Genomic DNA, 57,671 nt, shown 5'->3' with positions numbered 1-57,671 from the left:
ACGATCTGCAAAGATATTTTTATAATGAAATTACCTTGCAGACCAGCGATTTCAAGATTTCAGCCGAGTACAAGGAGTTCCTGACCGAATGTATCCGCATTGTTGAAAACCACATTACCGATCCCGGTTTTAATGTAAAAGTGCTGGCGGCCGAGATCGGAATGAGCCATTCTACACTCTACAACCGCATTAAATCTATTTCGGGGCAGTCGGCGACCAGTTTTGTGCGGTTCATCCGCCTGCGCAAGGCGGCGCAGCTGCTCATTACCACCGATATTACAATCAGCGAAACGGCGTTCAGCGTCGGCATCAACGACATCCGGTATTTCCGCGAGCATTTCCAGAAACTGTTTGGGATGAAGCCTTCCGATTATGTGAAAAAATTCAGAAAGCCCTTCCACGAGCAGCGCACGATCGATAAGGATCTTTTCCGTAAAAGGTCCGTGTAAGTCGCCGGTTTATTGGAGTATCCCCAGCTTTTCATGCCTGATTCTAACAGAATCGGGCATTTTTTGTGAATTCACCCCCTCTTTAATGCGAAAATGTCCCCCTATGGCCGGGTTGAAATAGTCCTACTTTTGATTGATCAATTTATAAAAGCGGCAAGCGGTTTTTCCAGTTTATGACTAAATCAAGATTGCCCGCCTGCCGTCGCTGTGAACTGATCGGCATCCAATTATTCAACTTTTACAGCTGTATGAAAAAAACTTTTTACAGAGGTGATGGGCCAGCGTTTCGAATGGCCCCACGTGTAGACATCCGCGCCGCCTTTCAGGTGACGTGTTTTTTGCTGCTCTTCGCCTTAACCTCCCTTTCAGCGTTTGCGCAGAACACTTTTAACGTGAAAGGTACGGTCACTTCCGAAACAGGTGAAGGCCTGCCAGGCGCGAGCGTAATCCTGAAAGGCACTTCTACTGGTACTACCACCGACGTGGATGGCAAGTATTCGCTCAATCTGCCGGATGGCAGCGGCACGCTCGTGTTTACTTACATCGGTTATGTGAACCAGGAAATCGTGGTGGGTAACCGTTCCCAGCTGGACGTGAAACTTGCTCCCAACGACAAAATTTTGGACGAAATCGTAGTCGTAGGTTATGGTACGCAGAAAAAAGCCACATTGACGGGCTCGGTTTCGGAAGTGAAAGGAGCGGACATCGTGAAGAGCCCGCAGCCTAACCTTTCGAACTCCCTCGCAGGCCGCTTTTCCGGATTTGTGGCCAACAATCGCGGCGGTGAGCCGGGGTATGATGGTTCGAGCTACACCGTGCGCGGTTTCGCGACGACGGGTAATAACGATGTACTCATTGTCGTGGACGGGATCCCCGGCCAGGTAGGTGGGCTCGATCGCCTCGATCCGAACGATATCGAGAGCATTTCGATCCTGAAAGACGCTTCGGCGGCTGTTTACGGAAGCCGCGCGGCCAACGGGGTGATCCTCGTAACCACCAAACGTGGTACCACGGGCAAGCCGGTCATTTCTTACAGCTTCAACCAGGGCTTTTCGTCGGCTACACGCCTGCCCAAACTCGCTAATGCGCCTACGTATGCGACGATCATGAACGAGATCGATTACTATAACAACCCATCGGGCGGGATGAACCAGCATTATTCGGCAGAGGAAATCGAGAAGTTCCGCAATGGTTCCGACCCGTTGAACTACCCGAATACCGACTGGCAGAAGGAAGCGCTCAAAAATGTTGCATTGCAGAACCAGCATAACCTGGCGATCAACGGTGGTACGGATAACGTGAAATATTACGTGTCGCTGGGTACGATTTACCAGGATGGTTTGTACAGAAACGGAGCGACAAAATACAAACAGTACAATTTCCGTTCGAACATCGACGCCAATGTGACCAAGGATTTCAAGGTAAGTCTGGGGCTGTCGGGCCGGCAGGAGAACCGTGCTTTCCCGATTTCGTCGGCAGGAAATACATTCCGTTCGATTTACCGGGCTTATCCGACGGTGATCGCACAATATCCCAACGGCCATTACTCCACCGGCGTCGAAAACCAGAACCCGGTGGTGTTGGGAACCGATATGGGCGGTACCGTGCGCAACCCAACTTCGATTTTCAATGGTATCCTGCGCGCGAGCTACAACCTGCCGTTTGTCGACGGTCTTTCCGTGGATGGGTTTTATTCGGTGGATAAATCGTTTGATTTTTCAAAATCGTTTAGCATTCCCTACACGCTTTACAACTACGACAAGAACTCAGGTGCTTACACGGGCGTCGTTACAGGCGGTTCGGCGGGGGCGGCTTCTTTGAGCCAGTCACAGAAGAACATTACCAATATCACGCAAAACCTTCGTTTGAACTACCTCAAAACATTTGGCAAGCACAATATCAATGCATTTGTCGCATATGAGCAGAACAAGCGAAGCGAAGCTACTTTCGGCGCATCGCGGATTAACTTTCCGACATCTTCGACACCGGAGCTTTCGCAAGGTGGCGCGGCTGCAACCGACAAGAACAACTCGGGTAGCAGCTATAACTTTACCCGCCGGAGCTACATCGGCCGTTTGGCATACAACTTCAATGAGAAATACCTGGCCGAGGTGCAGGCGCGTGTAGATGGTTCGTCGGTTTTCCCGAAAGGCAAACAATACGGTTTCTTCCCCTCTGTTTCGGCAGGTTACCGCATTTCGGAAGAAGATTGGTTCAAAAACAGCGTCAATTTCATCGACGATCTGAAATTCCGTGCTTCCTACGGAACGTTGGGTAATGATAATGTGGGCCAGTTCCAGTTCTACAACAACTATTCGTTTGTGAACCAGTACGTGCTGGGCAGCAATGTGATCGCTTCCGGTATCGACCTTACCAAGCTGGCCAACCCGAATATCACCTGGGAGACTTCCAAAAAACTGGATATTGGTTTGAATGCGGTGTTCCTGAAAAACTTCAATATCGAGGTGATCTATTTCAATCAGAAAAGATCGGATATCCTTGCCGCGAGAAATGCTTCTATTCCCAATACTTCGGGAATCGTAAACCCTTACAAAACCAACGACAATACCCCGCTGGTGCCGGACGAGAACCTTGGAAAGGTGAACAACACCGGGGTGGAAGCGACTTTGGGCTACAACCATTCGGGCAAGTTCCGCTACAACATTTCCGGAAATGTTACTTATGCCAAAAGCAAGGTGATTTTCATCGACGAAGCGCCTGGCGCCCTCGACTACCAACGTCAGACGGGTGGCCCGCTTTATACCAACCTCCTGTACAATACCCTCGGTATTTTCCGTTCGCAGGCCGACCTGGATGCCTATCCGCACGTGAAAGGCGCGCAGCCGGGTGACCTCATCCTCGAAGATTACAACAAGGACGGCAAAATCACGGCCGACGACCAGGTACGCAGCAAATATGGAAACGTGCCTTTGCTGACCTACGGTTTGACCTTCAATGCAGGTTACGATGCATTTGATGTGGCTGTGGTGTTTGCCGGCCAGGGCATGGTGAGCCAATACGTATTGCCTGAATCGGGCCAGGTAGGTAACTTTTACAGCAGCTGGGCCGACAATCGTTGGAGCCCGAGCAATCCTGATGGATCATACCCTCGCGTGGACACCCGCGCTTCTTCGTCGATCAACGGTGGTTTGTATGCTAATAATTTCTGGTTGAACAACGCGTCGTTCGTTCGCTTGAAAAACGTGGAGCTGGGCTATACGCTGCCTAAGGAGGCATTGACGAGGCTGAAAATTTCGTCGCTGCGTGTCTATGCGAGCGCATTCAACCTGTTTACGATCACCGGCGTGAAGGACTACGATCCGGAAGGTAACAACCCCAGCGGCCAGTTCTACCCGCAGCAGCGCATCCTGAACCTGGGCCTCAATATCAAATTTTAATGGAAATCATGATTAACATGAAAATAAAGAGCTTCACATTACCAGCCCTGGCCGCGGCAATGATGCTTTCGCTGTCTGCTTGCGACCAGAACTTCCTGGATGTCGTACCCACCGACCGTGTGTCCGATGCCTCCATTCTCTCCGATTCCGTACTTTTTGAAGCATACGTTACCAACCGCTACATGGGCGTTCGCCTGACCGACAAGGAAGCGGAAGGAACATTGCCGGGCTTTGGCCGCGGTTTCGAATATGCGATGTGGTCGTCGGTTACCGATGAATCTATTTACAACAACGACGACAACACCTGGCTGATCCAGCGGGGGCAAATTGCACCGGAGAATACCGGTATTGCCGGTACTTTCTGGGGCCGCAGCTACCGCAGCATCCGGGAGATCAACTATGCCCTGGCGAATATCGACGCCGTGCCGATGAGCGCCGGTCGCCGCAGCCGCTTGAAAGGCGAATTGCAGTTCATCCGCGCATTCCGCTACCACGATTTGCTGCGTAACTACGGTAAAGTCGTGCTTTTGGGTGATAAAGTTTATGAAGTAAGCGACGATCTCACAAGCCCCGAGCTTTTCCAGCGGGCGGAGATCAAGGCTGGTCTCGACTACGCGATCGCACAGCTTGATGAAGCGGCTGCATTGCTGCCGGCGTCGAACAACAATAGTACCTGGAAACTGGGCCGCGCTACCAAAGGTGCCGCATTGGCATTGAAGGCCCGTCTGGCACTCTATGCCGCCAGCCCGCTTTACAATGCCGGTACCTGGCAACAGGCAGCCGCAGCAGCAAAAGCGGTGATGGATTTGAATAAATACAGCCTCTACACCGGCGGTTACGGCCATCTTTTCACGACTGCCGACAACCAGGAGATCATCTTCGGCCGACTGTATGCGGTAGGCGCCCGCCACGTGTGTCTTGAAATCTCGAATGGCCCGAACGGCTACAATGCATGGGGCGGTAACGTGCCGACGCAAAACCTGGTGGACGACTATGAAATGATGGACGGTACGCGCATTAACGACGCCAATACCAGCTACGACGCGAAAAATCCATATAAAAACCGCGACCCGCGTTTTTATGCCACTATTCTGTACAATGGAGCTCCTTATCGCGGCAGCACCGTGGAAACATTCACGCCGGGCGGAAAGGATAGCAAAGACGGCCCTTCCAACTGGAATACTTCGAAGACCGGTTATTACCTGAAGAAATTCATGAATGATAACCTGCCTATCGATAACCCCTGGGATGTGGCAGGTACACAAACCTGGATTTACTTCCGTTATGCGGAGATATTGCTGAACTACGCAGAGGCGCAAAACGAAGCTTCCGGCCCGGATGCGAGCGTGTACGCGGCTGTGAACGCGATTCGCCAGCGCACGGGCGTAGGGATGCCCGCATTGCCTGCGGGCCTCACGCAGGCACAGATGCGCGAGCGCATCCGCAACGAGCGTCGCATTGAGCTGGCGTTCGAAGAACATCGCTTCTATGATGTACGCCGCTGGAAAATTGCCAGCACGACCGAAAATGCCCCGGCTTACGGCGTGGAAGTAGGCAAGAGCGGGAGCACGTTTACCTACACCCGGAAGGAAGCGCTTACCGGCCGGAGTTTTGCCGACAAGCAATACTGGCTGCCGATCCCGCGCGCCGAGATCCAGGCTTCCAACAACCAGCTCGAACAAAATCCGGGCTATTAATGCCCATCTTCACTCCCGGTGCCTCAGTCGCCGGGAGTTCTTTTTCTATCCATTCCCTGACAGACCATTTCATGCAAAATTCTCAACACCTGGGAACACTGTTCCTTGGGCTTCTTATGGCTACGTCCGTGAGCTGCAAGGGCAGCGAGCCTGTTTCCGAAACTGTGGTACCGGCGACGGACGCGACGGTGACAATCCGCGTCGATCCTTCGAAAACGTATCAGACCATCCGCCATTTCGGAGGCTCCGATGCCTGGGCCTGCCAGTTTGCAGGCAACTGGCCGACGGCCAAGAAAAACGGCATTGCCGACCTGCTTTTCAGCACCGATACCCTGGCCGATGGCCATTTGAAGGGCATCGGACTGTCGCTGTGGCGGTTCAATGCGGGGGGAGGTACTGCCGAGCAGGGCGAAGCGAGCGGTATCCGCGACGAATGGCGGCGTGCCGAATCCTTTTTCGCCGGCGACGGTGGTTACGACTGGAACAAGCAGGCCGGACAAATGTGGTTTCTGAATGCCGCAAAGGAGCGGGGTGTCAACGAGTTCCTGCTCTTTCCGAACACGCCGCCCGTGCAATTCACAACCAACGGGAAAAGTTATGCGACCAACGGACAGCCGAACCTGGCCTCGCAGCAGTTTGATAAATTTGCGGGGTACCTGGCCGACGTGATTGAGGGCGTGCGCAAAAAGACCGGCATTACTTTTCAATACATTAGCCCGGTAAACGAGCCCCAGTGGGACTGGAGTGACGGAGGGCAGGAGGGAACGCCCTATTTCAACAACCAGGTAGCCGCTATTACCCGCTCGTTGAGCGCGGCACTTTTGAAGAAAAACCTCTCTACCCAAATCAATATCGCCGAAGCCGGGCAGATCGAGTACCTGTACTCGGAGCATAACCGCCCCGGCCGGGCGAGCCAGATCAATGCTTTTTTTGATAAAAACAGCAGCGACTACATCGGTAACCTGCCGAACGTGGTTCCCGCGATTTCGGGACATAGCTATTTCACCACTTCGCCTTACAAAACGGCAGTGGAGAAGCGCAAACAGCTCTCAAACGCGCTGGCGGCAGTGCCGGGGCTTGAATTCTGGCAGTCGGAATATTGCATATTGGGCGATAATGAGGGTGAAATAAAGGGAGAAGGCCGCGATTTGGGCATTACTTCCGGGCTATACGTTGCCCGAGTGATCCACAACGATCTGGTGAACGCGAACGCAACGGCCTGGCATTGGTGGCTCTCCGTTTCGCCGTATGATTACAAGGATGGTTTGGTTTACATTGATAAAAACAAAACCGACGGTCAGTACCAATCTTCCAAAATGCTTTGGGCGCTCGGTAATTTCAGCCGGTTCGTACGCCCGGGCGCGCGGCGTGTGGAGGCATCCAGTAGCCTTGGTACGGATGGGTTGCTGGTTTCTTCCTATTTGAATACGAACAATGAGTTGGTAACTGTCATTGTAAACAGCGATAATCAGGAGAGGGAGGTTCAACTGGCTCTCGGATCGGGGCAGCAAACGCGCTTGTTAAAAGCCTATGAAACCTCTGCCCAAAGCGATCTGGCTCCTGTGAAGGTAAGCGGTTCAAACGGGAAGTTTTTGGTAAGAGGGCGGAGTATTGTTACTGTTGTCAATAAAATGTAGCACAGCAGCATTATTTGGCATAGTTTTGGGCGGGCTGGTTCTTTGGGGGCGGCCCGCTTTTTCGGTGCCACAACCAAATCCCTGAGACACTTATGCACACAAAAAACATCCTTGCATTGCTTGCAACGCTGCTGCTGATCGTGGCAGCCCGTTTATATTTTGTGGAAACCTTCGCCATTCCGCTACCGTACTGGGACCAGTGGGACGCCGAGGGCGATTTCCTCCTCAGGCCATGGATCGAAGGGCGGTTGCAACTCCGCGAGCTCTGGCAGCCGCATAATGAACACCGTATTTTCCCCACGCGTCTGCTGTCGCTACTCATTTTCAATATCACCGGGGTGTGGAATAACCTCATCGAAGCGCGGGTGAATATCCTCGTTGCAGCTTGCATTCCACTCATAATCCTGCTGTTTTTAATACGGCAAAAGGCATTGAGCGGCCCTCGCTGGCTGATTCTGATTGCAATTGTTGCCCAGTTTTCGCTTCCTTTTGCCTATGAAAATTTGCTGGTCGGTTTCCAAAGCCAGTTCTATTTCCTGATCATTTTCATGCTTTTCGCGATCATGCTGGCTATACTGTATCCCGACCGTGTGCCGGCGATGGCCGGAGTGGCGGTACTGTCATGGCTAAGCGTGCTCACGATGGCCTCCGGCATCCTCACGCCGCTTGCAGTGGCCGGTGTATATGCGCTACAATGCATTCAAAAACGCGAAATCAACTGGAAGCAAGCAGGTTTGGCAATCGTCCTTGTGGGTTTTTCGGCAGCTGGGTATGCCATTATGCCGCAGATCGAAGCCAACCAGATTTATCGGGCACGTAGCGTTTCGGAGATTTTCGAGGCGCTGCGATTTATTCTGGCCTGGCCGGGGCGGGAAAATTGGCTGACCGCGCTGGTTTTGTGGTCACCGGCTTTGGGGATGGTGCCGTGGCTCCTGCGTAAGCGTGCGCTCACCCGCGCTGACCTGCTCATGGCCGGGTGCGTAATGTGGTCGCTCGCGCAGGCGCTCGCGATCGCATATGGGCGCGGGCAGTCGATGGGGAGCGTGTCGTCGCGCTACACCGAGCTGTTCACTCCCGGACTGATCGGCAATGCCTGGTTTGCGGCGCGCTTTATGGATATTACAATTAAAAACTGGCGGATTACCTGGCTGGGCGCAGTCTTTTTTGTGGTATTCGTAATAGGGCACGTCACCCGCCTCGACCACGACATGAAAAATGTATACGAATCGTACAACAACTCCCTGAAACAGGAATCGAATGTACGTAAATACCTGGAAACCGGTGATCCATCGGTGCTCGTCCAGCCACAATTCGAAATCCCGTATCCCGATTCGATCCGTTTGCGGAGCCTGCTCGACAACCCGACGCTGCGGAACATCCTTCCGCCGGCGGACCATGGACGATAGACCGTCGGCCGTCAAAACTTCCCCCTTTCCGACAAAATAAAAATTGTTTAATTATATAAAAACCCGTAGGATTGCACTCCGGATACAACTGACGTACCTCTCCTGAATGCAATCCCATCCCGAAAACAATGCTGATGACGCCGACTTGTGGAAGTCGTTTCGCGCCGGGGACGATGAGGCATTCGGGCGGATCGCGCGGCATTACTACAAAAGCCTTTTCAGCTACGGATCGAAATTTTCGCGTGACCGCGAGTTTGTCAAAGACTGTATCCAGGACCTTTTCATGGAACTCTGGGCCAAGCGGGAGACGATCGGGGACACGGCGTTTGTCAAATTTTACCTGCTCAAATCGCTTCGCCGGAAAATTTACCGGGAAAGCCAGCGCCAGCAATGGATCAGTGAAGGCGAAGAGCTCGATTTTTCCGCCGAGGCCAGCGGCGACGCGTCCATCGAAGAGCATATCATCGAAATCGAAACCAGCGAGGCGATGCTTAAAACGCTTAATCAGCAGATAAATCTTCTGACCCGCCGCCAGCAGGAGGTAATCTATCTCCGTTTCTTCGAAAGTATGGATAATGAGGCCATTGCACAGGTAATGGGGATTTCCCGGCCGGCCGTTGCCAATCTGCTTTATCGTACGATCCAGGAGCTCAAAGATCGGCTGTAAGCGCTGGCACGCTCGTGCAAAGCTCCCGCTTTGCACACACCATTCGCAGGCCTCCGGCCGGTCGATAGAGCAAAAGGCGACATTGCAGCATCGACCGGCCGGAGGCCTGCGAATAGCAAGTCACGAAGGTTCACCTTCGCGCCATTTCGCGATGTTAGGCCTGGCGTTGTTTTCTACAAACAGGTTGCCCTCCGGGGCGGTATATGTCGGTTGCCTTAACCTGATCTCACATGTTTCCTCCTTTCCTCCATCCTCCCTTTCCTCCATTCTAGAAAAATTTTTGAAATTTTTTGATTATTCCAATGCGTATCGTGCCTATGTATGATTAGAAAACAATTATAACATGGATCAGTACCAGGAATACACGCTTGAAGATTTCGTCCTCGACGCCCGCTTTCAGGGCTGGGTGCGGAATCGCGAAGCTACGGATGCGGTGTTCTGGCAGCAATATATCGACGCAAATCCCGCGCAGGCGGTCGACATCCAGAGCGCACGCAAGCTGCTCGACAGCGTTTACCGGCATTACCGCACCGATATCGACGAGGCGGAGATCGATCTCGAAATTCAGGGCCTGCTGGAACGTGTCAGGGCGGAGAAGCGGCAGGTTTTGAGGGGAGGAATTGAGGAAGGGGAATTGTTGACTGTCAGTGGGTCAGGTGTTGTTGGGGAGTCGGGGCGTGTGGTTACGCTTGCGAGGCCGTGGTATGCGGGTGTTTGGGTGAAGGTGGCGGCTTGCGCGGTGCTGGCGATCGGTTTGGGATGGGTAGCATGGCAATATTATTGCTTCAATTGCGGATATAACGGACTTGTTTCGGGCAAGGAGCTGGTTGAACGGGTGAACACCTCGGAGAAACAGCAGGTGATCCGGCTCATGGACGGGACGCAGGTGGTGCTGTACCCACAATCCAGACTGAGTTTCGCTGAAACATTTCCGGCAGACCAGCGTACTGTGTACCTGTCGGGCGATGCGTATTTCCAGGTGGCCAAGGACCCGAAACGGCCATTCCTGGTGCATACGACGGACCTGGTGACCAAAGTGCTCGGTACCAGCTTCTTTGTACGGGCCAGGGATGCTTCGGATAAGACATTGGTAGAGGTACGGGAAGGAAAGGTTTCAGTTTTTAAACAAAAAGAATTCGCGGTGCGCAAGAATGTGCAGTCCAAAATGCCGAACGGCATGGTGCTGACGCCCAACCAGAAGCTGATCTTCGAACATGCCAGCAGCGAAATGCGCAGGACGCTGAGCGACAACCCGGAAATCGTGCCTTCCGACAATCCGAAAACATTTGAATTTGTAAATACACCCGCTTCGTCGGTACTGAGCGACATCGAAGAGGCTTACCAGATCGACATCATTTTCGACCGCGATGTCATGAAGGGATGTCCCGTGACGGCGTCGCTGGGCGGGCAGCCGATGTTCAGCAAGCTGAGCATTCTCTGCGAGGTGATCGAGGCGCGGTATGAAGTGCTCGACGGCAAGATCGTCATTTATAGTAAAGGCTGTAAAAGCTAGAAAACCCTTTTTTGCCCATTAAAACCCCGGATGCCGATGCGTATATAGAAGAAAGTAACCACAAAAAAAGAGTCGGACAATGCTACCAACATGCCCGACCCTCATGAATCCCCATATTTGTTTTCGACCGCAAATACTATCCATCCAAAGAAGGATAACGGGGATTGTTTTATCAAAATCTAACCTCAATAAAACAGTCAAATGTATGAAAGAAGCTTTTAAGTTTCAATTTATTTTCAGAGTCATGCGGATATCGCTGTGCCAGTTTTTACTTGTGGGATTGTGGGCGCTTGGTACAGCCAGGGCGACCGATGGCCAGGCGCAGGCGCTTTTGTCCAAAAAAGTGACCGTGGATATCCAGGAGCAGGGGATCGAGCATGTGCTGGGGAATCTGGAAAAACAGGTGAACGGAAAGTTTGTGTACAGCGCCAAAATGATCGGCAGCGATCGGAAGGTAAGCGTGAAGGCGGCTCAGAAGCCACTCTATAAAGTTTTGGATGAAACATTGAAACCGCTCGGGCTGCATTACCGGGTGACGGACAACCTGATCATTATCAGCCGGTCGGATAAATCGGCGGGCGGTCCTGCGACAGGTATCCGGAGCCGGGCGGCGGGGTACACCGTGTCGGGGAAGATCACCGACGTCTCGGGCGAGACGCTCAGCGGCGTAACGGTCATACTCAGTTACAATAACCTGGGTGTGGTGACGGACATTAACGGGACTTACAGTTTCACCGACATTCCCGATGGTACTTATACGTTGAACGTCACCAGCATCGGCTTCACGGCTATTAAAAAGGAAATACAGGTAGCGGGCCAGGACGTGCAGCTGAATATCGAAATGAAGGACGACATTCTGCAATTGCAGGAAATCGTCGTGACGGGCGGTAACCCGAAGAAAAAGATCGAAAGTAGCGTGGCGATCACGACTATTAACAATAAAGACATTCAAACCCGCGCGCCGTTGAACAGTACCGACCTCCTGAAAGCGATCCCAGGCCTGACAGTGGAAAGTACTGGAGGCGACGGGCCAGGTAATGTGTGGGTGCGCGGTTTCCCGCAGCAGGGCGGTTATATTTTCCTCGGGATCATGGAAGATGGTCTGCCGGTATTGCCTACCGGTTTTAACTCGATACCTTCTGTGGATCAGTATTATAAAACCGATTTGACCATTAAAAACATTGAAGCCGTTCGCGGTGGTAATGCGTCGATCGTGATGGCCAATACGCCCGGCGCGGTGATCAATAACCTCAGCTACACCGGCGCGGATAAAACTTATGGCAAGTTCAAAGCTACCACCGGCCTTTCGCAAGGCCTCTACCGCCTCGATGGCAATGTCGGCGGCAAGGTAAGCGATCAGATCCGCTACAACATCGGCGGCTTCTTCCGGACCGATAAAGGCATTGTCCCGCCGGGCTACACAGCCAACCAGGGCGGCCAGTTGAAAGGTAATATGACTTTCAATTTCAAAAACCAGAAAGGCTTCGTACGAGTCTACGGAAAGTACCTGAATGATAAGGTACAATGGATGCTGACGAGCTTTTATCCCTATGACGGAACCGGCAAACCTACCAAAACAGACAATTTCGACATGGTAACCCAGTCGCTGGCAACGGTAGATACTAAATTCAGCTATACCGATGCCAATGGCGTGACGCGTAACTATGATTTCGCCGACGGTATTCACACCAAGCAAGGCTCGGGCGGTTTCCAGTTCAACTACCTGCTCGATAACGGCTGGGAAGTGAACAACAATTTCCGTTACCAGCACACCAACCGCACCGTGACGGCGGGTATTCCGGCCAGCATTATAACCTATAACGGATCGACACCTTATTATTACCTGGATGGCTCTGAGGCCGGTTTGAAAGCGGGTGACAGGATTGTGAATGTGACCGGCATCGGCCAGCAGGGTAAGGATGTGCAGATCGTTGATTACCTGGATTTTAAAAAGTCGATCAGCAACCATAATGTAGGCTTCGGCGTGGGCATTCACCAATTCAACCGCAACGACGGGCCGAACTACAACTTCTCTTACCAGCAGGAGTTTAAAGAAAATCCCAAAAGATTGCTGACCTCGCCGACAGCCGCCAAAATCACGGCTACCAACCTGGCCACGGTGATCGGCGACACCCGTACATTGTCTGCCTACGCATCGGACGAGATCACATTGAACCCAAAATGGCGCCTTGACCTCGGCGCTCGGGTCGATAACCAGAACGTGGATGGAAAACGTCCGTTCTACGCATTCAAAGCCGACGGCACACCTGATTACAGTAAAGGTGCCGGCCTGACGATCGCCGGCTACACCGATTATTCCGAAACGATCACCAACTGGGCGGCTACGGCAGGTTTGAACTACAAAATCAACAATGAAGCGGCGCTCTTCGCACGCGCTACCCGTGCCTACAACGCGCCTACGATCGCGGATTACAACGCCACCGCGTACGATCCCGCGAAGATCAAGAAACGTCCTGTGTACCTGGGTGAAGTGGGGGTGAAGTATGCGAAAAACGACTTTTCACTGTTTGCTTCTGCCAGCTATTCCGCGATCAAGAATGTGTCGTTGTCCATTACCGTGCCGACCATTTCCTCGGGTAACCAGGTTCTCGTAGCATTCGGTTCGACCCGTACTTACAGCGCTGAATTCGAAGCGTCATACAAGCTGACCAAGGCCCTGAGCCTGCGCTGGACAGGTACTTTGCAGGATTCGAAATACACCGATTATACCGCTAACACGAACACCAACTCGGCCATCGTGGCGATCCTGGGTGACACTACTTATAGCTTTACAGGCAAACGTACCGAGCGTGTCCCCGTTTTCAATACCGAATTGTCGGCGACTTACGATTATAAGAAATTCAACATCTACCTGGCAGGAAACTACATCGGATCGCGTTTTACGTCCCCGAGCGACAGCTACAAGCTGCCGGCCTATGTACTCATGAAAGGTGGTGCGGGTTATAATTTTACGAAGGCGATCAATGCCCGTTTCTGGGTGGATAACCTGCTCAATGCAAGGGTGTTGACCGAAGGTGATGTGCGGGGCGACCAGTTCCGCAACTTCGCCGCCGTAGAAAAAGGAACAATGATGCCGGGCCGCACAATTCTCCCGAGGAGTTTTTGGCTCTCGTTGTCTTACGAGTTTTAATGCTGATGGATGAAAGGAGGGTGGGGGCCTGGCCCCTGCTTTCCGCTTTTGATGCGCATTCAATGAAAGTCATATATTAAATGGTTCACTTTGATGTACATACCTATGCTCAAACCTATCCCGCTCAAAAGCTTTACCTCCCCGGTCCGATGGTCGGCCAGGCTGATCACCATCGCTGCCCTTGCCGCATTCACGATGCAGGACACTATCACCAAGCCTGACGAAAGCCGTTTTACGCCGGTAGTCCTGGCCGACAACCTCGACGAACCGATGGCATTCGAAGTATTGCCGGATGGAAGTTCCTACATTATCGAGCGGAAAGGCACTCTGAAAAAGTACAATCCGTCGACCAAAACGACCGAGCTGATCACGACGATCCCGGTGAATACGAAGTATGTGAGCAAGGAAGGGGTTTCCCGCGAGGCGGAAGAAGGTTTAATGGGCATTACCCTCGACCCGAACTTTGCCAAAAATCATTGGATATACCTCTATTATGCCCACCCGACCGAGAAAAAGCACATTCTCGCCCGCTGGGACCTGGTGGATGACCAACTGGTTGAAAGTACGAAGAAAGTGGTGCTCGAAGTGACTACCCAGCGTGAAGTATGCTGTCACACCGGGGGCGGCATGACCTGGGACAAAAATGGTAACCTGTTTCTCACGGTAGGCAACAATACCGGTAATGACAAAGCCGCGCAAACCGACGAACGTCCGGGCCGCGAGAGCTGGGACGATCAGGGACATGCCGGTAATACCAACGATTTGAGAGGTAAAATTCTTCGCATCCACCCCGAGGCAGATGGTTCTTACACCATTCCGGAAGGGAACCTTTACCCCAAAGGCACGGCCAAAACCCGTCCCGAAATTTACTCCATGGGCCACCGTAATCCATGGCGTATTTCAGTGGATAGCAAGACGGGCTACATTTACTGGGGCGAGGTAGGGCCGGATGCGAACGAGGATTCCGAGATCGGGCCGAGAGGTTATGACGAGCTGAACCAGGCACGCAAGCCCGGTAATTTCGGCTGGCCGTGGTTTGTGGGCAACGATCAGGCCTTCCCGGTTTTTGATTATGCCAATAATAAGCCCGGCGAGAAGAAGGACCCGAAAAACCTGGTCAATACCTCGCCTAATAATACGGGCCTGAAAGAACTCTTTCCGACCGCGCCGAGCTTCATTTACTATCCTTATGGTGTGTCCGAGAAATTCCCGCAGGTAGGTTCGGGTTCGCGCAGTGCTACGGGCGGCCCGGTTTATCACCGTTCCGATTTCAAGGCGCCGAAGCGTCCGTGGCCGGCCTACTATGAAAACAAATGGATTGCCGCCGATTTCTCCCGTGGCTGGATCATGGCTATTACCATGAATGCACAGGGGGATTATGAATCGATGGAGCGCGTACTACCGAGCTATCACCCGGTGCAACCGATCGATATCAAATTCGGACCGGACGGCGATTTGTACATCCTCGAATACGGCAGCAACTGGTTCCGCAAAAGCGACAACTCGCGGCTCGTACGCATTGAATACAATGGCGGTAACCGTAAACCGTTGGTAGCAGCCTCGGTAGAGAAAAAAGGCGGAACAGTACCGTTTGAAACAGTTTTGTCCTCCAAAGGCACGAAGGATTTCGATAACGATGCATTGAAATACAGCTGGAAGGTAACCAGTCCGGGTGTGGCACCGAGGGTGTATCCGACCGAAAACCCGAAGGTGAAATTCGATAAAGCGGGGGTTTATACCGCGACGCTTACTGTGACGGATTCCAAAGGGGCCAGCAACAGCCAGTCCGTGCGCATTATCGCGGGTAACGAGCCCCCGAAAGTGGCGATCAAACTGGATGGTAACAGCACATTTTTCTTCCCGAACAAACCCGTCGGTTATGCGGTAGGTATTTCGGATAAGGAGGATGGCAGCACTGCCGACGGCAAAATCAAGGCTGATCAGGTGGCTGTGAGCATCGATTACACCGCCGAGGGCTTCGACTATGCCGAAGTGGCCCAAAGCCAGCGCAGTGTCGACGCTACTACGCAATTTGCCGTTGCGCAGACATTAATGACCAAGAGCGATTGCAAAGTGTGCCACCAGCCGAACACCAAGTCGGTAGGGCCGTCATTCGCTGACATTTCCAATAAATACAAGGCCGATCCGGGCGCATTGGATAAGCTGGTGAAGAAAGTACGCGAAGGCGGATCGGGCGTTTGGGGCGAAGTGGCGATGGCGGCGCACCCGGCATTACCCGTAGCCGATGTGGAGGTGATCGTCAAATACATTCTCAACAGTACTGAAAAGACGCTTTCGACATTGCCTTTGGAAGGAAAGTACACCCCGCAAATCCCGAAAACGGATAATGGCAAAGGCTCGGTCATCATTCGTGCCGCCTATACCGACCGGCCCGTGGGCACTACCAAGGCAGTGCCGGCCCAAACCACCGAGGAGATGATCGTGCTCCACAGCCCCGAACTCAATGCAGCGGAAGCGCCGATTACAAAAGGGGTGGAAACCAAGGCACTGGGTGTAGCCGGACAAGGTTTTGCCGTGGTTGCATTTGAAAACAGCTACATCGCATTCCCGTCCATCGACCTTACCGGCATCGATTCCCTGGAACTGAATGCTGCCGCCCAGCAACGCGAAGGCAGTGTAGGCGGAACCATCGAAATCCGCCTTGGCTCACCGACGGGTGCATTGGTGGGACAGTACAAGTTATCGGTAGCAAAGCCAGTGGACATGGCCAAAATGATGGCTGAACTGGAAAATGGGGCTAAAAAGGAAGCTGCCCCGGCTGCCGGCGGTTCTTCCACGGCAGGCGCCGCTGCTCCCAAAGCACCCGCGGCAGCTCCGCGTAACCGTTTTGCCCAGCCACCGGTGCGCATCGGCATTCAACCGACTACCGGTAAGCAGGATGTGTATTTCGTATTCCGAAACACGGAAGCCAAGCCCATCGAGCCGCTGATGTCTTTCTCCAGAATCAAGTTTAAAAATTAACCTCAAATATTGAAACAATGGATAACAGCATAAACAGAAGAGATTTTCTCACCCGCGCAGGTGCATTGGCCGCCGGTACCTTCATGTTGCCGTCCCTCGCCGAAGCCGCTCGCCAGGCAGGCATTACGCTCGCCGAAAAGCCGGCAGGTATCCAGCTTTTCACGGTTTTCGAAAAAATGAATACCGACCCGAAAGGCACCTTGGAGCAAATCGCGAAGATCGGCTACAAGGAAATCGAGTCCGCATTCAGCACGAGGGGTAAGTATTATGGCTACGAGCCGAAGGAGTTCAAGGCGCTGGTGGAAAGCCTGGGCATGACCTGGCGTGCACACCATGCCCTGGGCGCACCATTTAAAATGCCTCCGGGACGCAAGCTGCCCACCGGCTCTGACGGCAAGCCCATTACGATCCCGCCGATGAAAAACCTCCGCGACAACTACCAGGAGCTGGTGGACGACGCGGCCTCCGCAGGCCTGAGCTACCTCGTATGCGCGAGTACGCCCGTGGGGACGACGGACGAGATCAAAAGTTCGATTGAAGTATTTCAAAAAACCGGCGAAGCCGCGAAAAAAGCAGGCATTCAGTTCGCCTACCATAACCACGCGACGGAATTCGACCCGGTGGATGGCGGTAAAACGCCTTACGAACTTGTTCTGTCGCAAACCGATAAGGACCTGGTGAAAATGGAGCTCGACCTCGCCTGGGCTACCAAAGCAAAAAAGGATCCCGTCGCGCTGTTCAAAGAGCATCCGGGCCGTTTCCCGCTCTGGCACGTGAAGGATATCAAGGCAGACCTTTCGACTATTACCGCCGTGGGGACCGGCGTAGTCGAGTTTAAGCGCATTTTCGAAGCGGCCCAAATCGCCGGTTTAAAGTATTTCTTCGTGGAATACGATCTCGCGCCGGGCCTTGATACGGTGGAAACTTGTTATAAAAACCTGCAAAAAATCCTGGCCTGATGGTTTCAGACCGGGATTTCAGAGCACACGTCAATTCATGCGTGTGCTTTTTTTGCATTTAACGCAGCCGTTTCGGTCAGGGAGCGGGAGGAAACAACTGAAATTCATTCACGCCGAAATAGCCGTGGTAATCCTGGATGGCCAGTCTGAATTTCTGCGCTTTCACGGGTGCGACGGTTTTGTCCCAGTCGCCCATTTTCGTGCCCTGCGCCAGCGAAACCCATTCATTTCCTTTCAAATACAATACTTCAAATTTCCTGATCTCCGACTGCCCGTACCTCGATTCGCCGAGCTTGATACGGCCTACGGTTTCCGGCTTGCCCAGGTCTACTTCCAGCCAGCCGGTTGGTTCGTACAGAGCCATGATTTCGGGCGATTGATAATGCAATTTCTGGCCGTAATACTTCGAGAAATCGACGTCCTTCCGGCGCCCGATCTTCCAGGCTGTTTTGGGATTGTCGTCGAATGCGGCTGTCGCATCGTGGTAGAACTGGCCCACTGCGCTCGAAGCCGTAGCCTTGTGCGCGTAGGCGAGGGAGCCGCTGGCAGGCAATGGCATGGTCGGCGCGATGGTCGACGCGTCTCTGTCGAGCGTCAGCACGGCAATGGTTGCGATCGGGTCAATTTTGCCCGCCGGGTAGGAAAGGCTGATGCTTTTGTTATTTTGTGTAAACTGAACGGGCGTGCCGTCGAGCAGCTTTGCACTCCGTATTTTGGCTGGAATGGCAGGTAATGCTAGCGTTGTTTTGCCGGCGTTCAGCAAATGCACGAACACCTGTTCGCCCCGATAGGAGCTCACATAATCGGGTGCCGGGGTAAATACACCGCCTTTGGTATTGTAAATGGCCGTCTGGTTTTTTGCGATCCAGTCACCCATTTCGCGTGCCCTCGTGGCAAAATTGGCAGGGAATATGCCCGTACTGTCGGGGCCTATATTGAAAAGCAGATTTCCATTGCCGCCCACACACCGCAGCAGCGTATGCACCGATTCTTTCAAATTGCGGGGCTCGTCGCCAAATCGCCAGGCCCATTGATGGCCCATGTTGGTGCAGGTTTCCCAGGGTACTTTGCCATAACCGGCCACAAAGCCTTCGGGTGTTGCGTAGTCGGCGTATTTGCCCACATAAGCGTGCGACTCGTCGGGAGTGAACGGTTCGAGGCGGTTATTGATGATGATCTGCGGTTGCAGTTTGCGCGCGAGGTCGTACACTTTTTGGGGCTCGACGGGCGTCGGCCAGCCTTCGTAGTCGATCCACAGCAGGCTGATCTTGCCATAGTTGGTCAGCAACTCGCGCACCTGTTCGAGCACCCGTTCGGCGAAAATGCCGTTGGTTTGCGGGTTGCGGCAATCGGGGTCCTTCCAATCGGCCACAGAGAAGTACCAGCCGATGGGCATATTGGCCTCGTGCGCGGCCTGCGCGAGTTCTTTGCACACATCGCGGCCGAATGGCGTGTGCATGATGTTGTAATCGTTGGTTTTGGTGTCAAAAAGCGAGAAACCATCGTGGTGCTTGGCCGTGAGTACCATGTACTTCATGCCGGACGCCCTGGCGAGCGCCACCCATTCTTTGGCATTGAAGCGGGTAGGGTTAAAATCCCGGTAGAGCGAGTCGTATTTAGCCTTGCCGTAACCCTCGCGTGACCAGCTGATTTCCTTCCCGATGCGAGAAACCGGCCCCCAGTGAATAAAAAGGCCCATTTTGGCATCCTGCCACCATTTCAGGCGCTGCGCCTTCGGCATTTCAGTTTGTGCAAATGCGGGCAGCGTGAATGCTGCAAGAAGGACTGCGGTTAGTGGCACTGCGGTCAGTCGCACTGCGGTCAGTCGCACTGAGAATATTATTTTTTTCATCATCATAAAAATTCAAATCAATGCTTTAAACCTGCGTTGCGCTTGCGGGCACAGTCGCGTGCCCCGCCCGTGCGTAATACACGAGGTAGAGGTAGCAGAACACAGGTACGATAAATGCTTTTTGTATACCAAAACCATCAGACACCAGTCCCATGACCGGCGGGATCACAGCTCCTCCTACAATGCTCATGATAATCAGCGAAGAGCCGGTTTTGGTATAAACCCCCAGATTTTTAATGCTGAGGGTGAACAAGATAGGGTACATCACGGAAGTGAACAAGCCCACCAGCGACAATGCATACACGGAAATATAACCGGTGGTAGTCATTGAAATACCCACCAACACCAGCGCTGCCAGCGAACAGAATGCGAGCGTCGCCGGAGGGCTTGTGCGGCGCAGCAGGTAAGCGCCGGCCAGCCTCCCGGTAAGCACCAGGGCCATGTACAAGGTAATAAACAATGCCGCGCTTTGCTCGGTAAGGCCCGGTATGCCCGACGATTTCGCATAGCGGATCAGAAAACTCACAACCCCCACTTCCGCGCCGAGATAGCAGAATACGCCCAGCGCCCCGAGCACGGTATGGCGGAATTTCAGGATGTCCCGGATGCTGCCGGCATGACCGTCTTCGCCTTCAATTTTGGGTAATTTCACAAAGTACAATAGCAATCCGATGGCCAGAAACAGCCCGCCGAGGCTCAGATAGGGCGTTTTGACAAGCTGGGCCTCGGCATTCAGGTAATGGCCGAGCTGCTCCGCATTAAACTGAGATACGGTTTCCGGCGACACTTCCGTGGCGTGCAGCAGGTAGCGGCTGCCGATAAACGGTCCCAAAGTGGCACCCACCGAACCCACCGCCGAAGCAAGGCTTAGCCGGCTGGAAGCGCGCTCAGGGTCCCCAAGGACGGAAATGTAAGGCGTGGCCGTCACTTCCAGAAATGTGAAACCGGCCGCCATGATAAACAATGCGGCCAGAAACAACGGATAATAACGCGTATCGGCCGCAGGAAAGAACAGAAATGCCCCTGCCGCCGCAGTGAGCAGGCCGGTAATCATGCCCGCCTTGTAGCCAAAACGGCCAATAAACTGCCCCACCGGCAATGCCAGCAGGAAGTACCCGCCAAAAAACGCCGACTGTACCAGCGACGACTGGAAGTCGGTAAGCTGACAGGCGCGTTTCAAATGCGGGATCAGTACGTCGTTGATGTTCCGGCTGAGGTTCCAGATAAACATCAGGCTCATTACGACCAGAAGCGGTACTACCACGGCCTTGCTGTTTTTCATTGCAAATGGTCGTTGAGTAAAAACACCGGTTTCATCACTGCCCAATGCTCGCCGGCGGCGGTTTCGGGCAGTTTTTGCTGGAAGCTGTCCATCCATGCAGCCCATTCGTTCTGGCGGGGCAGGGTAGCCATTCGGTCGAATGCGGTTTGGAGGTCGGTACTGTCGTCGTGCTCGACGATCATGAACAGGTGCCGCCCGATCCGGTAAATCTGCATGTCGGTAATGCCCGCGTTGCGGATGCCGACCGGGATTTCGGGCCAGATGTTTCCCGGCGTGTGATGGTGCTCGTACGACGCGATCAGATCGGCATTGTCGACCAGGTCCAGGGCCATGCAGGTTCTCTTTGTTGCCATATTTTATCTTTTGTAACCCAATTCAGCCCCGCCGCTCACGGGCATGATGCAGCCGGTCACAAACCGCGCCGCGTCGGATACCAGGAACAGGGCCACGTCGGCGATCACGTCGCCTCCGGGGCAATCGCCCAGCGGATGGATGTTGTTGAGGTACTGTTCTATTTCGTTGGTATTCGGTTGTTCGTTAGCCCATTTGCGCAGCATGGGCGTCCACACGCCGGCGGGGCACACGGCATTCACGCGAATGCCGAAAGGGGCATAATCCAGCGCCATTGCCTTCGTTAATGCGCTCATCCCGCCTTTGGTCGCCACATATGCAGCATGGTTTTCCTGGCCGATCTCACCCACCATGCTGCTGGTATTGAGGATGTTGCCACGTGTTTGTTTCAGGTATTCCAAACCATATTTCGTGGTATGGTAAACACTTTTCAGGTTGATCTCGAAAAGGCTGTCCCATTCGTCATCGGAAGTCTGGTCGAGCGGTTTGGACGGGCTGGCGATGCCGGCATTGTTGTGGATCACGTGCAGGCTGCCAAAAGTCGATACCGTTTTTTCGATAGCATTCTTAATGGTTTCTTTTTGCCTGACATCGCCCTGCAATGTCAGCAATGTGTCGCCGCCAAACTGTGTTTTCAGCTCAATCAATGCATTTTCATCGCGGTCGAGCACGCTTACGCGGGCGCCTGCCCGCAGGTAGGCGGTCACGCATTCGCGCCCGATGCCCGAGGCTCCGCCGGTGATGAATATGGTTCTGTTGGTCAGATTCATAATGCTGTTCCTATTGGTGTCAATCCTTCAAATCGCTGCTGCTGCCGGGTACTTGCGGCACCTGGTAATAGCCGCCGGCGATTGCTGCCGGATGCACAAAATACGAGCGCAAATGCGGAATATGCTCCAAAAACAAATTCTCGTGCCCCATGCCGATATGGTTGAACAGCACCAGGTGCTGGTGTACCTGCCCCATATCGCCCACGTGCGGCACCACCGGTATGCCCATTTGCCGGGACAACAGGCTGATTGTGAGGAATTCCGATACGCCGCCAACACGCACGGCGTCCACCTGGCAAAAGTCCATTGCCCTGGCCTGCAAAAAGTTTTTGAATATCACTTTGTTGGGAATATGCTCGCCGGTAGCCACTTTGAAGGGCGCTATGGCGCGTGCAATCGCCTGGTGGCCGATCACGTCGTCGGGGTGCGTGGGTTCCTCGATCCAGAACGGGTTAATGTCCCCCAGTTTTTCGCAGACAGACAATGCCTCAGGGAGGTTCCATTTCTGGTTGGCATCGACCATGATGGTAGCGGCGTCCCCGGCCGTTTCGCGGATCAGCGCCGCGCGGCGGATATCGCGTTCCGGGTCCTCGGAACCTACTTTGAGTTTCAGTGCATTGAAACCGCTGTCCATCGCCCTGCGGGTATTGTCGACAATCTTTTCATCCGGATAGTTGAACCAACCCACCGATGTATCATAACCCTTATAACCGGTTGAAAGCACGCCGGCGCGCTCGCTTCTGGAAGGCAAATGCGTTTCGAGCAATGCAATGGCCTGGTCGCGGGTGAGTACTTCTTCCAGATAGCTGAGATCGAGCGTGTTCACGAGCTGCGCGGGCGTGAGGTCGAGCAGGAGCTGCCACAGGGGCACTTGTCGCGATTTGGCCCAAAGATCGTAGCAGGCATTCACAACGGCCGCCAGGGCGAGGTGGATCACGCCCTTATGCGGCCCAAGCCAGCGAAGAGAGGGCGAATCGGCCATGCGGCGGTATTCGCGGCCGAAATCGGCCATCAGTTCTTCAATTTCCCGGCCTTTCAATGCCACGGAAATGTATTCGATTGCCTTACATACGAGATCCGTGCCCGCGCCGAGCGTGAATGCGAGGCCGACGCCGGTCACGGGAGAGTCGGTACGCAGGTAGCAAACAGCGTAGGCATACTGCGGGGTGGTGTGCGTGGCGTCCGAACCGACCCCGTCGGGGAGATCGAAGCGCCTGTCTTTTATTGCAATGGAGGTAATGTACATGTTTTCGGAATGTCAATATGATACCAGTGTTGGTTGGGATGGACAAGACTGGTTGAGTGAAATGGTAAATACCTGTAATAGTGTTTAATTGAGATACCTATCAATGTTTTATTTTAATCTAATGTTAAAAATGGTTCAGGAAATTTGGATGCGAATATTTTGAGCACTTGGTTTGTTGCTGAATTTGTACAAAATTATGCGTGATAAGTCCTGTAAGTTAATGGCGGATTGATCACTTGTAATACTATGTTTGCGTAACTATTCCAACTCCCGACCTATGAAAGCGACCTACACCCTGCTACCGGAATTTGCGCCCTCGCAGAAGCCTTTTGTGGTTAAGAAGATTGTCAGGCCGTATTTTTCGACCGATTTCCATTTCCATAAAGAATGCCAGCTGGTGTATGTGCTTTCGGGCTCGGGTACCCGCATTATCGGCCATTCGATCGAGCGGTTTGAGGAGGGGGACCTCACATTTGTCGGCCCGAATGTACCGCACGTCTGGTACAGTGAATCCAAATCCGACGGACCCGCGCCCGAGGCCATTTCCCTGGCGCTTTATATCAACCCGGAGATCGTCTGCGAGCATTTGAATGCGCTGACGGACACACAGGAGCTGCGGCACTTTTTCAGGGAATCGGAGCGGGGGATCCGTATTTGCGGCGAAAAAAAGACATTGATAACGGAAATTTTAAAGCAAATGCCGGCGCAACAGAATCGCCAGGTAGGTATGCTGGCCTCGTTCCTGCAAATCCTCGACCAGCTGCTCGACCCGGATGAGCTCGTATGGCTCAACGCGCCGGACCCTCTTGCCAGCTATACCGGCCAGACGTCCGGCCGCGTACCCAAGCTGATGCATTTTATCCAGCAGAATTTCAAGGAAGATATCACACTCCGGCAAGCGGCGTCGGTAGCGGGCTTGCAGATACACTCTTTTTGCCGGTTTTTCAAAACATTGACCAACCGCACCTTCTCCGATTTCCTCAACGAGGTGCGCATCGGCTTTGCCTGCAAGTTGTTGCAGCAATCGGACCTGCCTGTGACCCAAATTGCGCTGGAATGTGGTTATACCAATATTTCCTACTTCAACCGGTGCTTCAAGAAGATTAACAAAATGTCGCCCAAGACATACAGGAGTGCGAGTGTGGCTAAAAACTAAGCTACCCGCCAATGGATGACGGGTAGCTGTAAACGTAAATGGTAAGATTATCAGCGCATCCAGCGCCGTGCTTGACCCGGACCGGGCGCTGAGTTATAGTGCAGAGCCAACGAGGCTTACGATGCTGCCCAGTTGCTTCGACGATGCCGCTGCCGCCAATTTGGCTGCCGGGCCCTTCTTGTCCAACCCGGACACGGTTTTGGTCGCTTCGCCCAGCAATCCGTTCAGTTTCGTTTCGTTGGAACCGCCCAGAATCGAGCTTCCCGCCTTGATCAGCCCCAGACTGCTGGTGAGCCCTGCCGCATTGCCCAACAGGCCCGATTCGCCTTTTCCGAGCAATCCGCTGATCCTGTTGGCGCCGATCAGCATTTTTACGGCGTTAACCACCTTGCCCAGCGCGCCGCCCGACAACTTGCCCGACGAAGCGAGCGGGATCATGCTTTTAAGGTCGCCGGCCTTGCCCAGCAGCTTGTCTTTCAGGCTTCCATCGGACGATTTGGCTTCTTTTTCCAGAGCGGAAACCCCTTGGGTAAGCGCATCAGCCGTTCCGGCTTTGTCCCCTTTTTGTGTCAATGATACTGCCTTGTCGAGCAGGCTTTCAACGGAAAGGCCCTGCGCAAAGGCGTTGGACGCACCTGTAAACAGAAGTAAAGAGGCTGCGAGAGAAAAGAGGAAACGTTTCATAGTGGTTTTAATAACAGATGTGTTTAAATGGGCGGCAAAATAGGCAAAAAAACAGGTTTTTCAGGATTTTTTTCAACAAGATCCATTGTTTCGGCGTCGAATTTCATCGGTTAAGTAAACAAATAGTTAGTGTTGGCGGACACACGCTTGCGACGCTCTGACTATCAGTATTTTGAATACAATTTGGAAAAAATATGACGAAATGACGTCGGGGTCGAAAACATTCAATCCCGTCGTGGAATATTGACATCGCCAAAAGCGAGACTAAACCCAGTACTAACCAACATAACCAGCTCAATGAAAAGAGGATCTTCTCAGTCCCTTTTTTGCGTAGCGTCGTGCCTGCTCCTAATGCTACGGCCCGTCACTGCGTTCCCCGAGTCCCTGGCCAGGCCCGTTGTCCAATCCGGCCGGCATAGTGTGGACAAGACAATCACAGGTCAGGTACTTGCCAAAGATGACAACTCTCCGATCCCCGGAGTGACGGTCGTTGTGAAAGGCACTACCAACGGTACCACCACCGATGCGGAAGGAAAATTCCAGATCCAGATCAAATCCGAAAGCGATGTGCTGGTCTTTTCATCGGTAGGTTTTGTAACCCAGGAAAAGCAGGTCGGCAATGCAAGCATCGTCGACATCGTGCTCGGCTCAGACCAGAAGACGCTCGACGAAGTGGTCGTAGTCGGTTACGGAACCGCCAAAAAGCGTGACCTTACCGGCGCCGTATCGCAAGTGAATGCGACGAAGCTTGAAAATGAAAACCCTCAGTCGGTACAGGATGTGCTTCGCGGAAATATCCCGGGCATGAATGTCGGTTTCTCAGCGTCGGCCAAAGGAGGCGGTAATGTAGCCGTACGCGGCACCAACTCCCTCGGCGCAGGCAGCAGCCCGCTGGTTGTACTCGACGGAGCGATCTATTATGGCGGACTGGAAGACATTAACCCGAACGATATCGAGACGATCGACGTCCTGAAAGACGCGAGTTCGGCAGCGGTATTTGGTGCGAAAGCTGCCAGCGGCGTAATCCTTGTTACCACCAAAAAAGGGAAGGAGGGAAAGACGATTATCAATATAAACAGCAATATCGGTTTTGCGGAAGTGGCTAAAAATCAGCCAGTTCTGAGCCCGGATGGGTTTATTTCCTGGCGACAGGAGGTAATGCGGAACATCAACGCAACGACCGACTCCTGGACCTTCGCAAACCCGAATAACCTGCCAGCAGGCGTAACCCTTGAACAATGGTTCGGCAAAGACAAAGGTGACCCCACCACCGTTTGGTTGCAGCGATTGAATATGCAACCGGCTGAAATTCAAAATTACAAGGACGGGAAGAGTGTAGACTGGTATTCCAAAATCTTCCAGAAGGGCTTCCGTCAGGACCACACGTTGAGCCTTTCGGGTAGAAACGATAAGGTATCCTACTACATGTCATTGGGTTACCTGAATAACCAGGGGATCGTCGTGGGTGATGCGTATAGCACCGTACGTGCCCGCGTGAACCTCGAAGGCAAGGTTAACAAATTCCTGACAGTGGGCCTCAATACCCAATTTGCCGACCGCGACGAAAGCCAGGTGCCGGTGAATATCGACCTCGCGCCGAACCTGTCGCCATGGGGATCGGAATTTAATCCGGACGGAACGTATAAGTGGCGCCCCAACGACGAGGCCAGCGGCGGTAACCACCCGTACTACGCACGCAGCTTCACCGACCGCGACAAGGGATCGATCACGATCAACAATGTAATTTTCGCAAAAGTGGCTCTGCCGTTCGGCATTACTTATCAGGCCAATTTCACACCGCGCTATGAAGTGTACCACCGCTACAATGCCGAATCGTCCAAAAGTATGGACTGGGCAGCGGAAGGCGGCCGGGCATCGCGTGCGGATTCGCGGTTTTTCAGCTGGCAGATCGATAATATCCTGAAATGGAACAAGACATTTGCTGAAAAACACAGTTTCGACGTAACCTTGCTCGCCAACAAGGAAAGATACCGCTCATGGAGCGACAGCGTTTCGAACAAAGGATTTGCGCCGAACGATTTCCTGGGTTATCACAACATCAGTGCCGGTAATGCGCCGGTCATGTGGAGCGATGACCAGACGAGCACCGCCGATGCATTGATGGCGCGCTTGTACTATACTTTCAAAGACCGTTACATGCTGACGTTGTCGACGCGCCGCGACGGTTATTCGGCATTCGGGCAGAAAAATCCGCGTGCGACGTTCGCTTCCGCCGCGTTGGGTTGGGTATTTACCGACGAACCTTTCATTAAAATCAACTGGCTGAACTACGGTAAGCTGCGCTTGTCGTACGGTAGCAACGGAAACCGGGACATCGGGCGCTACGATGCATTGGCCAACCTTGCCACCGGCAAGTACCTGCACGTGAATTCCGGCGGTACCGTGTACCAGGTGAGCCAGCTGTATGTTGACCGCATGCAAAACCCGAACCTCAAATGGGAACGCACCAACTCGCTCAATTTCGGTATCGATTTTGGATTTTTCAATAACAAGATCGACGGTAGCCTGGAATTGTATAAGTCGTCCACCCGCGACCTGCTCGTGAAACGCGCATTGCCGAACGTACTTGGCTTTGATTTCGTACTCGATAACCTGGGCCAGATCGACAATAAAGGTCTCGAACTGAGCCTGAACTCGAACAACATGAAACGCGACAACTTCTCGTGGCGGTCGACTTTGAACGTGCAGATGAACCGAAACAAGATTGTACACCTCTACGGCAATAAAACGGCGATCAAAGATGCTGCCGGCAATGTTACCGGCGAGCGCGAAGCCGACGATATTACCAATAAATGGTTTATAGGTCATGCGATCGACGAAATCTGGAACTACAAAGTGATCGGCGTATGGCAGGTGGAAGAGGCCGAAGAGGCCAAAAGATACGGTGTGAAGCCGGGCGACCACAAGATCCTCGACGTGAACAACGACGGTAAGTTTACCAACGACGACAAGGTGTTCCAGGGTTACCAGAGCCCTCGCGCACGCTTCACATTGCGCAACGAATTCAACCTGTTCAAGAACTTCGACGTGTCGTTTATGGTGTATTCTTATGTTGGACAAAAAGGGGAATTCAACCAGATGAAGAACCGCCCGGGCTTCCCGGATCGCAGCAGCTCCTATGTGTTCCCTTACTGGACTGCCGAAAACCGGAACAACGAATGGGCGAGACTTTATTCGAGCGAGGGGTCGGCCACTGGGTATAGCGTTTATCAAAGCAAATCTTTCGTGCGTTTCGAGAGCTTTGCGGTGGCCTATACCATTCCGAAAAACCTGGTACAGCGCATTTCGGTCCAGAACCTGCGCCTTTATGCCAACGTGAGAAATATCGGGTTTATATCCAACTGGAAATTCTGGGATCCTGAAAACGGTACCAACGGTGCAACGAATCAGAACCTGACCTATTCAGTTCCGAGCCCGCGCATTTTCACGATGGGCGTCGATATCACCCTTTAATATCCATTATTCCAATTGAGTCAAAATGAATATCCTATATCAAAAGTCAAAGAGAGTTCTGACCATTTCCTGTGTGTTGATGGGAATGACGGTCGTGAGTTGCAAAGATGGCTGGCTGGCGCCGGAACCATTATCGTTCTACAACCCGGACGAAACGTTCAATGACGTGGGAGGCTTGCGCGCTGCGATCGTGGCCTGCGAAAGGAACATGCGCCTCGAATGGTATGGCGACGCGCCGCCGATGGTCACCGAGTCGATCTTCTCCGATATCGCGGTGGAAGGTACCACAGACAAGTCGGGGCCGGCACAGAACCTGAACCTGTTGATTACGCCGGATGCCCAGCTTAACAGCGGCGACTATAACAAGATAGGCTGGTACTGGAGTGAAGGTTTTAAAGGGGTGAAATATGCCAATGTGGTGATTTCAAGGATCAATCAGCCTACCAACTATAAAGACGATGCCGAGAAAAATGCATTGCTTGGCGCTGCTTACTTCCATCGTGCGGCCCGGTATTACCGGCTTACGCAGCAATTCGGGGACGTTCCATTGATCCTGGACGAGATCGTTGGCCCGAAACTGGATTTTCAATCGACTAAGCGTGAAGTCATCCTGAAAAAAATGAAGGAAGACCTCGAATTTGCGGAACAATGGGTGCCTGCTGTTACAGACAAGGGAACAGTTAATAAAGGTTCGGTGAGCCATTTGCTGACCAAAGTAAACCTCGCTCTTGGTTTGTTCGATGATGCCATCAAATCGGCCAGCAATGTGATCGATGGCGGTACACATAAACTCATGACGTCCCGCTTCGGCGTCGACGTCAATAATCCTGATCGCAATGTGATCTGGGACTTGCACCGCCCGGCCAACAAGTCGATCGGTGCCAATACGGAAGGCCTGATGATGGTGATCGACCGCGTGAGCATCGACGGGAACATCGATGGCGGCATTCAGCTGATGCGTAACACGGTTCCGTTCTGGCATAACAACATTACTACACCGGCCGGAAACCGCGGGACCAGCGATGTGGCGAAAATTGAGATCGATCAGGTGACTTCCCTGGGCCGTGGCATCGGCCGCGTACGCCCGACCTACTACTCGCAGGAAGGCGTTTGGGATGACAAAAAGGACCTGCGTCACGCGCCCGGCAACTGGACCCGCATGGAGGATATTCTTTACAATAACCCCGGATTACTTGACCCCAAAGTCAAAGATCCTTATTACGGCAAACACCTGCAATTCAGGAATGATGCCGGCGCTATCCTGACGATCGACACGATCCGTTGCTGGTTCGACTGGCCGAATTACAAACTGTACATCGAGGACCCATTGAAAGTACAGCCAAATGGTGGTAACACCGACTGGTACGTGTTCCGTTTGGCTGAAACTTATCTGCTCCGCGCAGAGGCTTACGCGTGGAAAGGTGATATGGTGAATGCGGCAAAGGATATCAATGCGGTGCGAACCCGCGCCAACTGCGATCCTTATAAACCTGCGGACGTAAACATCGGTACCGTGCTCGACGAGCGTGCACGGGAGTTGTATTTCGAAGAACCGCGCAAGACGGAGCTGACCCGGGTCGCATATATTTTCGCCATGACCGGTAAGCCTGCACCAAACGGCAAAACCTATCATATGGAGACCTTCTCGGAGAGCAACTATTTCTATGACCGCGTCATGGAGAAAAGTGATTTCTATAACAAAGGTGTTAAAACGCGCCACGCCGACGAATACACCATGAGCCCATACCACGTGCTTTGGCCTGTCCCGCAACCGGCGATCGATGGGAACACCCAGGGGCGGATCAACCAGAACAAAGGATACAACGGGTTTCAGAACAATGTGCCGCCATTGACCGAGATCCCGGTGAAGGGGTTGTAAATGGTTACGATAGAAGTTAAACAAAAAGCGCAAATCTGACCTATTGTCAGCCTGAGTCGAAGGCCGTCGCGATACTGGCCTTCGACCGCCGGGCGGCCCCGTCCGCTCAGGTTGACAACGGTCAGATTCTGCGTTTTTTTGAGTCTTTCCTAATTTTTCTCAGCTCTTCACCAGCCGCCAATCCTTTGGCGACACCCCGAAGCGGGTTTTGAAAACTGTCGAAAAATAGCTCTGCGAGGTAAATCCGGTCTGGTCGGCGATTTCTGCGACGGTGAGATCGGGGTTGCGGAGCAGTGTGCAGGCTTTTTCGAGGCGGAGATTCAGGATGAGGTCGTTGGTGCCGCCGCCGAGCAGCGCTTTGGTTTTGCGGAAGAGTTGCACCCGCGACAGGCCCATTTCCCTGCCGATGGATTCTACCGTGAGGGTAGGGTCGTCGAGGCGCGAAACGATGAGCGCGCGGAGCTCGTTGACAAACTTCTTGTCCAGGCGCGACAATCCGGTTTCGGTGTCGCCGATATTCCGGCCAACTTGTGTGGATTGCAGCAATTGTCTGTTAGTCAACAGGCTGCGCATGCTTTCCTGTAAAAATTGAGGGCTGAAAGGCTTGGTCATATACATGTCGGCCCGGGCCTGCATGCCCTCGACCTGCTGTTCGGGTGTATTTTTGGCCGTGAGCAGGATCACCGGGATGTGCGAGGTGCGCATGTCGGCTTTGAGGGTGGAGGTGATTTGCAGACCATCCATGCCGGGTAGCATCACGTCACAGAGAACCAGGTCGGGCACGGTGTCGAAGCATTGGTCGAGCCCGGCTTTACCGTCGGTAGCGGTGATGATCTCGTACTGGTTTTGCAAAAGACCCGTCATGAAGGCGAGTAAATCTTCATTATCCTCGATCAACACCACTGTAGGAAGATCTTTGCGTTCCGTAGCTTCGCCTTGCGCGGGCATTTCAATGGTGGTGTCCGTCCAGGCGACCGATTTTTCGATGGTACCGGCAGCAGGATCGGCAATGTCCTCCGGCTGGAAATGCGCGTTCCCGAGCGGTAATGTTACAGTGAAAATGGCGCCTTCCCCTTTTTTGCCATCGGCGGTGATGGTACCCTGGTGCAATTCCACAAACTCCCGGGAAAGCGGCAAACCGAGGCCCGTACCTTTAATAGAATTTTTCCCCTGGTAAAACATTTCAAATGCGCCCGCCATATCGGCCTCGCTGAGTCCCGAGCCGTTATCCTGTACCTGGATGATCACTTCATTGGCTGAGTGGGTAATATGAATGTAAATATGCCCCCAATCAGCGGTAAACTTGAATGCGTTCGAAAGCAGGTTGAACAACACTTTATCCATCATATCGCGGTCGAACCAGACGTTCAACCGACTGAGTGTGGTGATCAGCCGGAAATCGATCCTTCGCTTTTTGGCTACCTGTTCGAAAGGCAGCATCAGCTCGCTGATGAACGCCACAATATCGTTTTCGGCGACCTGCAAACGGATCTTGCCGCTTTCGATCTTGCGGAAATCCATCAGCTGGTTCACCAGCCAGAGCAGCCGCCTTGCATTCTTCTGAACCAGGGAAAGGTTCTTTTTGACCGCCGGACTCTCGTTTTTCTGTCTCAGCAACTCTTCTACCGGCGCGAGGATCAGCGTCAGCGGTGTCCTGAATTCGTGGGAAATATTGGTGAAAAATCTGAATTTGGACTCCGTCGCTTCCTGCGCTTTTTCGGCGATGTCCTGAATGCGGTTGCGCTGGATCAGGATTTCCGTGTTTTTGGAATTCAGTTCTTTGTTGATCTTTTTGTTTTCGATCAGCGAATACAATGCGACCGAGCCAAGTATGATCGAAACGATGAACAGGCCGGTCATGACATAGAGCAGCCCACGCTGGGTTTGGTAGATTTCCAGCTGCTCGTCGATGCGCGCCTGCTGGCGCTCGATGTCGTTCTGCTGGGAGATCATCTTGTCGGTCTGCATTTTGATCATCCGCACATTCGACGAGTCGATGATAGCGGTTTGCAGCAGGTTTTCCTTCTGGTAGGGCTGTTTTTGAAGGATATTCATGGCTACCCGGGCCGCTTCCTCGCCGCCGGTCGGGTATAATGCCGTCGCGGTAATGTGGCCGTCGTACACCATCTGGATATCCCCGAACTGCCCCGGAAGGCCGTCGACGCCGATCACGCGGATCTTGCGCTCGGGAAAAATTTCATTGCAAACCTCCCGCGCGCCCATGGCCATGACTTCGTTCTGGGCGAAAATGAGGTCGAGATCCGGGAAGTGCGGGAGGGCCTTGCGCAGTTCTTTTTTAGCGATATCCTTCTCCCACTGCCCATTCAGGGTAGCTACACGCTGAATGCCTGGCCGGGTCGCGAGCGCGTCCACGAGGCCACGGTGGCGGTCGGAGGCGGGCGAGGAGCGGGGCAGACCGGTGACCTCGATCATTTTACCCTTGCCGCCCAGCAAAGTAGCGGCATATTCGCCTACGGTTTTGCCCACCTGGTAATTGTCCCCGCCAACATAGGCGGTGTAATAGGGCGAAGAAGTGCGCCTGTCGACCACCACCACCGGAATGCCTTTTTTGTAAGCTTTTTCAATCACCGGCGTGAGCGGGTCCGACTCGTTGGGTGATACGATCAGCAGTTGAATACCGCTTTGGAGCAATGCTTCGATCTGCTTCACCTGCACAGCGCTGTTGGCATGCGCATCCCTGAAAATCAGCTTGGTGTTGTTGTGAAATGCGAGTTCGCGCTGCATCCCGTCGAGCATGGCACGTCGCCACTCGTCGTCGCCGGTGCATTGGGAAAACCCGATGACATACTCGTCTCCCTGTTTTTCGGCACAGCCTGCAAACAACGTCAGCAACAGGAAAGCGATCAGCGCGAATCTCATAGGATAAATTGTATTTCAAATATAATACAAAATAGAGCTGCCGGGCGTAACACCACGGCAGCTCTATTTTCTGCCTGGTGGCTACTCGATCGAGGGCTTCAATGCATTGTACTGTACTTCCTCTATCTGAATGCCTTTTATCGATTTGATACTCAGTTCCGAAAGCGGTGTGTCGGCGAAGAAAATATCCGTCATGACGGTCAAACCTCCATCGGCAAATAGCTCGACGGATGCCACGTCGGCGACGAGCGTCAAGGCAATTTTTCCGTCTTTGGACAACCTCGGAGCGGTATGCTTCTGCCCGAAACCAGCCTCGAAATCGATCTTGCCCGATTTGGAGCGGTCGATATAATACTGGTTGGCCGCCTTATCGTAGCCAATCAGGAGCTCATTCCCTGTCTTGTTGGATAGTACCAGTTCGAAATCGCTGGCGGCTGCCGTTTTGAGGTCGAGCCGGAACAGGCCCGATGCATTACTGCCCTTAGGAGCCAGGTCTACGGGTGCTTTTACGGTCAGGTTCTTTTTGGAATAACCTTCTGCTTTAATACCGTCCAGTTCTTTGGCCGGTACGGATGTCAGATAGAGCTCTTTGTCCACGGCTTTCAGGCCCAGCTCGCGGGAAATGGTGTTGGCGCTGCGCCAGGGGTCGGTCGGGACCTGGTTGGCGTATTGCCAGTTACTCATCCAGCCCATCAGCAAGGTACGGTTGCCGGTATTGGAGAAAGTCACTGCGGCATAATTATCGGCGCCCCAGTCGAGCCATTTGGTTCCCTTGGAATAGGCAGTGAATGTCTTGCCGTCGAAATCGCCGAGGAAATACTGCCCTGCCGAGCCTTTGTTCGGACCGCCCGGATTGATATTGACGATCAGCACCCACACCTGCTTGCCATCGTGCGTGAGCGGGAGCAGGTCCGGGCATTCCCACACGCCCCCGTGTGCGCCGGCGTCCGCACCGAACTCGCTCTCTTTCGACCAGCTTTTAAGGTCGGGGGAGGAGTAGAAGGTAATGCGGTCTTTGGTGGCGAGCGTCATAATCCACTTTTTCTGCGGTTCGTACCAGCGCACTTTCGGATCGCGGAAATCGGTAATGCCGGGGTTCGGGACCACCGGGTTACCGCTGTATTTGGTCCAGGTAACTCCGTCGTCGAGGCTGTAAGCAATGCTCTGGTACTCGTGCTTACCGGTTTTCTGCTTTTCCAGCACCGGGTTATGGTGCGTAAAGATCGCCACCAGCGGTGCTTTGCCGTCTTTACCAAAGCCGGAGGTGTTGTTCACATCCACGACTGCACTGCCCGAGAAAATGTAGCCGAGGCTGTCGGGGTAAAGCGCAATGGGCTGTTCTTTCCAATGCAGCATATCCTTGCTCGTGGCGTGGCCCCAGTGCATCGGGCCCCAGATTTTCGCTTCCGGGTAGTACTGGTAGAACAAATGGTAGGTGCCGTTGTGAAACACCATCCCATTCGGGTCGTTCATCCAGTGTGCCTTCGGCGAGAAATGGAACCGCGGGCGGTATTTTTCAGGGGTGTCCTGAGCGTTGACGAAATGGGCAGCGAGTAGTGCTGATAGTATGATTAGTTTTTTCATATTTTTTGAATTTGTCAATCACGTTTTAGTTGTCAGCCTGAGCGGAGTCGAAGGCCGGTACTGCAACGGCCTTCGACTCCGCTCAGGCTGACACGCAAAGTGTCATTTTTGAGTTTAATTGCAATTTCAAGCGATAATCAATACCCCGGATTCTGCACATAAAGCCCTTTCGTAAAGCTGATCTCCCGCTGCGGAATGGGCAGGTATTCATCTCTTCCCGCAGTGAATTTCGCTGTCGCGAGGAATGGCCTTCTTACTTTCTCTTTTTCAAGATACGCATTCAGTGTCTGCTCGGCAATGCCCCAGCGAACGAGATCGAAGAAACGTGGACTTTCGGTCGCAAATTCGAGCCTTCTTTCCCAGCGAAGCGCCTTTCTGGCATAATCCTGCGTCCAGCCGGAAGCGGAATATTCCTTGATATTGTACTTCGAAGGCATGGTGCCGTCCGTCTTTTTTAACCGTCCGGTGCTCGCCGCGGCGCGTTTGCGGATCTGGTTAATGAGCGGCAATGCCAGCGCATGCTGTCCGAGTTCGATATAGGCCTCCGCCTGCATCAGCAGCACGTCGTCATAACGGATAATGTCGATATTCTTGGAGCTGCCGATAAACGGTCCTTCCTTATGATACGACGAACTGGTAGCCAGTTGCTGCTCTTTCATGGTGTGAAAGAAGCCATACACGCCCGGGTCGCGCACCCAGCTGTTACTGAATGGCTTGGTCGGATCGTATTTGTATGGATGGCCATCGATACCAATGGTATGGTCCACGCGCGGGTCGACGGTTTCGGTCGTGAAATCTACGTTTTTGTCATTGAATGTCTCGAACAAAGGTAATCCGTTCGCATCGGTGCGGTAGGCATTGGCCAGGTTCTGGCTCGGCTGGTGGAAGCCGCAGCAGCCGTACTGCGGCGCACCATGCGGGTAGTTGAGGCCGGTCACGTAGCTGAGGCGGCCCGCAGCAGTACCGTCGTTGATCGAGTACTGGATCGCGAAAATGGATTCGGGGCCGTTCTCCGTTTCAGCAATAAAATTTTCGGCAAAATCGGGTTGCAAGCTATACTGGCCGGATGCGATTACAGCCTGGGTGAGCGTTACCACTTCCTGCAAACGGTTTTTGTTAATGCCTGTCACTTTGTGGTTGGCATCCTGCTCATAGGCCTGGAAAAGGCGCAATTTAGCCAGGTAGGCGGAGGCGGAGAGCTTGTTGGCCCGGCCGATCTGCGCCTGCTTCTGCGGCAGGTTGTCGACCGCGAACTGAAAATCTTCCCCGATTTTATTCCAAAGCTCGTCGTTGTTGTACCGCACGTTCGACTCTTTCAGAATGTCGTCGCTCGACAGTTTTTCGTCGATGTAAGGCACATTCTTGAACAACATTTTAAGCATAAAATGGGAATGGCCGCGCAGGAAACGCATTTCGGCAATGCGGGTAGAACGCAGCGGGAATTCCGCGTCAGTCAATGCGTTGAGGCTCGTGAGCGCGGCATTGGCCCGGGAAATGGCTTTGTAAAAATTCTCCCAGGTGTACGGGTGCATCCAGCCGAAGTCGGGACGGGTGAGGTTGTAGTGCTCGTAAAAATCGATTTCCGCCACGTCGGACACGCCGCCGCCGCCCTTGTAGGCATCATCCGAGCGTACGCTGCCGTACACCCACATGCTCGTCATGGGGCCGATCATTTCGTCGTTGCCGATGCCGGCATAAGCCGCCGTCACGAGCGATTCCGCCGCGGAGGCCGATTTGATGTTCTCCGACGACAGCAGTCCTTGCGGCTGGTAGTCGAGGAAATCGTTACAGGAGGTGGTGATCAGCAACGTGCCGCTGGCGATCAGACCGAATAGGTATTTGCTTTTCATAACAATGCGCTTTTTCAGGAATTAGAAAGAAATGTTCAAACCAAATGTGAAAGTCCGTGGGATCGGGATGGCGTTGATGTCCGTCCGCTCGGGATCAGGACCGCTGAACTGCTTCGATTTGATCAGGAACAGGTTTTCAGCCATCAGGTACATCCGCACACGTTGCAGTTTGATCTTCTGGATCAGCTCCGAATTGAGTGCATAGCCCAGCTGGATGTTGCGCAGTTTGAAATAGGAAGTATTCACATTGAAATAATCCGAAGAACGCGTCTCGTTGTTGGCATCGGACAGCGACAATGCAGGGATTTTGGAACCCGTATTCGTGGGCGACCAGGCGTCGAACACACCCGGCCCTACGTTCTCGCGGCCACGGATGAAATTGTTATAGAAAGTATAAATGTCGAAACCCTTTCTGCCTGCAATACCTGACCCAAAGATCGAGAAGTCGAACGACTTGTAGAATGCCTCCACTTTCAGGTTGTATTCAAATGCAGGCAATGTAGTGCCGAAAAACACGCGGTCGAGGTCGTCGATACGCTTGTCGCCGTTGGTGTCCACGTAACGGATGCGGCCGGGACCGGCGCCTACCTGCGTGGGAGCAGCGTCTACTTCGGCCTGGTTCTGGAAGAGGCCATTGGTTTTATAACCGAACAAATCGAACTGCGAATGGCCGAGGATCGTCTGGATCGCATTACCCGGGTAAGCGGCACGCACTTCTTCGGGTAGCGAGGTGATCTTGTCGCGGAAGCGGCTCACACCAGCCATTACATTGTAAGTGAAATCGCCTTTCGGACGGGCATAGTAGCCTGCCGAGAACTCGAAACCTCTGTTCGATTTGGCAGCACCATTCAATACGCGCAGCTGGCCTTCACCCACGGCCGATGCTACCGGCGGGGTGATCAGGATATCGCTGGTTTTGCGGGTAAAGTAGTCAAAAGAACCCTGGATCATGCCGTCGAACAGCCCGAAATCGAGACCGAAGTTGGCTTCGTCGGTCGTTTCCCATTTCAGGTTCGGGTTAGCACCCTGGATCGACACAAAGCCGGAAGGCAGGTTGCCCGTGTTGGCGCCGTTGAGGTCGTAGGCTGTTCCGATGTTATAAAACTGGTCGAAGAAGCTGTTATGGCCGTTCGGGAATTGCGACTGCCGCGCGCCGTAACGCGTATCGTACAATCCAAAGCGGGCGAGATCACCGATCTCCTGGTTACCAACCCTGCCGACCCCGGCCCGCAGTTTCAGATTGCTGATTTTGGTTACGCCTTTGAAAAACTGCTCCTTATCGATGCGCCAGCCTACCGATGCCGCCGGGAAAATACCATAAGCATTCGCGGAACCGAAGCGGGAAGAACCGTCACGACGGATGGTGATCGCGGCCAGGTAACGGTCCGAGAACCCATAATCGATGCGGGCGAACTGCGAAAGCAGCCTGCTACCCGAGCCTGAGCCGGTTACGTTGGTATTGCCGGTACCCGCATTCAGTACAAAATACTCTTTCGTTTGCACGGCGAAGCCTTCTTTCCGGGCTATTTCAAAGTCGGAGTCGTTTTTAATGGCTTCGATACCCGCCAGGAACTTGAAATGGTTGTTGCCAAGGTCGAGGTTATAGCGGGCCGTGTTGGACCAGGTAATGCTCAGGTAGCGGTTCTGGTCGATCGTCAGACTGTTGTTGGCGCGGCCGAATGAGCCTTCTTCAAAGGATTGTTCGATGTTTTTGAAGCGGTAGGCCGCATTGTCGGCACCCAGGCTGGTTTTCAGGAAGAAGTTTTTGAAAGGCTGGATTTCCACAAACACATTACCGAACAGCGTGAGCCGGTGTGCATTGTCCCATTTGTTGATCTCCTGCATGTGCAGCGGGTTATTGCGATCGGAGTAACCCGAGCCGATGGCACCGCCCCAGGAACCGTCCTTGGCGTAGACCGGAATGGTAGGCGCGAGGGTAACGGCCAGGCCGGGCGTGGCGGCACCGCCAATGTCGGTCGACGCGAGCGTCTCATTCGAAGAGGCAAGCTGCATATTAGCCCCGATTTTCAGTTTGCCGTCGAAGGCGCTGGTAAGGCCGTTGATGCGCCCGCTGATCTTGTCGTAATCAGTATAGCGGAGCATACCGGTGTTTTTGTAATAACCCAGGTTGATTTGCAGCGAAGAAGTGCCGTTACCACCCGAGATCGTCAGTTCGTTGTTGGTCACGATACCGGTTTTGTACATTACTTTCTGCCAGTCGGTATCGCCTGCGGGCATATTGGCGTTGCCGCCCACGAGGGGCTGTACTTTTACACCATTTAATATGGGATTGGAAAAATCCTTATTCCAGTCGAACTGGTACAAAGCTCCGTAACCATCCTCGGGATTGACCTTGTCGTTCACCGAAGCCTGCCACAATGCCCGGCCGCGGTCGACCGCATTCAGCATTTTAAACCGTGCGTACTTCTCGGATTGCGTTGAAATGCTGGTATTGAAGTCGATATTGAGCTTGCCGTTGCTATTCGCACCGTTTTTGGTCGTAATGATAATCACCCCGTTGGAGGCGCGGGAACCGTAAATGGACGAAGCCGAGGCATCTTTCAGCACCTGGATCGACTCGATCGAGTTCGGGTTCAGTCCCTGGAACACCTCGGGGCGTTTCGTAGGCACGCCGTCGATAATGTACAGCGGGTCGGTGTTGCCAAGGGTATTGGCTCCGCGGATCAGGATACGGGAGTTGGTACCGTTCGGAGAGCCGGTTTTTTCGATATACAAGCCCGGTACGCGGCCCTGCAACGCCTGCATGGGATTACCCGAACTGATGTTTTTCAAAGGGGCCATGTCCACCACGGCAATGGCGCCGGTCAGGTCTTCTTTTTTGGAAGAAGTATAACCCACAACCACCACTTCATTGAGGCTTTTCTGGTCGTAATCGAGGGTAACGTCGATGGTGGTCTGGTTCCCCACCACAATTTCCTTTGTTTGCATGCCAATGTAGGAGAATACCAGTGTCGCCCCAGCGGCGCTCGGCGAGATCGAGTAAGCCCCTGAAACATCGGTAACGGCACCATTGGAAGTCCCTTTTTCGAGAACATTCACACCGGGAAGCGGCTCGCCGTCGATACTCTTGACGACGCCCTTGATCTGCGCCCTGTTTTGCGCGTGGGCGGGCAGTTGCACCACGCAGGCGACCACGAGGGCCACCAGCAGTAGAATTCTTTGCATACGGTTGGATTAAATAGGGTAAGTGAAAATTAGTGGGTAACGGGGTGTTGCAAGTGAATGAAATCCTGAATGTCGGTTTCCGAAAACGCGGGCAATGCGCCGGCTTTTCCGGCTACAAATGCGCCGGCAGCACAGGCAAATTCGAGCGATGCGGCCAGTGCATGTCCCGTGGCGGTTTGGTAAAGGAATGCGCCCAGAAAAGCGTCGCCGCTGCCGATGGTATCGGCCACTTCCACCGTAAACCCGGGATGCTGATGGTATTCGCCGCCGCCGGTGAGCACCATGGCGCCTTCCGCCCCGCAGGTGAGCACGAACATGTCCAGTTTGAAACGTTCGAGTATGTACGCCATCGCCTGCTTTTCGCTTTCGAAAGTCGTGAGCCAGCCAGTCACCTCGCGAAGCTCATGCTCGTTCATTTTGACAATGCTGGCAAAACCGAGCAGTTCCAGCACCTGTTCGCGCGAGTAATGCGGCGGGCGCAGGTTCACGTCGAATACCCTGACGGGCGCGGGGGCCAGGTAGCGCAGGAGCGTCTCGCGTGAGGTGCGGTCACGCGCGGCGAGCGTGCCATACACAAAGAAATCGCTTTCGGCAACCTGCTGTGCGGCGGCGGCGTCGAACTGAATGTAGTCCCAGGCCACCGGGTGCAGGATTTTGTAGGTAACCTCGTTGCTATCCGACACGTTGGCTTTGGCAATGCCGGTCAAATGCGTTTCGCCGGTTTGCACCCATTGCGTATCGAGGCCTTGTTGTGTCATGAATGCGAGCAGTTCGGCACCTAGTTCGTCGTGGCCCACGCGGCTGATGAAGGCGACGTCCATGCCATAGCGCTGCAGGTGTGCGGCGACGTTCATGGTAGCCCCGCCGGCCAGGCGCACGTCGGGCAGCACGTCCCAGAGCACTTCTCCAAAAACTGTCAGTTTCGGTGTCATATGTAATCGTTTAAAGTGGAGATTTTAGTGAAGGATTAATGTCTTTTCGATCTGTTCGAGGGAAGTGCCCTTTGTTTCGGGCATGAGTTTCCACACAAATAGCAGTTGGAGCACCATCATGCCGCAGAAGATCATGAAGGTATTACCGCCCCCGAGCGTTTCGGCGATATACGGAAAGGTGAATGCGATCACAGCCGCAAGCAGCCAGTGCATGAAGCTGCCCATCGACTGCCCCGCGGCGCGAACCTGGTTAGGGAAAATTTCTGAAATAAAAACCCAGATCACCGCGCCCTGCGACAATGCGAAAAAGGCAATGTAGATGAACAGGTAAACCGGTACCGCATACCCTCCCAGGTTGCCGCTGTAAAATGCTTGCGCTACCAGTCCCAGCGTGGCTATCAGCCCGAACGACCCGATGAACATCAGCGTGCGGCGGCCAAAGCGGTCGATCAGGTTAATGGCAATGAATGTGAAGCAGAAATTGACCAGCCCCACACCGGCCGACGACAGCAGGGCCGAACTTTTACCCAGACCCGCCATTTCAAAAATGCGGGGTGCGTAGTAGATGATCGCATTGATGCCTGAAACCTGGTTGAAAAAGGCAAAAAGCAACGCCAGCACCAAGGGTAATTTGTATTGGGAAGAAAAAATGGAAACGTTGCCGTTAGACTGGCTGCCGGCATGTGCTGAGTTTTGGATGTCGGATACAATGCCGCTCACGTCGATACCACCATTCGCGACAGACAATATCTGACGCGCTTCGTCGACCCTTCCGCGTTTCACGATCAGCCAGCGCGGGCTTTCTGGTACAAAAAGGATCGCTACCAGGAAAACGAGCGACGGGAACGCCTGCACGCCCAGCATCCAGCGCCAGTCGTTGTCGCCCATGCCTACGAGGAGGAAATTGGACAGGTAAGCAATGAGAATGCCCAGTACCACATTGAACTGGAACATCGCTACCAGCCGGCCGCGGGAATTGGCGGGAGATATTTCGGATATATATAATGGAGCGGTAACCGACGAAATGCCGACACCGATGCCGCCCAGGAAACGGAAGATCAGAAAGGAAATCCAGTCGGACGCCAGGGCAGAGCCGATTGATGAAAGCAGGTAAAGGACGGCGATGGCGAAGAGCGTGTACTTGCGCCCGTAACGCTCGGAGGGGATAGCGCCTGTGAGCGACCCGAGGACGGTGCCGATCAATGCGATGGAAACTGTGAACCCGTGCTCTACCGTGGAGAGGCCCCACAATTGCTGGATCGACTTCTCCGCGCCTGAAATGACCGCAGTATCAAAACCGAATAAAAAACCGCCCAGCGCGACTGTGAATGCCCAGAAGATTACCTTTTTGCTTGTCATGATTTTTGAATTAATTTCTGACGAAGCTACCGGCTGTCCGGGCAATCTGTTTTCGAATCCGTACCAAATGTTTTTAAATTTTACATTCGGTCGAATTGTGATTAAATGGTTGTTTTTGAGGTTTTTATATTAATTTAAAAAGAGGCTGTTTTCAAATTTGCTCCAAGGTTTTCAGGAAATGTTTCATCACCATTCAGTCACATAAAACAGGTAAACCCGGATCGGCGGCAAAGGGGAGCAGCTGGGCGATCTGTGAATAGGTCACGCGGTTGGCCGACAAGTCCAGGCCCGGCAGCTCATCGAACTTCACCCAGCTCACGCCGGAAGTTTCGGTGGTTTGTTTCAGGATTTCACCACCCGTAATGTCGCACAGGATGAAAAATTTGTAAACGTACCAGGGCTCGTGCGGGTGGTCGTGTTTGCTTTTGTCGAAAACAGCCAGCAACCGCACCGCTTCCACGTGTAATCCGGTTTCCTCAAACACTTCTTTCACAGCCACTTCAAAAGGCGTGTAGCCCACATCGGCCCAGCCGCCGGGCAATGTCCAGCGGTCGTTATCTATTTTTTCCTGTACCATCAGGACTTCGTCGGTACCGCGGAAAATCACGGCGCGGATATCGACTTTGGGCGTCACGTAACCGACTTCATGGGGCAAGAGGCTGATAATCTGCTCAACAGGAGCGTTGCTGATATTCGCGAGCAGGCCGAGGCTGATCTGGCGGATTTCCTCGTACCGTTCGCGGTCATATTCGCCAGGCTGGAATGCCAGGCCGGTTTGGGATAATGCCAGAATGCGTTTGACGGCGGCCAGCCATGGATTAGTAGACATAGGAAAAGGGACAAGCGTAGATTGATCCGTACCAGTCGAGTCAGACAAGCGGTACTGTATAAGTAGCCGGCGAATATCTGAAACTATTGTGTGAATTCAATCCAGCCTGCCCCGTTATGAAACGTTGAGTATAAGCCAGCGTTTGTAAGGATTATTGCGTCACGGAGAGTTTCAGGCTTTGCCGGTTACCATCCATCGTTTCTATTTCAATGGCATAGGTGCCGGGCCGCAGCTTGCGGATATCCATGCTGCTTTGCTGCAATGCCGGTTGTAGCAATAGCCTTCCGGTGGTGTCGAAGAACCTGATATTCCGCACGTTCTCCGGTTTTAGACCTTTCACGTGCACAACGGGCGTGCCTGTGGCCGGATTGGGATAAATGGCCACTTTTTCCCCTTCAAATTCCAGCACGGCAATGCGGCTGTACGAGAAGGCCCCATTTTGGCCACGGTCGATCATTTTAAGCCGGTACATATTGGTACCTGCGAGTGGAAAAGCGTCGGTATAGGAATAGTCGGTAATGGTCGTTTCGCTGCCTGTGGCTGTCACCTCTCCCAGGTGGTGCCATTGCCTGCCATCGCTGCTGCGCTCGATATCGAACCGGTCGCTGTTGGTTTCAGCGCTGGTCTGCCATTGCAAATAGGCCTGTTGTTCACGTTTTTGGGCCTGAAAGGACACGAGCGTAACGGGCAATGCCGCCTCGGATTGCCCCGAAATAAAGAACCCGCTGAAACCGGTTACCTCGAACGAAACGAGGTACATGGTGTGGTCTTCGCTTTCGGTTACCGTTACGTCCGTGATCAGCTGCGTAGGGCCGGAATAGGTGCCTGGGAAGCCGTACGGGCTGGTACCATGGTATTGTACCACTTTCAGGTTGGCAGGGAGGGAGGCATTGTTGGCATTGCCGTAGGCCTGGTTGTAGGCTTCGAAATCCTGTTTGGAAAAAAACAGGGTTACTTTGGCCGGGCCGTCGGTCCCCGACGGGGTAATGTCGTAATGTCTTTTGACAAACACTTTTTCCCCTTCGGAAACGGTGTTGCCTGCCGCCAGAAAGGTTTTGACCGTCACATTTCCGAGAGGCCCCAGCGTGCCGGTAGGTTCGATAAGGCCGAAGGTTTTACAATCGCTGGTGATGGCGGTCGCGCCTGCGTAGACGGGTAGCGTCGCCTGCTCGCCACTGCCGGGTAATGTGCCCGGGCCCGTGACTGCCTGCATTTCGTAGGCACCCATATCGATTTGCCCGTTGTAATTCCGCGGATTGTTGGCCAGGTCGGTGGCCGGACTCAGGAGATCGGGCAGGGTCTCATTGGTGCCACGGTTTATGGCCGGGGAACAGGGCAGGAGTGTCCAGTCGGCTTCACCGGCAAATTGCGGATTGGTGGTACCGGCCAGGTTGTGGTCGGTGTCGCTGGCATCCATGCCTTCCACCAGGCTGTATGTGACCGAAATGGCGCTCTCCTGGCTGGTAATGCCGCTGCCATTACCGTAAATGATGCTGTTGCGGACGGTTACCGGGCCGCCGTACCCGTTAATAGTTCCCGGGTAGTTCTGCGTGTTGCCTGTAACTGTACAGTTGAGCAGCGTCACCTGTGCCCCATCGTTGAATATAGCCCCGGCGAAATCCCCGGCCGAATTGCCGGTGATCAGGCAGTTCATCAGCACCGTGTTTGAACCGTTCCGGTTGTTAATGGCCCCGCCGCTGCCGAACATGGCCCCGTTTTCCTTGAATAGGGTGTTGGTGATCAGCAGTGAAGCATTGTTGTTATAGATCGCCCCGCCATCCGAGGCGCTGTTGCCAATGAATGCGCAATTGGAAATGGTAAACGAGACATTGGCATTATGCATGGCCCCGCCATCATTGCCCGTTACGCCTCCGATGGTAAAGCCGTCGAAGATATCACCGGGTGTCAGACCATTATCGGAATTGTTAATGAACGGTCCGACGGCAGACATCAGGATGGTTGCCGTCGAGGGATCGCCGTGGACAATGGGCAATGGCCGTTGGTCGAGGGTAGTTTCAGTTCCTGTGAAGCTGCCATAGATTTTCACCCCGTGGATAAATGCCAGCTGGTTGCCGGTATGTTGATACAGGCCGCGTGCTACCCATATCTGGTCGCCCTCGGAAGCGAGGTCAAGCGCATCGCTCAGGCCAGGGAGCGCATTGGCCCAGCTGTCGCCGGAAGGGTCGGGTGAAGCGCTGGCCGCGCTTACATACCAGATGGCGCTCGGCGTCACTTCAAAGGGCCCGAGGTCGATCGCCTGGCTGGTGAGCCTTCGGTTTCCGTCGAATGCGAGGGGTGTGTCGTCGGTGTTTTTAGCAAAGGCCGAAATGTCTGTCGCCGGGTTGCCGGCATTGGTTACAGGGCTGCCTTTGCGTTGGACAAAGTTGTATTGTGCCGCGTCGGTGAACTGCGGGTCGGTGTCGAGGATATGGTTGCCTCCTGCGAAGCCTCCCTGGACAAGGGAGTAAGAGACCACCGGTGTGCCCCCTCCGCTGATACCGCTGGTACTGCCGGGAGAAGCGGGATCGGCATTATTCCAGATAATGCTGTTTTCGATGACGGGCGACGAGCCGCTGACCGCATACAATGCGCCCCCGTTGTCCGGTGCGGCATTACCGCCAACCTCATTGGCCGAAAAAGTACAGTTCCGGATGGTAGGCGATGAATTGTCGAGGAAGATAGCCCCACCTTTTCCGGCGGTGGTACCTTTGGCCGCGTTAGCTGCGAAAAGGCATTGCAGGATCAGCGGGCTCGAATTGAGCAGATAAATCGCCCCTCCCTTGCCTTCCGAAGCGGTGGGATCGGTAGCATTCTCCGCGAAAAGGCAATTGGCGATCACCAGCGAGGAGTTGGTTGCGTGCAAAGCGCCGCCCCGCCGCTCATCGCTGACGGAAAAACCGGTGCCGGCTGTGACCATGAAACCATCGAGCCGTGTAGATGCGTCCGCGCCGGAGGCCGATATCACATTTCCGCCAAGCCCTTTGAGCACGGTGGAAGCAGGCGAAATGGACCGTTCCCGGACGTCACTTTCATAGCCGGAAAACCCTCCGTAGTAAGCGACGCCGTTGGTAAGGGACAGCGGTTCATCGGCAGCGGCGGTCTCGTAAGTCCCTGCCGCTACCCATACCTGCCTGATGGCGGGCGTTATGGCGGCGGCTCGTGTGGCATAATGTATCCGTTGCAGCGCATGGTCCCAGCTGCTGCCATCCCCCGGCGTGCTGACGCCACCATCTACATATAAAATACCATTGGCGTCGGGTTGTGCTTCTTCGGCGGGGTCGTAGCTGCTGACAGTTCCGTTCAGGGTGAAATTGTCGATGGCGGAGTAGTTGTTGACAGTATTTCCGTTGGTCACCACCAGCCGGATTCGGATGGTATTACGAAGCCCGGAGACCGTTTTACTGCGGGTGATGAGCGAAAGCGTCGAGTTGGAGGTAATGGATGCCCCATAATTCGCTCCATCTACCTGTATTTGAAAATTGGCATTGTCGCCGGAGAGTCTTGAAAAGGAGATGCTGGTCAGCTCCATTTGATAACCCTCCTTCATAGTGACTGTCAGTATATAGACATGATTTTGACCATAAAGCGCCAATCCGGGGTTCCCGTCATAATCCCGCCAGTACAGGTTGCCGCCTGTGGACGACCATGCGGCCGTCATGTTCGAATTGATCGACGTGTGCCCGGTGAAACTCCTGTTGTTGAAGTTGTGACTGTAAACCACCGCCGAATGGGCGACGGTAGCGACGAGCAGTGCGCAAAACAGTGCGAAAAGGGGTCGTAGTAATTGTGTATTCATAGCGTGGACCGGAATGATGAGTGATCATTTTAGGTCTGCAATATGGACAGCGTAAATGTCCCGGGATTGTCAATTTTTAAGCAGATACTGTTCAATTTTCGTCATACAAGGCTGTTTTATCGTAAATTAGCTGGAAAGCACGCCAACTGAAGAAATTCTACATGCTCCGCCCGTTTGTCGTCGTCTTCCTGCATTGGCTGATTACCGGCGCGTGCCTGCCGGTAGTATTGCTGGCGCAGTCGGCGGGCTTCCCTGTTCCCGAAAGTATCACCGCCAAACAGGGCCTTCCGCAGGGATTTGTGCCGGGGATAGTCCAGGACACGCGCGGCTTTATATGGCTTGCCACGCGCGACGGACTATGCCGTTACGATGGCCGCCGTTACGACGGCCGCAGTTTCAGGGTATTCCAACCGTCGGACACGCAGGAGGTATCGCTTTCTTCATTAGGACTGGAAAGTTTGCAAATCACCGCCGACGGCAAAATCTGGATTACCACCGATCAGGGGCAGATCGACCTGTTCGACCCCGTTCGGGAAACCTTTGTTAATTTTTCACGACAGGCATTTTACCAGAAACAGTTTGGGAAACGCTTTCTGAGGGATATGTACGCCGACCGCCAGCATCGGCTTTGGCTGATGTCGGACGGTGGAGGGCTGGCCTGCATTCATTTAAATACCCAAAAAATCAGGCGCTACTACGCTGCCGACGGGGATACCACCGGCATTGCCCACGCCCACGTCCGGTTTGTAAGGGAAGATAAGGCCGGTAATATCTGGGCTGTGACCAACAAGGGGATTTTTATACAAAAACGGGGCGCCGATCATTTTGCAGCATACCACGCGGCGATTCTTGCCAATGGCATCGACACGAAGGTAAATGCCTGGAATGAGCTGGGCGACGGCCGCCTGTTGCTGCTTTACAACACGGGAATGGTGCTGGTTGACCCCGTTACAGGCCAGGGGCAGACACGTGCGCTTGTGCTGGATAGCCAGGCCCAGTACCGGCACCCGATTGTGACCGACAGCAAGGGCAATGTCTATTTTTTCCGGATGAACCATTTGTACCGGCTGGATAAGAATGACAGTATTGCCGAGTTTCCCGTTCAGGCAGATGTGGACGAATTCAAGAGTCTTTACGTTGACCGTTCCGACGTCCTCTGGGCGGGGACCAACGGCCAGGGGATCCGGAAGTACAACCTGAGAGCGAGCTATTTCAATACCAAACCCTATTCCTCCGATTTCATTGCAGATCTTCTGCGCGACTTCCTGAAAGTGCCGCCTGCCGAAATGGCCAGGCTGCCGCGCGATCTTTTTTCCTACAATTTTCGCTACGCATTCGACAGCCCGCAAAAGATGTGGTTCAGCGCCGGGCGCACGCCGCTTTTTGAACTGGATTTGAATAGCCGCGCGATCAGGAGCATTCCGTTCCCCGTGGAGATCAGGGATATCAGGCGCTCGGAGCTGGCGATCAGCCTGGCGAAGGACCCGGACGGCCGCATGTGGGCCATGTACGATAGCCTTTTGTTTTCTTATCAAAACGGCGTCTGGACACGCTTCGTGCATGCTGTTCGTCCGGTCGCGGGCCGCCCTGACGTGGGCCGCCCCGGAATCGAATCGGGTATTTACCAGATCGTAGCCGACAAGCAATACATCTGGGTCGCGACGACCGTGCGGGGGCTGTACCGCATCGACAAGGCTTCGGGCGCGATCAGGCGTTACGGGCAGGGAGCAGGGACTTTGAGCAGCGACAACTTGTATTGCCTTTTCGCAGATCCGCTGGACGAAAACCTGCTTTGGGTGGGGACGTTCGGTGGTGGTTTGTGCCGGTTCGATAAGCGTACCGGGCTTTGCGTGCGGCTTTCGAAGCAGAATGGCCTGCCTAATAATGTGGTGTATGCGGCTATCCCTGATCGACGGGGTAATGTGTGGGTGGCGACCAACCAGGGATTATGCCAGGTGAACAGGAAAACGTTGCACACACGTACCTACACGCGCGAGGACGGCCTGATGGCCGACGAGTTCAACCGCTTCCACGCGCTCGCATTGCCCGACGGGCGCATTTTCCTGGGCGGCATGGAAGGAATCACTGCTTTTGATTCAAAGCAGCCTAATGAGGACCATTACCGGCCGCCGGTTTATATAACAGGTATTTCCATTAACAATACTCCCTTGGAGCCGAAGTTGTCGGCCGGGGAGCTGCCCGTAACGGCGATGCAGGCACTTGACCTGGCGCATTGGCAAAACTTCCTGACCGTCGAATTTGCGGCGATGCAGTATAACCGCAGCGAGAAAATCCGCTACCGTTACCAGCTCGAAGGCGTGGACGACAGCTGGATTGAAACGGAAACACCTGTTACCAAGTATACCGACCTCCGGCCGGGGAACTATGTGCTGCGGCTGAATGCCTCCAATACGCTGGGTGTATGGAGCCCGGAAATCAGGGAGCTGCGTATTCGGGTCAGTCCGCCGTGGTGGCAAACATGGTGGGCGTATGCGATCTATCTCCTGGCTTTTCTCGGCGTGGTTTATGGGTTGTTGAGGGTTTATATTAATCGGGTCAGGATGCAGCAATCTATTGTTTTCAAGCAAAAAGAAGTGGACCTGAAAGTGCGGGAGGCCGAGCAGCTGCGGGAGCTGGACGGGATGAAGACCCGGTTTTTCTCCAACATTACCCACGAATTCCGGACGCCGCTAACGCTGATCCTGGGGCCGACCGGCCAAATGCTGGAAGAAACGCGACAGGAAAAGGATACCAAACGCCTTTCGCTGATCGACCGGAATGCCCGGCAGCTTCTGAGGCTCATCAATCAGCTGCTCGACCTTTCCAAACTGGAAGCCGGAACGACGCACATCGATGCCGCCTGGGGCGATTTGCCGGATTTTGTGGAAATGCTTACCGGCACTTTCCAATTGGTAGCCGAGGCGAAAAATGCAACTCTGGAGTTCGACAATCGCCTGGAAGGCCGGTATTACTGGTTTGATCATGAAAAGCTGGAAAGGATTGTTACGAACCTGCTTTCCAATGCGGTGAAGTTTGCCAATGCCGGCGGACGGATAGCGGTGGTACTCGATATGGTTGGTCGGGATAATACGGAAATCAGCGTCGCTAACACCGGAGCCAGGATTCCGGATGCGCAGCTTGACCGTATTTTTGACCGTTTTTACCAGGCCGATCCACCGACAGGCTACCATGAAGGTACCGGCATCGGGCTGGCTATTGTGAAGGAGCTGGTCAGCCTGCAAGGCGGAACGGTTTCGGTCAGAAGCGGATTCGGTGCGTTTGATACCGTGTTCACAGTGAACTTGCCGTACCGCCGCGACGAGGCGCAACAGGCAGCGCGGCACATAGCCGGGGAAATAAGCGGAAATGGTCATATGGCTGAGACGGCGGTCCGTTTGGCGTCTATCCTGCTGTTGGAAGATAATGCGGGGCTGGCGGAGTTTGTTTCCGACAGCCTGGCCGAAAATTACCGGTTTTACCACGCACGGAACGGCGAGGAAGGATTGGCGATGGCCGCGGAAATTATGCCCGACCTCATCATCAGCGATGTGATGATGCCCGTCATGGATGGTTATACTTTTTGCAAACACATTAAATCCAACCTGGAAACGAGCCATATTCCTGTGGTGTTGCTGACGGCCAAATCGGCATTGGAAAGCAGGGTGGAAGGGCTGGAACTCGGTGCGGACGATTACATTACCAAGCCTTTTCACCTGCCCGAGCTGCGTCTGCGCGTACGCAACCTGCTCGACAGGCAGGCGCGCCTGTACGAGCGCCTGCGGGCGAGCTTTGCGGAACCCGCTCCCTTACCGGCAGACCCGGAAACGGTTACAGACCCTTTTCTGAACAGGCTGTATCACATTCTCGACACCCGTCTCGACGACCCCGATTTCGGGGTAACCGAGCTGATCCGTGAGATCGGCATGAGCAACAGCAGCCTGAACAGAAAACTCAAAACGCTGACGAACCTGTCGGCAGTGGAGCTGATCCGTAACTACCGACTGAAAAAAGCTGCTGCAATGCTTTCTGAGGGTATTACCGTGTCGGAGGCGGCCTATGCGGTGGGTTTTGATAACCTTTCCTATTTCGCTAAATGTTTCCGCGACCTGTACAATATGACGCCCCGGGAGTTTGCGGCCAATGGCATTCTTTAAACTGTAACGAGTCCTTTCCGGAAGGCGGTCGGGCTGGTGCCGTGGTGCTTGCGGAACTGGCGGCTGAGATGGCTTTCGTCGGTATAGCCCAGTTCGTTGGCTATTTCGCTGACGGTCAGGTTGCTATGTGTCAGTCGTTGTGCTACCAGTTTGATGCGCGACGACGCGACATAGTTTTGCAGGCTTTCCCCGGTGTATTTCCGGAAATATTCGCCGACGTAACTGGGCGATAGATTGAATTGCCCGGCCAGGTAATCGACGCGCAGCTTTTCGGGATCGGCGACATGCCTTTGGATATGCAGTAACACGCGGTTGATCAGCGCCTGCTTCTCGCCAGGGGTGTCGGCCACGCGGCCGTCGTGTACATTGCGCGTGATGACGTTGAGCATAAGCGTCACCAAATGCCGTAAGTTTTCTTCGTGACCTGCCTGCCGCTGTGCATATTCGGCGACGAGGAGTGAAATCAGCGACGCGATCATTTGGCAATCGCCTTCGTTGCGGATCAGCAGTTCTTCGAAGCGGTTATGGTGGGCAAAAATCGTTTCCAGCTGTTTCAGCCATTCGGTCACGCGTTCTCTGTCCTGCTCGGTTTTATATTCAGATAAAAACACTTCCGAAAACCGGATGGAACAGAACCGGGTGGGCGTTTCGACATCGAAGCCACGGCAATCCAGCGGGGTAAAAAGGAAAATACTGCCCGGTTGGTACCGGAAGCGGTTGCGATTGGTTTCCCGGGTGCCGGTGCCATCCATGATCCTGACGATTTCAAAGAAGTGGTATATTAAGGGCCGCTCGTTCCAGCAGTCCATGTCGGCCACGTATACTTCGAAAGGTTGATGCAGCGTCTTTTGTCTCATAACCTGTAAAAATACCGAAAAAACCACGCAATGTCACTGTTCGGCCGCCGGTGCCGCGGGTAGTTTTGTATTCAAAAAAAGCAATGATGAATACGGAGAAAAAACTATTGGCCCCCCTGATAACCGGCACGCTGGAACTGCCTAATCGCGTTGTAATGGCGCCTATGAACCGCCGGAGGGCATTCAACGGTGTTCCAGGTGTATCCGCGCCGGAGTATTTCGGACAGCGGGCAGGCGCAGGCCTGATTATTACCGACAATACCGCTGTGTCCCCGAACGGCATCGGTTACATGGGCACCCCCGGAATTTACAACCAGGCGCAGATCGAAGGCTGGAAACGCGTTACCAGCGAAGTGCATGCTCGCGGCGGGCGGATCTTTATGCAGCTCGTGCACGCGGGACGGATCGGGCATTACCTTAATAACGAAGGGCAAATGCCGCTGATCGCGCCGTCGGTGGTGACTGCCGAAGGGATCATACGCACGCCGGGCGAAGTACATTTACCTAACAGCGAGCCAGTGGAAGCGACCACTGCCGATGTGCGCAGGCTCATCGACGAGCATATTCAAGGGGCGGTCAATGCCATGGAGGCAGGTTTTGACGGTGTTGAAATACACGGCGCACACGGATTTTTGCCGGAGCAATTTCTGCACCCGCACACCAACCGGCGCAGAGACGCATATGGAGGTAGTATCGCGGCCCGCAGCCGCTTTTTGCTCGAAATAGTGGAAGGTACCGTGGCGGCGATCGGGCGGGAGCGCACGGGCATCCGCCTCTCGCCGTTTGTGAAACTCAACGACCTGCCCGACTACACGGAAGAAGCCGAAACGCAGCAGTACATCGTGGATGCATTGCAGCGAATGGGCATTTTGTACATCCATTTGTCCGACCAGGGGCCGGCAGGGCGTGGCAAAATCCCGGAGGCTTACATCCGTGACCTTCGCCGGCGTTACGACGGATTGGTCGTGCTGGCGGGAGGCTATACTGCGGAAACGGCCGAGGCGGCATTGCAGGCCGGGCTCGCGGACCTGGTCGCATTTGGCAAACCATACATAGCCAATCCCGATCTGACCGAACGTTTCCGCCTCGACATTCCACTGGCAACGGGCGACCCCGGGACTTACTACCAGGGCGGCGACGGAGGTTATATCGATTATCCCGTGCACAGCCATACATTTGGCGCAAATACCACCGCTGATTGTCGTTAAACCCCGCGCATTTTTTCCGGCGATCGGATTAGGTTTGTAAGATCATCAGCACATCTTAAAACATGAGAGTCAAGGACTATCACCGCACCATCGATATCTGGCTTCGGTCGCTGGAAACTTACGACATTGCCCGACTGCTGGCCCAGCCGGGTCCGGGCGCTTGGTCGCTGGGGCAGGTTTATATTCATATTCTGGACGAGACGGAATTTTATTTTAGCCAGATCAGGATATGCCTGGCGTCGAACGACCATGCGATGGAGGAATGTACCTCCGAAGCCAAAGCCATGCTGCGCAACAATGCATTTCCCGACGCGATCCTGGATGGGCCGCCTTCCAATGCATTCGTCCGCCAGCCAAGCAGCAAGCAGTTGCTGATCGACCGGCTCGTGCGCCTGAAAACCATTGTGGCGGAAACCGACCTTTTGATTGCCCGGAGCTTGTTTCACGGAAAAGCGAAGCACCCGGGGCTGCACTACCTGTGTGCGGAGGAATGGTTTCAGTTTTCGGAAATGCATTTCAGGCATCATTTGCGGCAGAAAGCAAGGATAGAGTCGTTTTTGGAGCGTACATTTGGTAAGTACGAGCCTCAAACCTGATTTGAAATGAAACTGAACTTTCTGATCCTTTGCTGCTGGCTGGCATGGGCGAACACCTATGCGCAGATAAAGCCGGATACCGCGCTACTGGGGCGGCATCCCAAAGCCGGTCATTTTGCCGACCTGAGGGGTGTGAAGCTATATTACGAAATGTACGGTGCCGGCAAGCCGGTCCTGTTCGTCCATGGTAACGGAGGCTCGATGCGTGATTTCAGGCACCAGGTCAATGCTTTTGCCAAATCCTACAAAGTGATCCTGGTCGATAGCCGGGCGCAGGGGAAATCGGCGGATACGGGCGATTCGTTGTCCTATGAGATGATGGCCGACGACCTGAATGCATTGCTGGAACATCTCAAAATCGATTCCTGCAACGTAGTGGGGTGGAGCGATGGCGGTATCAATGCATTATTGCTGGCCTTGCGGCATCCTGAAAAGGTGCGGAAGCTGGCCGCGACCGGGGCCAATCTATGGCCGGACTCCACCGCGCTGGACCCGTGGCTGTATAAAAAGATCCTGGAATGGGACGCTGATCTCGCGAAACAAATCTCCGACCCGGTCAAGCGCAATCAAAAGAAGCTCATGCACCTGATGGCCGTCCAGCCGAATATTACGCTCGAACAACTGCACAAAATTCAATGCCCCTCGCTCATCATCGGCGGTGACCATGATGTGATCATTCCCGAACACACCGTGCAGATCGCAAGGGCCATTCCGAAGTCCTGCCTTTGGATCCTGCCCAATTCGGGGCATTCCACAGTGATCCATTACGCCGCGGATTTTAACCGTATTACGATGGAGTTTTTCGAGAAGCCGTTCCGGGAAATACGGGAGGCGGGGAGGTTTGAGTAGGGGGGCGCTGACGGTTGACCGCCGACCGCCGATAGGCGCGAAGGTAAACCTTCGTGACCAGTATTCGCAGGCCTCCGGCCGGTCAATACGGCAAAGCGAGGCTTCGGAAATGACCGGCCGGAGGCCTACGAATAGTATGTACAAATCAGGAGATTTGCACCGGCAACAACATGTGATCGGCGGTCGATGGTCGGCGGTCGGGCCGCCAGGCCCCTACAACCCCGAAATCGTATACGTAACCGTCGTCGTGTAGGTCTTTACCGGCAGCATTACGGACAATCCTTCGATTTTGTACTGGATCGGAATATTATCGCGGTTGGCGGTCAGGTTGAGGAGGCCGCTGAAAAAAGCCTGCGGCGAACTGGTGAGCTGGATGTAGGTGGTGCCCCCGCTGAGGATGGCAATGCCCGTACCGTTACCGGTGCGCTGTACGGATAGTTTCAGCGAGGAGTCCCAGTTGGAAGTCGTGCTGAGGTGTGCGGTGACGGACCAGGCCACCAATGCATTTACTTTCAGGAGGGTCTGCGAGGCGCTGCTGGTTTCGATATGCTCATAATTTTTGCCCGCCTTGGTGATCGTCGACGAAAGCGAGGGAATGGACCACGTCGATCCGCTATTGATCGAAATCGTTTGAGCGGAAGCGGCGAAGGCTACCAGACCTGCCATGCAAAAAGCAATAGTATATTTCATCAGTTGTCGACCATTGTGTAACGCACCGTCACGTTCGATGTGCCGCTGCGGATATTGGCATAGTTCTGTATTTCAAGCGAATAGGTGAGCTGGAACCCATTGCTGCCGTAGGTAATGCCGGTGTACGCGCCTTTGATATTGTCGATGAAACTCACCGGGGTGTTCGTCAGGTACTTGTTGGCCGTGACGTAGCTGTTACCCCCCGTGAAGCCCAGTCCCGCGCCTACGTACGCGGATATGTCCAGCCGCAGCCGGATACCCGCCGGCAACGTTCCTACCACATCGCCCTTGATGCTCCGGGACCCGCCGCTGGTGACTGCGGAAGTGAATATAAGCCAGTTGGTATTATTGGAGGAGCTTGTCCCGATGGTATTGCCTGCCTCGGTGGGAGCCGTCATTTGCAGGGTAACGCTGTTGGAGCCCGATGGCAGAATATCCACCAGGGCGACAGATGGCATAGAAATGCTCACATCCACGTTCGCGACCGTCTGTGCATAGGAGAACAGACCGGACAAAACACCGTATAGGAGCATGGCATATTTCATTTCTTGACAGATACTTCAAAATTTCTTTCCGAAAAATGGATTCGCTTTTCATTCGGCCTGATCCGGAACGTGAGGTCGAGCGTTTTGTCGGTTTCTACCGTGAGCTGGCGATTGCTGTCTTCGACGATGAAGCGGTCCTGACTATCCGGGATAAATACCGATATTTCCCAGGCTCCCGGCCGTATTTCCCGGAACGAGAATTCTCCTTTATCGTTCAGTTCGGTCAGGTAGCTGCCGTTTTCGCCATGCAGTTTGACCAGTACCGGCGGTTTTTCGGTCAGTACCGACGACAATCCATTTTGTTTGGCTTTTAAAAATTCGATCCTGCCCGTGATGCTGCCGGTGCGCGTCAGCGGGATTTCTACTACACTAAGGCTGTCGGGGCGCACATCTACCAGCATCGGCATGCGTACCATGGGTACGACCCCCTCGCTGCCTGATTCGTTTTGGGTGATGCTCAGGTAATAATGGTCGGGCGCTACGCCATTGAAAGTAAACATGCCCGTGCTGTCGGTCATGAACTTGTGGCTGCCGAGCTGGATGAGATTACCCTGCTTGCGGTATCCGAAACCTGTGAGCTGGCCCATTACCGTGCCGATATTTTTCTTCCGCCCAAGGGGGACATTCAGTCGTAATGCATATTTAAGGCTGAAAAAAAGCGTGTTCTGGTCGGTGTTGGCTACGTTGGGGATATAGGAGCGGCCTCCGGAGAATGTGAAAACGTGTCTTTTCAAATCCAGCAGGAGCGAAGCGTCCACAAAACTTCTTCGCACGTATAATTCGTCGGGGGCGTAGTTGTTGCGGTAAAGGAAGCTCGCATACAGGTTTCTTTTGATATTGATCCGTGCATTTCCCCCGTAAAAGAACAGATTTTCAACCGTGCCCGACGTTGAGAACTTGCTGGTATGCTGGTGTTCGAAGTACGCACCGACCCAAATCCACGGAAAAATCCGGACAGCTGGCTGCACCTGGTTGGAAAATGACTCGTTTTGGCCGTTTCCGTCGGGTGCCAGGTGGTTTTTGGAATAGCCATAGCGCCCCTGGTAAAAGAGCGTGAACTTCGGCGAGGTAAGGTTGTAGGAGAAATTGCTGAAATTCTCGGAATAATGGAATGACGCAGGTTGCTGCCGGTCTTTCCGTTCGGCTTTGGAATAAAACAGAAAGAAACGGTTACGCTGGTCGGGCTGAAAGGAAACGTAGCCTATATAACTGCGGTCTTTAGGCGAAACGCTGTACAGGGTGGCGTCGAGGCTGGGGTTGACATCGGAAAAGTTGTTGCTGGCCCCGATGGTCAGTTTACGGGTAATGTTAAAACCGATATTGTTGTTGAACAGCCGGCTGTTGTTGTAAAAGCCATAGAAATGCTTGCCCGCATAAATGACATTGCTTGTAACGCTGATCCACTTTTTGGACAGTTGAAGCCGTAAAAATGCGCCGTAATCGGTTTTGCCGATCGCCTGGCCGGCGCTCACTTCACTTTCCAGGTTGAATTCCTTCGTGTGTACGTTCGCGGCCAGGCCCGTCAGGTGCGACCAGAAACGCCGGTCATGGAAAAACACATTCTTGGAAGCATAATGCACCCCGATATTGGCCGACTCATTGAATTTGTATAAAAACTTGCCTCCAAACGAGTCTTTCTGGTTCATGAAAAATCGCGCTTTCTGGTAAAATACCGTGTAGGCCACTTTCCTGAACTGTTGCTCTACCCGCAGTCCGCGCCCGAAACGGCCGAATTCCATCAGGTTGTTGAGCTGCAATACATAATCGCCCGCAGAAACGAGCAGCCTTTTGCGCCAGGCATAA

At 53.8% G+C, this 57,671-nt stretch carries 36 protein-coding genes (2 of these 36 running past the window's edge); 17 read left to right on the top strand and 19 right to left on the bottom strand.

Features of this window, described 5'->3' with window-relative positions:
* From J7619_RS11285 to J7619_RS11260, 6 genes are all read left to right on the top strand, one after another.
* A protein-coding gene (locus J7619_RS11285; protein WP_291198010.1) for a two-component regulator propeller domain-containing protein crosses the window boundary here: on the top strand, nucleotides 1-449 show its final stretch. Its footprint begins 3,739 nt before the window's first position; the window shows 449 of its 4,188 coding nt (coding positions 3,740-4,188); its start codon lies beyond the left edge, outside the window; it ends in the stop codon at nucleotides 447-449.
* A gap of 248 nt (nucleotides 450-697) precedes the next feature.
* Complete coding sequence (locus tag J7619_RS11280; RefSeq protein ID WP_291198008.1) at nucleotides 698-3,847, top strand: TonB-dependent receptor; 3,150 nt, start codon at nucleotides 698-700, stop codon at nucleotides 3,845-3,847.
* A gap of 17 nt (nucleotides 3,848-3,864) precedes the next feature.
* Nucleotides 3,865-5,544 carry a RagB/SusD family nutrient uptake outer membrane protein gene (locus tag J7619_RS11275; RefSeq protein WP_291198006.1) on the top strand — a complete coding sequence of 560 codons (1,680 nt, stop codon included), beginning with the start codon at nucleotides 3,865-3,867 and terminating at the stop codon, nucleotides 5,542-5,544.
* 71 nt (nucleotides 5,545-5,615) lie between these two features.
* Complete coding sequence (locus tag J7619_RS11270; protein ID WP_291198003.1) at nucleotides 5,616-7,181, top strand: glycoside hydrolase; 1,566 nt, start codon at nucleotides 5,616-5,618, stop codon at nucleotides 7,179-7,181.
* Between the two features lie 92 nt (nucleotides 7,182-7,273).
* Complete coding sequence (locus J7619_RS11265) at nucleotides 7,274-8,587, top strand: hypothetical protein (protein ID WP_291198001.1); 1,314 nt, start codon at nucleotides 7,274-7,276, stop codon at nucleotides 8,585-8,587.
* A gap of 106 nt (nucleotides 8,588-8,693) precedes the next feature.
* Nucleotides 8,694-9,254: an RNA polymerase sigma factor gene (locus J7619_RS11260; protein WP_291197999.1), complete on the top strand. Its 561-nt coding sequence runs from the start codon at nucleotides 8,694-8,696 to the stop codon at nucleotides 9,252-9,254.
* 120 nt (nucleotides 9,255-9,374) lie between these two features.
* Here the strand turns inward: J7619_RS11260 and J7619_RS11255 are convergent, their stop codons facing one another.
* Nucleotides 9,375-9,521, bottom strand: coding sequence for a hypothetical protein (locus J7619_RS11255; RefSeq protein ID WP_291197997.1), 147 nt, complete (start codon nucleotides 9,519-9,521; stop codon nucleotides 9,375-9,377).
* 76 nt (nucleotides 9,522-9,597) lie between these two features.
* Here J7619_RS11255 and J7619_RS11250 point away from each other — a divergent pair, with 76 nt between their 5' ends.
* From J7619_RS11250 to J7619_RS11235, 4 genes are all read left to right on the top strand, one after another.
* A complete protein-coding gene (locus J7619_RS11250) occupies nucleotides 9,598-10,767 on the top strand; it encodes a FecR family protein (RefSeq protein WP_291197995.1) in 1,170 nt (389 codons plus the stop codon).
* A 205-nt stretch (nucleotides 10,768-10,972) separates the two neighbouring features.
* Nucleotides 10,973-13,918: a TonB-dependent receptor gene (locus J7619_RS11245; RefSeq protein WP_291197993.1), complete on the top strand. Its 2,946-nt coding sequence runs from the start codon at nucleotides 10,973-10,975 to the stop codon at nucleotides 13,916-13,918.
* Nucleotides 13,919-14,023: 105 nt separating this feature from the next.
* Nucleotides 14,024-16,900 carry a PQQ-dependent sugar dehydrogenase gene (locus J7619_RS11240; protein WP_291197990.1) on the top strand — a complete coding sequence of 959 codons (2,877 nt, stop codon included), beginning with the start codon at nucleotides 14,024-14,026 and terminating at the stop codon, nucleotides 16,898-16,900.
* Between the two features lie 17 nt (nucleotides 16,901-16,917).
* Nucleotides 16,918-17,859 (top strand): sugar phosphate isomerase/epimerase, encoded by a 942-nt coding sequence (locus tag J7619_RS11235; protein WP_291197988.1) that lies wholly within the window; start codon nucleotides 16,918-16,920, stop codon nucleotides 17,857-17,859.
* Nucleotides 17,860-17,935: 76 nt separating this feature from the next.
* Here the strand turns inward: J7619_RS11235 and J7619_RS11230 are convergent, their stop codons facing one another.
* The 5 genes from J7619_RS11230 to J7619_RS11210 are packed head-to-tail and all read right to left on the bottom strand — an operon-like array spanning nucleotide 17,936 to nucleotide 23,360.
* Nucleotides 17,936-19,690, bottom strand: coding sequence for an alpha-L-fucosidase (locus J7619_RS11230; protein ID WP_291197986.1), 1,755 nt, complete (start codon nucleotides 19,688-19,690; stop codon nucleotides 17,936-17,938).
* Between the two features lie 46 nt (nucleotides 19,691-19,736).
* Nucleotides 19,737-20,993, bottom strand: a complete 1,257-nt coding sequence (gene fucP, locus J7619_RS11225) for an L-fucose:H+ symporter permease (RefSeq protein WP_291197984.1) — start codon at nucleotides 20,991-20,993, stop codon at nucleotides 19,737-19,739.
* Entirely contained in the window at nucleotides 20,990-21,346 is a 357-nt protein-coding gene (locus J7619_RS11220; protein ID WP_291197982.1) for an L-rhamnose mutarotase, read from the bottom strand. The genes fucP and J7619_RS11220 overlap by 4 nt, the downstream gene beginning before the upstream one ends.
* Before the next feature lie 3 nt (nucleotides 21,347-21,349).
* Nucleotides 21,350-22,114 (bottom strand): SDR family NAD(P)-dependent oxidoreductase, encoded by a 765-nt coding sequence (locus tag J7619_RS11215; protein ID WP_291197980.1) that lies wholly within the window; start codon nucleotides 22,112-22,114, stop codon nucleotides 21,350-21,352.
* Nucleotides 22,115-22,133: 19 nt separating this feature from the next.
* Nucleotides 22,134-23,360 carry an enolase C-terminal domain-like protein gene (locus tag J7619_RS11210; protein ID WP_291197978.1) on the bottom strand — a complete coding sequence of 409 codons (1,227 nt, stop codon included), beginning with the start codon at nucleotides 23,358-23,360 and terminating at the stop codon, nucleotides 22,134-22,136.
* Nucleotides 23,361-23,637: 277 nt separating this feature from the next.
* On the opposite strand from J7619_RS11210, the gene J7619_RS11205 reads away from it, so the two are divergent.
* The gene (locus J7619_RS11205; protein WP_291197976.1) at nucleotides 23,638-24,516 is read left to right on the top strand and encodes an AraC family transcriptional regulator; all 879 of its coding nucleotides are present in this window, start codon (nucleotides 23,638-23,640) and stop codon (nucleotides 24,514-24,516) included.
* A 93-nt stretch (nucleotides 24,517-24,609) separates the two neighbouring features.
* Here J7619_RS11205 and J7619_RS11200 read toward each other — a convergent pair whose 3' ends face one another.
* Entirely contained in the window at nucleotides 24,610-25,200 is a 591-nt protein-coding gene (locus J7619_RS11200) for a hypothetical protein (RefSeq protein WP_291197974.1), read from the bottom strand.
* A gap of 420 nt (nucleotides 25,201-25,620) precedes the next feature.
* Between J7619_RS11200 and J7619_RS11195 the strand changes: the two genes are divergently transcribed.
* The gene (locus J7619_RS11195) at nucleotides 25,621-28,674 is read left to right on the top strand and encodes a SusC/RagA family TonB-linked outer membrane protein (protein ID WP_291197972.1); all 3,054 of its coding nucleotides are present in this window, start codon (nucleotides 25,621-25,623) and stop codon (nucleotides 28,672-28,674) included.
* 25 nt (nucleotides 28,675-28,699) lie between these two features.
* Nucleotides 28,700-30,553, top strand: coding sequence for a RagB/SusD family nutrient uptake outer membrane protein (locus J7619_RS11190; protein ID WP_291197970.1), 1,854 nt, complete (start codon nucleotides 28,700-28,702; stop codon nucleotides 30,551-30,553).
* A 159-nt stretch (nucleotides 30,554-30,712) separates the two neighbouring features.
* Here the strand turns inward: J7619_RS11190 and J7619_RS11185 are convergent, their stop codons facing one another.
* The 8 genes from J7619_RS11185 to J7619_RS11150 all read right to left on the bottom strand — a co-directional run bounded on the left by J7619_RS11185 (nucleotide 30,713) and on the right by J7619_RS11150 (nucleotide 46,969).
* Nucleotides 30,713-33,433, bottom strand: a complete 2,721-nt coding sequence (locus tag J7619_RS11185) for a substrate-binding domain-containing protein (RefSeq protein WP_291197968.1) — start codon at nucleotides 33,431-33,433, stop codon at nucleotides 30,713-30,715.
* An 81-nt stretch (nucleotides 33,434-33,514) separates the two neighbouring features.
* Nucleotides 33,515-35,017 (bottom strand): glycoside hydrolase family 32 protein, encoded by a 1,503-nt coding sequence (locus J7619_RS11180; RefSeq protein WP_291197966.1) that lies wholly within the window; start codon nucleotides 35,015-35,017, stop codon nucleotides 33,515-33,517.
* Nucleotides 35,018-35,154: 137 nt separating this feature from the next.
* The gene (locus J7619_RS11175; protein ID WP_291197964.1) at nucleotides 35,155-36,867 is read right to left on the bottom strand and encodes a RagB/SusD family nutrient uptake outer membrane protein; all 1,713 of its coding nucleotides are present in this window, start codon (nucleotides 36,865-36,867) and stop codon (nucleotides 35,155-35,157) included.
* Between the two features lie 21 nt (nucleotides 36,868-36,888).
* Nucleotides 36,889-40,053, bottom strand: coding sequence for a TonB-dependent receptor (locus J7619_RS11170; RefSeq protein ID WP_291197962.1), 3,165 nt, complete (start codon nucleotides 40,051-40,053; stop codon nucleotides 36,889-36,891).
* 29 nt (nucleotides 40,054-40,082) lie between these two features.
* Nucleotides 40,083-40,985 carry a carbohydrate kinase family protein gene (locus J7619_RS11165; protein WP_291197960.1) on the bottom strand — a complete coding sequence of 301 codons (903 nt, stop codon included), beginning with the start codon at nucleotides 40,983-40,985 and terminating at the stop codon, nucleotides 40,083-40,085.
* A 24-nt stretch (nucleotides 40,986-41,009) separates the two neighbouring features.
* Nucleotides 41,010-42,344, bottom strand: a complete 1,335-nt coding sequence (locus J7619_RS11160; RefSeq protein WP_291197958.1) for a sugar porter family MFS transporter — start codon at nucleotides 42,342-42,344, stop codon at nucleotides 41,010-41,012.
* A gap of 193 nt (nucleotides 42,345-42,537) precedes the next feature.
* A complete protein-coding gene (locus J7619_RS11155) occupies nucleotides 42,538-43,173 on the bottom strand; it encodes an NUDIX hydrolase N-terminal domain-containing protein (protein WP_291197956.1) in 636 nt (211 codons plus the stop codon).
* A gap of 151 nt (nucleotides 43,174-43,324) precedes the next feature.
* Complete coding sequence (locus J7619_RS11150) at nucleotides 43,325-46,969, bottom strand: choice-of-anchor Q domain-containing protein (RefSeq protein ID WP_291197954.1); 3,645 nt, start codon at nucleotides 46,967-46,969, stop codon at nucleotides 43,325-43,327.
* A 161-nt stretch (nucleotides 46,970-47,130) separates the two neighbouring features.
* Between J7619_RS11150 and J7619_RS11145 the strand changes: the two genes are divergently transcribed.
* The gene (locus J7619_RS11145) at nucleotides 47,131-51,123 is read left to right on the top strand and encodes a hybrid sensor histidine kinase/response regulator transcription factor (RefSeq protein WP_291197952.1); all 3,993 of its coding nucleotides are present in this window, start codon (nucleotides 47,131-47,133) and stop codon (nucleotides 51,121-51,123) included.
* On the opposite strand, the gene J7619_RS11140 is transcribed toward J7619_RS11145, so the two are convergent.
* The gene (locus J7619_RS11140; RefSeq protein ID WP_291197950.1) at nucleotides 51,120-51,980 is read right to left on the bottom strand and encodes an AraC family transcriptional regulator; all 861 of its coding nucleotides are present in this window, start codon (nucleotides 51,978-51,980) and stop codon (nucleotides 51,120-51,122) included. The genes J7619_RS11145 and J7619_RS11140 overlap by 4 nt on opposite strands.
* Nucleotides 51,981-52,063: 83 nt before the next feature.
* Here J7619_RS11140 and J7619_RS11135 point away from each other — a divergent pair, with 83 nt between their 5' ends.
* The 3 genes from J7619_RS11135 (at nucleotide 52,064) to J7619_RS11125 (ending at nucleotide 54,633) form a co-directional block, all read left to right on the top strand.
* Nucleotides 52,064-53,188, top strand: coding sequence for an alkene reductase (locus J7619_RS11135; RefSeq protein ID WP_291197948.1), 1,125 nt, complete (start codon nucleotides 52,064-52,066; stop codon nucleotides 53,186-53,188).
* A gap of 62 nt (nucleotides 53,189-53,250) precedes the next feature.
* Nucleotides 53,251-53,784 (top strand): DinB family protein, encoded by a 534-nt coding sequence (locus J7619_RS11130; RefSeq protein ID WP_291197946.1) that lies wholly within the window; start codon nucleotides 53,251-53,253, stop codon nucleotides 53,782-53,784.
* 6 nt (nucleotides 53,785-53,790) lie between these two features.
* Complete coding sequence (locus J7619_RS11125) at nucleotides 53,791-54,633, top strand: alpha/beta fold hydrolase (protein WP_291197944.1); 843 nt, start codon at nucleotides 53,791-53,793, stop codon at nucleotides 54,631-54,633.
* Between the two features lie 213 nt (nucleotides 54,634-54,846).
* Here the strand turns inward: J7619_RS11125 and J7619_RS11120 are convergent, their stop codons facing one another.
* The 3 genes in view from J7619_RS11120 to J7619_RS11110 are tightly spaced (at most 8 nt apart) and all read right to left on the bottom strand, a layout consistent with a single transcriptional unit that may run on beyond the window.
* The gene (locus J7619_RS11120; protein ID WP_291197942.1) at nucleotides 54,847-55,323 is read right to left on the bottom strand and encodes a hypothetical protein; all 477 of its coding nucleotides are present in this window, start codon (nucleotides 55,321-55,323) and stop codon (nucleotides 54,847-54,849) included.
* Nucleotides 55,323-55,856, bottom strand: coding sequence for a hypothetical protein (locus tag J7619_RS11115; protein ID WP_291197940.1), 534 nt, complete (start codon nucleotides 55,854-55,856; stop codon nucleotides 55,323-55,325). The genes J7619_RS11120 and J7619_RS11115 overlap by 1 nt, the downstream gene beginning before the upstream one ends.
* An 8-nt stretch (nucleotides 55,857-55,864) precedes the next feature.
* A protein-coding gene (locus tag J7619_RS11110) for a hypothetical protein (protein ID WP_291197938.1) crosses the window boundary here: on the bottom strand, nucleotides 55,865-57,671 show its 3' portion. It continues 872 nt past the right edge of the window; 1,807 of the gene's 2,679 nt are visible here — the last part of the coding sequence; the start codon falls outside the window, past its right edge — the gene reads right to left on this strand; its stop codon occupies nucleotides 55,865-55,867.

Source organism: Dyadobacter sp. (assembly GCF_017744695.1).
Taxonomy (GTDB): Bacteria; Bacteroidota; Bacteroidia; order Cytophagales; family Spirosomataceae; genus Dyadobacter.
The sequence above is the reverse complement of the archived record's forward strand: the minus strand, read 5'-3'. Positions and strand labels throughout refer to the sequence as shown.

Coding starts and splice junctions, on each gene's coding strand:
- J7619_RS11280 (WP_291198008.1), top strand. CDS start 698: ATGAAAAAAACTTTTTACAGAGGTGATGGGCCAGCGTTTCGAATGGCC.
- J7619_RS11275 (WP_291198006.1), top strand. CDS start 3,865: ATGAAAATAAAGAGCTTCACATTACCAGCCCTGGCCGCGGCAATGATG.
- J7619_RS11270 (WP_291198003.1), top strand. CDS start 5,616: ATGCAAAATTCTCAACACCTGGGAACACTGTTCCTTGGGCTTCTTATG.
- J7619_RS11265 (WP_291198001.1), top strand. CDS start 7,274: ATGCACACAAAAAACATCCTTGCATTGCTTGCAACGCTGCTGCTGATC.
- J7619_RS11260 (WP_291197999.1), top strand. CDS start 8,694: ATGCAATCCCATCCCGAAAACAATGCTGATGACGCCGACTTGTGGAAG.
- J7619_RS11255 (WP_291197997.1), bottom strand. CDS start 9,521: ATGGAGGAAAGGGAGGATGGAGGAAAGGAGGAAACATGTGAGATCAGG.
- J7619_RS11250 (WP_291197995.1), top strand. CDS start 9,598: ATGGATCAGTACCAGGAATACACGCTTGAAGATTTCGTCCTCGACGCC.
- J7619_RS11245 (WP_291197993.1), top strand. CDS start 10,973: ATGAAAGAAGCTTTTAAGTTTCAATTTATTTTCAGAGTCATGCGGATA.
- J7619_RS11240 (WP_291197990.1), top strand. CDS start 14,024: ATGCTCAAACCTATCCCGCTCAAAAGCTTTACCTCCCCGGTCCGATGG.
- J7619_RS11235 (WP_291197988.1), top strand. CDS start 16,918: ATGGATAACAGCATAAACAGAAGAGATTTTCTCACCCGCGCAGGTGCA.
- fucP (WP_291197984.1), bottom strand. CDS start 20,993: ATGAAAAACAGCAAGGCCGTGGTAGTACCGCTTCTGGTCGTAATGAGC.
- J7619_RS11220 (WP_291197982.1), bottom strand. CDS start 21,346: ATGGCAACAAAGAGAACCTGCATGGCCCTGGACCTGGTCGACAATGCC.
- J7619_RS11215 (WP_291197980.1), bottom strand. CDS start 22,114: ATGAATCTGACCAACAGAACCATATTCATCACCGGCGGAGCCTCGGGC.
- J7619_RS11210 (WP_291197978.1), bottom strand. CDS start 23,360: ATGTACATTACCTCCATTGCAATAAAAGACAGGCGCTTCGATCTCCCC.
- J7619_RS11205 (WP_291197976.1), top strand. CDS start 23,638: ATGAAAGCGACCTACACCCTGCTACCGGAATTTGCGCCCTCGCAGAAG.
- J7619_RS11200 (WP_291197974.1), bottom strand. CDS start 25,200: ATGAAACGTTTCCTCTTTTCTCTCGCAGCCTCTTTACTTCTGTTTACA.
- J7619_RS11190 (WP_291197970.1), top strand. CDS start 28,700: ATGAATATCCTATATCAAAAGTCAAAGAGAGTTCTGACCATTTCCTGT.
- J7619_RS11185 (WP_291197968.1), bottom strand. CDS start 33,433: ATGAGATTCGCGCTGATCGCTTTCCTGTTGCTGACGTTGTTTGCAGGC.
- J7619_RS11180 (WP_291197966.1), bottom strand. CDS start 35,017: ATGAAAAAACTAATCATACTATCAGCACTACTCGCTGCCCATTTCGTC.
- J7619_RS11175 (WP_291197964.1), bottom strand. CDS start 36,867: ATGAAAAGCAAATACCTATTCGGTCTGATCGCCAGCGGCACGTTGCTG.
- J7619_RS11170 (WP_291197962.1), bottom strand. CDS start 40,053: ATGCAAAGAATTCTACTGCTGGTGGCCCTCGTGGTCGCCTGCGTGGTG.
- J7619_RS11165 (WP_291197960.1), bottom strand. CDS start 40,985: ATGACACCGAAACTGACAGTTTTTGGAGAAGTGCTCTGGGACGTGCTG.
- J7619_RS11160 (WP_291197958.1), bottom strand. CDS start 42,344: ATGACAAGCAAAAAGGTAATCTTCTGGGCATTCACAGTCGCGCTGGGC.
- J7619_RS11155 (WP_291197956.1), bottom strand. CDS start 43,173: ATGTCTACTAATCCATGGCTGGCCGCCGTCAAACGCATTCTGGCATTA.
- J7619_RS11150 (WP_291197954.1), bottom strand. CDS start 46,969: ATGAATACACAATTACTACGACCCCTTTTCGCACTGTTTTGCGCACTG.
- J7619_RS11145 (WP_291197952.1), top strand. CDS start 47,131: ATGCTCCGCCCGTTTGTCGTCGTCTTCCTGCATTGGCTGATTACCGGC.
- J7619_RS11140 (WP_291197950.1), bottom strand. CDS start 51,980: ATGAGACAAAAGACGCTGCATCAACCTTTCGAAGTATACGTGGCCGAC.
- J7619_RS11135 (WP_291197948.1), top strand. CDS start 52,064: ATGATGAATACGGAGAAAAAACTATTGGCCCCCCTGATAACCGGCACG.
- J7619_RS11130 (WP_291197946.1), top strand. CDS start 53,251: ATGAGAGTCAAGGACTATCACCGCACCATCGATATCTGGCTTCGGTCG.
- J7619_RS11125 (WP_291197944.1), top strand. CDS start 53,791: ATGAAACTGAACTTTCTGATCCTTTGCTGCTGGCTGGCATGGGCGAAC.
- J7619_RS11120 (WP_291197942.1), bottom strand. CDS start 55,323: ATGAAATATACTATTGCTTTTTGCATGGCAGGTCTGGTAGCCTTCGCC.
- J7619_RS11115 (WP_291197940.1), bottom strand. CDS start 55,856: ATGCTCCTATACGGTGTTTTGTCCGGTCTGTTCTCCTATGCACAGACG.